Genomic DNA, 57,671 nt, shown 5'->3' with positions numbered 1-57,671 from the left:
TTGTTGCGCTGGTCGGTCAGCGACACCGGCTCGGCATCATGCTGCGCCTTCTTCCAGGCCTTTTCGATTTCCGGATTCTTGCTGCTCACGCCGTACTCGGTGATGCCATCGACGCTGACGTCGACCGAGTCGGTGGTGTAGAACCAGCCGCGCCAGAACCAGTCAAGGTCGGTGCCCGACGCGTCTTCCATCGTGCGGAAGAAGTCCGACGGGGTAGGGCGCTTGAACTTCCAGCGCTGCGCATATTCGCGGAAGGCGAAGTCGAACAGCTCGCGGCCCAGCACCGTTTCGCGCAGGATGATCAGCGCGGTGGTCGGCTTCGCATACGCGTTGTAACCGAACTGCAGCACCGACTCCGAGTTGGTCATGATCGGCACCTGGTTCTTGCTGCGCATGTAGTCGACGATGGCGCGTGGCTCGCCGCGCGACTGCGGGTAGTTCTCTTCCCACGCCTGCTCGGCGAGGTACTGCACGAAGCTGTTCAGGCCCTCGTCCATCCAGGTCCATTGGCGCTCGTCCGAATTGACGATCATCGGGAAGTAGTTGTGGCCCACCTCGTGGATGATCACGCCGATCAGGCCGTACTTGGCCTGCTTCGAGTAGGTGATCTCGCCGGTCTTCTTGTCCTTGGTCGGACGCGGGCCGTTAAACGAAATCATCGGGTATTCCATGCCGCCGACCGGTCCGTTGACGGAAATGGCGGTCGGATACGGGTAGTCCAGCGAATACTTGTTGTACTGCTCGATGGTGTGGATGATCGCCTGGGTCGAGAACTTCTCCCACAGCGGATTGCCTTCCTTCGGATAGTACGACATCGCCATCGTGTCGGTGCCGTCCTTCTTGTAGCCTTGCGCATCCCAGATGAACTTGCGGCTGGTCGCGAACGCGAAGTCGCGCACGTTCTTGGCCTTGAAGTGCCAGGTCTTGGTGGCGGTGCTGCGCGACTTCTCCGCCGCTTCGGCTTCGGCCTGGGTGACGATGACCACCGGCTTGGTCGACGTGCGCGCCTGGCGCAGGCGGTCGCGCTGGGTTGCGGTCAGCACGGCGTCGGGATTTTGCAGCGCGCCGGTGCTGGCCACAATGTGGTCCGCCGGGACGGTCAGCGAGACGTCGTAGTCGCCGAATTCGAGCGTGAATTCGCCCGAGCCGAGGAACTGCTTGTGCTGCCAGCCATACACGTCGTAGTAGGCGGCCATGCGCGGGAACCACTGCGCGATTTCGAACAGGTCGTTCTTGTCGGCGTCGTCGAAGCGCTCGTAGCCCGAGCGTCCGCCCAGGGACTTGGCGTCGTTGATCTTGTAGTTCCAGTCGACGCTGAAGACGAACTTCGCGCCCGGCTTGAGCGGCTGCGGCATATCGATGCGCATCATCGTCTTGTTGATGACGAAGTGGAGCGGGCGGCCGTCCGGCCCTTTGACCGAGGTGATGTTGAAGCCGCCCTGGAAGGTGCGGCTTTCCATCATCGAGCGCATGGTTTCGAAGCGCACGCCGTCCTGTTCTCCGCGCGCCTTGGCCCAGGAGTCGCGCGACGGCACGGTGGAAGTCATGCGGTTGTCCGAGCCCGGCGTGAACAGGTTCTGGTCCAGCTGCAGCCACAGGTAGGACAGGGTGTCGGGCGAGTTGTTATGGTAGGTGACCGTTTCGGCTGCCTGAATCGCGCGGTTCGGCTCGTCGAGCGTGGCGCGGATCGAATAGTCGGCGCGCTGCTGCCAATAAGCGTGGCCCGGGGCGCCGGACGCGGTGCGGATGGCGCCCGGCGTCGGCAGCAATTCGTCGAGCTGGCGGAATTTGTCGTCGAACGGTTCGGCCGCCATGGCGGAAACCGTGAGGCACAAAGCAGCCAAGCAAATCGGCAAACGTATCATAATTACCCTGTCTCTGTTATGAAATTAGGATAACTATTCTAATAGTAGTGATCGTCAATTGCCCGTTGGAATTGTAAAAAACCTGAAACAATCCACACAGCAAGAGTTATCATGGATGACGGTGTGGTTAAAACGGAGACACGCGCGGATGGACATTAACTTCAAGGCAACCATTTTGATTGTCGACAGCTGGTCCGACAATCTGGTGCTGATGAAAGAGCTGCTGCAGGGGCGCTACCACGTGAAGCTGGCCGGTACCGGCGCCGACGCGCTGCGGCTGGCCGAGATGGCGCCGCGTCCCGACCTGATCCTGCTCGATGCCACCCTGCCCGATATGGACGCCCGGGCCGTGCTGCACGAACTGCGCGGCGACTTTCTCAGCGAGGCGACTCCCGTCATTTTCCTTACCGCCGAGGGCGACCCGGACGGCGAGCGGCGCGCGTTTCGCGACGGCGCCTCCGACGTCATCGCCAAGCCGGTGGCCGCCGAACCGCTGCATGCGCGCGTCGCCCTGCACCTCGAACTGAAAACGCTGCGCGCGATGCACAAGAGCCGCGACAGCCAGCTCGATTACCTGGTGGCCGCGCGCACCCGCGAAGCGGTGCGGATGCAGGATGCGACGATCCTGGCGATGGCAACCCTGGCCGAAGCGCGCGACCCGAACACCGGCGCCCACTTGCGCCGCACCCAGCTCCTGTTCACGGCGCTGGCGCGCGAGCTGCGCTTCCACGCGCGCTTTTCCGCCGAACTGGGCGACGCCAATATCGCGCTGATGGCGCAGGCGGCGCCGCTGCACGACATCGGCAAGGTCGCGATTCCCGACGCGATCCTCGAAAAGCCGGGTCGCCTGACCGTCGAGGAATTCAACATCATGAAGCGGCACACGGTGCACGGGCGCGACGCCATCGCCGGCGTCGAGCAGACCCTGGGCGGCACCAATCCGTTCCTGCGCTACGCGCGCGAGATCACTTACTCGCACCAGGAGAAGTGGGACGGCTCCGGCTATCCGGAAGGGCTGCGCGGCGAGCAGATTCCTTTGGCGGCGCGCCTGATGGCGGTGGTCGATGTGTACGACGCCCTGATTTCGAAGCGCGTCTACAAGCCGGCCTTCACCCACGAAACGGCGGTGGAGCTGATCCGCCAGGGCCGCGACGAGCACTTCGATCCCGACATCGTCGACGCCATGCTGGCGATCGAAGAGCAGTTCCGCGCGATCTGCGCCGAGTTTCCCGACTCGGAATAGGGATCGGCCAGGCCATGCGACGCGATCCGATCAGGGCCAACGGCTACCTTGCGTTCGCGGTCGGCATCTGCCTGACCGCCTGGATCTGCTTCATGGTGGCCGGCGCGCAGGATGCCCAGATACGCCGCGACTTCGCGCGCGACACGGACAAGATCGCGACCGATACCTCCGTGCGCCTGCGCACCTACTTCGACATGCTGCTCAGCCTCAAGGGCATGTTCGCGGTGACCGGCGAAGTCGATCGCGACCAGTTCGCGCGCTTCGTCGGTGAGCTTCGCCTGACCGAACGCTATCCGGGTTTCCGCGCGATCCAGTTCGTGCGCGCCGTGCCGGGACACGACATCGACAGCTTCCAGGCCGACGTTCGCAAGCAGACCGGCGGCGGCTTGCCTGGCGCGCCCAATTTCACGGTTCATCCTGCGATCGAGGGCGACGAGCACTTCGTCATCGAATTCAACGAACCCATGAAGGGCAACGAAAACGCCTTCGGCCTCGATTTGGCGAGCCTGCCGTCGCAGCTGGACGCGGTGCGGGAGGCGCGCGACAGCGGCAGTATCGTGGCCACCGGCCGCACCTTGCTGGTCCAGGATGCGACGCGCCACCCGGGCTTCGTCGCGCGCGCGCCGATCTACCGCCAGAATATGCCGCTCGACACGGTGCAACAGCGCCGCGCCGCGTTCATCGGCGTGGTGGCGATCGTATTCCGGGTCGAGGACCTGATCCACGAGACGGTCGATCCGGCGGTGCTGCGCCATATCGCGCTGCAGATCGCCGATGCGGGCGACGCCAATGCGCCGGAGCCGAAAGCCGCCGGCGAGGACAACATCCTGTTCGACAGCCTGCCTGCCGGCGCCCGCACGCTGCGTGCGAGCACCCGCGAGGTGCGCATCAACGTCGCCCAGCGCCGCTGGGTTGCGCGCTTCGGCGCGCTTGAAGGAAGCCGGTACAGCCGCGACGTCACGCCAATGTTCGTGATTGGCGCCGCCGGCTTCGTGATCAGCCTTCTGATCGGCGCCTTGCTGACGGCCTCGCACCGGGGCCGCACGCTCACGCAAAAGCTGCGCGCGGCCCTGGTCGAACAGCGGGCCAGCGTGGCCGAGCTGGAGGCGCAGAAAGCCAGCCTCGAAATGGCGCATGGCGACCTGTCGCAGGTATTGGGAACGCTGAAGCAGGCGCAGGCCAGCCTGATCACGTCGGAGAAGCTGGCGTCGCTCGGATCGCTGGTGGCCGGCATTGCGCACGAACTCAATACCCCGATCGGCAACAGCCTGCTGACGGCGACCGCGCTGTCGGACATGGTCAACGAATTCGAGAAAAAATACGTCGAGGGCGGCCTGAAACGGTCGACCCTGGAGGCGCACATGGCCGACACGCGCCAGGCTTGCGCCATCATGGCCAGCTCGTTGAGCCGCGCGGCCGATTTGATCACGTCCTTCAAACAGGTCTCGGTGGACCAGACCAGCGACCAGCGCCGCCGTTTCGAGCTCGGCGAAGTGGTGCATGACACCGTCGCCACGTTCGCCGCGCAGCTGCGCCGCACAAACTGCAGGATCGACGTCGATGTGCCGCCGATGCTGACGCTCGATTCGTATCCCGGCGGCCTGGGGCAGGTGCTGTCGAACCTGATCAACAACGCGCTGCTCCATGCGTTCGGCGACAACGTGGCGCTGCGCATCGCCATCAGCGCGCGCGAGATCGAGCAGGGCCAGGTGGTGCTCAACTTCAGCGACGATGGGGTGGGCATGAGCGAGAAGACGCTGCACCAGGTGTTCGATCCCTTCTTCACGACCAAGCTGGGGCAGGGCGGATCGGGGCTGGGCATGAACATCGTCTACAACGTCGTCACCGGCATGCTGGGCGGGACCATCGGCATCGAATCGGAGCCGGGCAGCGGCACCAGCATCACGATCATGATGCCCAAGACCGCGCCCAATCCGGGCGCCGCCCAACCCGTGGCCGAAGCGGATCGGGGTCAGGTCCTGCGGACCTGACCCCATGTTGGGTGCGTTGGACGAAGCCGCGTTTTTCTCATGTGCGAAAGTGCAAGCGTTGACGATCTTTCGAACTGCCCGATTGACCATTGGCAACTTGCTCGCGGTGCCATCCGATAACAATTGCTCACGCGGACAAATCCGGCAAATGGGAGAATGATCGTGTACATGAGCACCGAAGCCCGCTTGAACATGCGTTACACCGAGAAAAAGGTAATGAAATATTACGACGATGGCGGGCCGGGGCGGGGTAACTGTACTTAGGGAATCGGCACTAAAGCACATACCGGGTCGTGCTCTTCCAAAGAACTCGCAAGGGCAGTAACTGAACCGGATATTGAAGCGGAGTTTTCGGCGCGGCTAAAGGTCGCCGAAAAGGGGGTTGAGAAGCATGTGAAGGTAGAACTGACCCAACAGCAATTTGATGCTTTAGTCAGCCTTACTTATAACGCCGGAGTGAATGGTTCGAATCATATATATACACTCCTGAACGCAGGGGACTTCGGCGGCGCAGCGAATGCGATTGCCAAGATGACCTACGGCCACGAAAAGCGAAACGGCAAGAGAGTGAGAGTGTTTTATCACGGACTCGTCCCGCGTTGGGAAGCAGAAAGCGCACCGTTCAGGATTGCCCCTAATGCGCCAATTAGGAGCGCCGCCAAATGACTGACCGCCTTAATCAACCAGTCGCGAGATTCGTGTTGTTGACTATTCTAGCGCTTGCATTTGTCGGCGCACATGCACAAGAGCTGAACGCCGACATTTACGGGAAGTGGAAAATCACAGCCTTCATAGGCGGCGCAGCAGTGGGCAGCAGATCCCAAAGCCAGGTGGAGAAGATTATTGGAAAGTTTGCAGTCATCAGTGCTGAACGATTCGAATTTAATGGACGCACCTGTATGCACCCGAGCTATCAGCGGAGTAGGGAAGAGACGGTGTCTCATTTCGACCGCGATTGGCGAACTGACGTAAGCGACATCCCTTTCCCAAACCCGGTGACGATCATTGAGACAGGCTGCGATTTGCTATACCCCATCCGCAAAGACCATCTGATGATCGCAGACGATGGCGATTTTTTCGAAGCAGTGCGAATCAAAACTACATCAAAGAAGACCGTGACTCGTCGCCGCGCGATGGTGACGAATCGTGTGGGAACTCCAACCGGCGCATGAATGAAATGGTCTCGAACCCTGCATCGGATCCGAACACCGCGGACAAGCGCTGGGTTGGGGGGCGGGTCCTGCGGACCTGAGCCCATGTTGGCCGGTCAGTCGAAACCGCGCACCGGCAACGCCGGGTCGCGCTGGATCCAGTTGCGCGGCGAATAAACGGTGCGCCCATCGGTTGCGTGCAGCGTGTACGCATGGCGCGACACGGGCGACCGGTTCGGCGCGCTGTAGTGGGGCAGCAGTCCATGAAAGCACACCAGGCTGCCCGCCTTCGCCTCCAGCGGCACCGCGACGCTGTCGTCCGGCCACGGTGTCGAATCCAGCTTTTCCATACTGATTGCATCGCCGTTGCGCACGAAGCGCTCGCGCAGCGGACCGAGATGTCCGCCCGGCTCCACCCACAGGCAGCCATTGTCGATGGTGGCGTCTTCCAGCGCGAACCAGAACGTCGTCACGCTGATCGGCGTGGTCTCGAAGAAGGTCGCATCCTGATGCCAGCGCACTTCGCCGCCGATGCCGGGCTGCTTGAAAATGTACATGGATTGCCAAATGAGCGCCTCGGCCAGACCCAGGTCGCGCGCCACGGCAGCGAGCTTCGCATCGCGCGAAAAGCGTTCGAACACAGGATCGAGGTCGTGCAGCGCATGGCCGATTTTGTTGATCGACAGTGACTTGTCCTGCTTCAGCCGGCCTTGGGCGTCAAACGCCTCTTCTTCGAAGAAGCAGCGGATGGTGTTATCCGATCCAAGAAAATAGGCGTCGGTGGCGGTGGTCTGGTTCTGCGTCGTGAATATGGAGCTGCCCTGTCCGGGATCGAAGGCATCGACGATCTGCAGGGCGCGCTCCCGCACGGCCGCAATGTCTTCGGCGCTCTTGAAGCCCGGGAGGACGATATAGCCGTCGCGGTGGTAGCCCGCCTTCTGCTCGTCGCTCAGCATCTCACACCTCCCAGGCGCCGTCGCGATACACGCGCTGGTCGTCCAGATACACTGCTTCGGTCACCGCAAATACATCGACGTGATAGCGCGCGTCCTTGCGCTTGAAGCCCGGCTTCGGATACACGCCGTGCTTGGCGCCCAGCGACAGGTGGATGCCGCACATGCGCTCATACGTGCCGATGTCGTTCACGCGCCGCTCCCGGGTGAAAGCGCGGTTCATGCCGAAACCGAGTTCGCGCAGCCACACCTCGCCCTCGTCGGCGCGGATGATCTCGAGCAGGCGCTCGAACTCCGGCGTCGCATTCTCGGCGCCCACCACGCGTCCGCGCTCAATCACCAGCGTGATCGGCGTCTCCGGCCGGTTCACCAAATACGAGGTATCGCCGAACACGTGCACGCGCACGCGCCCGTTCACCGCTTCCAGGTCTTGCGCCTCGGTGAACACCTCGCCGATCGGGAACTGCCCGCCGACGTTGTTCATGCCGCTGTAGTCGCCGATATTGAGCTTGGCCGGCTCCAGCGTCGAGGCGAACACCAGCAGCTCTCCGCCGCTGTCGACCGTCGCCGACGACGCGCTGTCGATGCGCTCCTTCAGCGCGCGGCCCACGCCGCGGTAGTAGGCCGGGTCGTACGCCAGCGACTCGATGTAGTGCGCCCCCTGCGCACCGGGCATGCGCGACAGGTGCACATGCTCGATCACTTTCAGTCCGAGCTTGAACAACTCCACGCGGATGCGGAACGCTTCGAGCCGGAAGTTGGTGGACTGGACCAGCACCACCAGGTCGGAGGGCGCCATGCGCCGGAACGCGGCCAGCACGTCGTCCGGCGCGACCTTGTCGAAATCGATGAACACGGCGCCGGGCAGGTTGCGCCGGTAGCCCTCGGCCAGCGCGCGCGACAGGCCGGTGCGCTCGTCGTACACCACCAGCGCCGCATGCGCTGGGCCGTGTTCAACCACCTGTGCCAGCACGTCGCGCAAGTGCGCCGCGGCGGTATCGATGTCGTGGAGAGGCAGGTCGTCGGTGGCAGGCATGGGGCAAACAATTCGGGCGGAGCGTGCAATTATACGTAGCTTGCGCCGAATCAAGGCAATTCGGCGACGTTGATGCAAAGTTGATTTCTAGAAACGCGCCGCCGGCCGGCAGCAGCGGCGACTGGATGGTGCGCCTCATGTAAAGGAGAATCCGATGGAAGCGTTCAAGGTTGGCATCGCCGAATTCCAGCAGAACTTCGAGGAATTCCTCGTTGCGGGAAATCCCGTGGCGATCACCTACCGCGGCAGCACCATCGCCCATTTCATTCCGACCGCCGGGCCGGATAGCGCGCTCATGACGGCGCTGATCGAACCGGGCGGCAAGCGCGATCGCCGGCGCATCCCGCGCACCAAGAGCGCCGACGCCATCGCCGCCGCATTCGCCGCCGCGCAAAAGCGCAGCAAGTAGGTCTCGTCGCGATTCCGTTTGCGCGCTCCCGCCGCATGCATATCCCGCCATTCGCGCCCTGAAAGCGCGCCACGCGATACCCTCCAATCAAACCGCTCGCCGCAGCCAGTTGCGCTATGATTTTACGCAAGAAGTAGCCCCCGCAGTACCTAAATGGGGCCGCGTTCAACATGCATATAACGGCGGGCGAGATGGCATATCGGTGGGAAACGCCAGCAAGCGTCTGGCTGGAAGACGAGGCAAGCGGCCAGTTCGAACTGGCGGCGAGCGAAGGCTTGTCGCGCATTGATTGGCAAGGACAGGCGCGTGCGCGCCTGCCCGACGTCGCCCATCTTCTCGGCGCCTCGCTGCCGCAATCCTGCGCCTGCGCGCCGATCTATCCCGAAGGCTTCGCGTTCTGTCCCACGTGCGGCCGGGCGCTGGACAAGCTTGCCGGCCGCGCCAGGCCGGCCTCCGGCTGGTGGGGCCCATGGTCCGACCAGTCCCTGCCGCGCCACGTGCCGCATGGCCTGCCGGTGACGTCGCTGGCGCTGGGCGATGCGCTCGAGGAGAGGCCCGCAGCGCCGGCGGTCGGCCGTGCCGACGCCAGCATGCCGGCGCCGCCCAACGCGCAGTGCGTCTTCGCGGCCGGCAGCTACGGCTTCCCGGAGCAGCGCCTGCTCGCGCTGGCCCCGTCGCGCAACGTGCTGCAGTACTGGGACCCGCTGGCCAGGCTGTGGCACGTGATGGCGCCGGAGGATCACAGCGCCGACCTGTCCTTCACCCGCTCCGCCTACGGCTGGCTGCCGGCGACCAATCCGGGCCGCGGCGAAGTGGCGCTGGTGCCGACCGACAAGGGCCTGTGCCGCCTGTGGATCAATCCCGTCAGCGAAACCTGCCGCGCCGATTCCGTGTTCGACGCGGCCATCGCCAGCGCGCCCGGCGCCGTGCGCCGTCATGTCGCTTGCCTGTTTTCCAGCGCCGGCGGCACGCGCCTGTGGAGCGCGCTCGCCGACTGCTCGCAGGTCGAGCTGCACGACTGCGGCGCCGCGCCGGCCGCCGGCTGGATGCGCCCGATCGCTTACGACGGCCGCCTGCTCTGGCTGCACGAGATGGGCCAGCTGGCGTGGCAGCCGGGCGTGCCGCCGCAATGGCTGCCGTGGCCGCAGGGCTTCTCGCCGCGCCTCGACTTCGGCGGCCCGACCCAAAGCCGCGACGGCCGCCTGTGGCACATCGGCCACGCCGGCCAAGAGTACTGCTTCATCGAACTTGGCAAGGAGCAGCCGCAGTTCGAGCCGATCAGCGGCGCGCGCCTCGGCTTCGCCAACTTCCTGTTCCGCCGCGGGCACGAAGTCATCGCCGAACCGTGGGACGTCGAAAACGTCGAAGACCTGCACGAGGACGACTCGCTGGTGCTGCCGCTGCTGCGCGGCTTTAACAACAACCGCAGCCAGCCGAGCGGACTGGTGCTGCGCTTTCACAAATACACCGGCCGCGCGGAAGAAGCGCTGGCCGGCCGCACCATACCGCGCACCACGGTGGAGTGGATCGGCCGCCGCAACGTGATCCTCGACGAGATCGTGCGCCTTTCGCGCCCGCTCGAATGCACGCCGTTCGTGTACGCGAACTGCCTGTGGCTGCACCATCCGGACTGGAACCAGATCCGCGGCTGGCGCCTGGAAGAGCTGCCGTGATGCGCCGCTTCGCACAGGCCGCCGCCCTGGCCGCGCTGCTGTGCGCGGGTCCCGCGTGCGCCACATCTCAGGTGTTCCTGGTCCAGAACTCCGGCTGGATGGAGCCGTTCTACACCGATCCGCAATCACAGTACAAGCCGCTCGTGACGGCGCTGGCTTCGGCGGTAGCGCAGCCTGGCGACCTGCTGGTGCTGGCGTCCTTCAATCAAAGCCTGCCCGGCGCGCCGTCGCCGAAGGCCCTGCTGTCGTCGAAGGCGGGCGCATCGACGCGCGCGGAGATCGGGGCCGCGCTGGCCGGCGTGCAAACCGCGCAAAAGCCTGGCAGCAGCGCCCTGGCCGACACCGACCTCGGTGAAGCGGTCAACGCCGCCATTCACACCGCGCTGGCCGGTAAACCTGGACTCGTCTGGCTGTTTACGAACAACCGCAACAGCCCGAACAACGACCAGGCCACCGCGCGCCGCAACCGCGAGTTCTACGAATTGATCCACTCGGGCGGCGCGATCACCAAGGCACTGGCCTTCCCGCTGAAGATGCCCGTCAAGGGAACGCACTACAGCGCGAGCGGTCTAATGGTGTATGTGTTCGCGATCGGCGAACAAGGCGCGCGCGACCTGGATCGCCTGCTGGCGTCCGGCCGCATCGCCGGCGTCATCACCGAGCCGCCCGCGCGCCTCAAGCCGCTCGACCGCGACACCGTGCGGCTGGTGCCGCGCCGCGTGAGCGATGCGCCGGGTGTGGCGTTCTCGATGGGGCCGGGCGGCATGCTGCGCGCCGACGTCGAATCGGATGCGCGCACGCCCGCCGCGAACATCGTGTGGAACCTGGAAAACACCATGTACCCGTACACCATCGTCAGCGCCCGCATCGGCGCCCGCTCCGTGCTCGCGGCGCAGGACCGGCCGATTGCGCTGGCCAGCGACAGTGTGTCCGCGCTCGCGCCGGGAAAGACCGAGCCGCTGTCGTCGGTGATGCAGCTGCCGGTGGCGCAACTGCCGTCGAAATGGTCGGCGCAGGCGATCGCCTCGGCCGGCTCGGCCTACGTGATGCCGGGCCGGATCGAACTCTCGCTGGCCGACCAACGGCTCGAACTGTCGCAGGCCTTCCGCCAGCGGATGGAAGCGCTGTTCCCCGGCGATCCGCTGCCCGACATTTTCACGCCGCCGGCGCGCATCCACGGATCGACCGCCGTGCTGCCGATCGAAGTGCGGGTCCACTACGGCATCGCGCCGCTGGCCGCGCTGATCGGCGCCGGGCTGGCGCTGGTCTCCGCGCTGGGCGCCGCCGCGCTGGCATATGGCCGGCCGCGCCGCACCTGGGTCACGGTCGAGGACGAGCCGCGCACCGTCCACACCCGCGCCGGCGTGACGCAACCGATTTTCGACAAGGCCGGCAACAAGGTCGCCCAGCTCAAGACCACCCTGTTCGGCCACCAGCTGATCGACCTGCGCGAAGGTGCGCAGGTCCGGCTTGGCCGCTGATTTTTTTCGCAGAACCCGAAGGAAGCACACGACATGCAAAACGACCAGTCCCCAGCATCTGCGCCCGCCGCCGACCCCGGATTCAAACTTCCCGGAGATGCGGCCAGCGCGCCGGCCGAGGGCCCGCCCAAGCTGGGCGGCGCGCCGCTCGAAGTGCAGCCCGCCGCGGCGCCGGCCGCCACCGACACCTCCACGCGTGACCTGGCGATCGGCGGCACCGCCTTCCTGATCCTGCTGGTGATCTTCTTCTTTGCCCGTAACGCGTACGTTCATCACATGGTGGTGAGGCGCGTTGCGCCATCGTCGGCCGGCAGCGCCGGCTGGCTGATGTTCGTCGGCCTGTGCTTCCTGTCCGGCGCGGCGGTGCTGGCGATCGTCAACGCCAGCAAATTTCTCACCTTCGCGGTCACCGGGCCGCTGGTGGCCGTCGGCCTGGTCGCGCTGGTCGCGATGCTGTTCATCGGCCGCCGCTGATCCACTCACTGAAAGAACCTCATGGCTGAATTTCCCAACATCGCAAGCGCCGACAAGAAGGCCGAACTGAAGGTGGACCTGCGCCCGACGCTGTTCATCGGCGCCGGCGGCACCGGCATGGAGGTGATGATGCGGATCCGCCGCCGCATCCTGTCGGCCGTGTGGAACCGCCACCATCCGACGCGGGTGGAATCGATCGCCGACTTCCCGGTTGCGCGCTTCCTGCATTTCGACCTCGATAACCACGCCATCATCGACGAAGGCAAGTCGCTGCGCACCGACCCGTGGTACGAACTGGTCAAGCTGTCCGACGAAGAGCGCCTGGTCGAGCCGCTCGACCTGCCGCAATACCACGAGTCCGACGACAGCCTGGCGCGCTTCCCGCTGATCGAGAGCTGGATGCCGCTGCGGCCCAAGAAACTGCGCTCGCTCGGCATCGACCCGTCGAAAGGCGCCGGCCAGATCCGCGCGCTGGCGCGACTCTACCTGTTCGACAAATACCCGAAGCTGCGCGGCCGCATCAAGGGCGCGTTGAATTTTTTGAGCAGTAACGCGGGCAACGAACGCAAGGAAACCTACCAGCGGCTCGGGCTGCAGGTCGACACGTCCAAGTTCCGCATCGTCGTCATCGCCTCGTGCGCGGGCGGCACCGGCGCCGGCAGCGCGATCGACCTTGGCTGGATCTCGAAGGCGATCGCGCGCCAGGAGGTGTCGGACAACCAGGTGGACCTGGTGATGTTCATGCCGTCCGGCTTCGCCAAGGCCAACAAGGAGCGCACGGAGGCGAACGCCTACGCCACGCTGATGGAGCTGGAAACCACGATGCGCGACATGAACGCGCGGGTCACGTGGATGGACCCGGACAGCGTGGTGGGCAAGGGCGCGCCGTTCGACGACGTATATTTTGTCGACACCGCCAACCTCGCCAACAAGGCCACGCAGGACATCAAGGACGTCTACCAGATGGTGGCCGACACGCTGTTCGAGGACTTCGCATCGGCCGATTTCGCCAACCGCAAGCGCTCGATCGCGGTCAACCAGCAGCAGCACAAGCTCGGGCCGTTCAACCCGCGCGTGCCGGAGCAGCGCTTCGGCGACATGCGCCTGTCGTACTCGAAGGTGTACTCGGCGTTCGGCCAGGCGGTGCTCGACACCCAGCAAAGCCTGCGCGACGACATCCGCGCCTACGAACTGTCCGCGCTGATGGTCAAGGCCTTCTTCGGCCTGGCCGGCAGCGACGGCGGCGCCGCGCGGCGGGCCGGCGACCAGGAGCGCGACATCTTCATGCGCGAACACCTGGCGATGCGCGAACGGCCCTTCGACGAGTTCCCCGACTTCAAAAAGGGCACGGTGGACGTCACGCCGTTCCAGGAGTACGCGCTGACCGACCAGCTGCTGATGGACAAGGACGGGCGTTCGCTGCTGGAGCGGGTCGAGAGCAAGGTGCAGGTCGAGATCGACCGCATCATGGCGGCTTACGACCTGAAAGTGTGGCGCGAGAAGGTGGCGGAACTTCTGCCGCAGCTCGAGCGCGACGCGATCCGCGAAGCAGGCGCCACTGCCGAAACCAGCGAGGACCGCATTAAGCGCCACACGGGCGAGCAGATGGACCGCCTGAAAGTGCGCGCCCGCGACCAGTTGTACGCGCTGCTGGACGACCGCAAACAGGGCGGCCTCGAATTCGTCCTGTCGCTGCTCGAACAGGTCAAGGGGCGCCTGCACCAGCGCGACCTGGGCAACGCGGAGCGCAACGGCAAGCGCTATCGCGACATCCGCGACGCGCTGCGCACGCGCCAGGTCGAAGAGTCGCTCAACCACCTGTCGCAGGCGGCGTCCAAATTGTTCGGCAAGGACGCCCAGGCGCGCGAAGTGATGGCGCACCTGAAGCGCGACATTGCCGACTACTTGCGCTTCCACCTGCTTGCGGTGGCCGCCGGCCAGTCGGTGGAAGTGATGCGCCAGATGTCGGCCTGGCTGGGCGACCCGCAATCGCTGGACGAGCATGGCCAGCCGCGCTGGAGCGGCATCGCCGGCGAATTCCAGGAAGGCCGGCGCAGCGTGCAGGCGATGCTGGGCGCGGTGGACCAGCGCATCGGCCAGTTGCGCGCCGACGCGCAGCAGGAACACGCCACCTACATCAAGCTGGCGAGCGATACGGTGCCTGATCCGGTCAAGCTGACCGGCGACATCCGGCAATGGAGCGAGGACGTGCTGCTCGAATTCGGCGGCTCCGCGCGGCTGTTCCCCCAATTGGGCGACGACCGCATGCGCGCCAGCCTGCTGCTCAAGCTGTTCCGGCGCGCGCAGACCCAGCTCTCCGTCGAGCAGGCTGCGGGAGAAGCGCCGCCCGACCCGCTGCTCGAACGGCTGTCGGCGATGTCGCCGCCGGAGCGCGCGCGCATCTTTAGCGAGTGGCTGCGAAGCGCCATGCCGTGGATTAATGCGCGCTTCTCGGCCGAGTTCACGCCCCGCGCCGACCAGTTCAAGTGCTTCATCGGCGTGGGCGACGCCAACGCCTGGCGCCGGATGGAAGCGGAGATCCGCGCGGCAGTGCCGACCGGATCCTTCCACGGCGACCTGGTCAACATCGTCAATACAGGCATCTCGGGCAAGGCGGTGTGCTACATCGAGCTGTCCGGCTATCCGATGACGGTGCTGCGCGGCCTGCCGACCTGGCGCACCTCCTACCAGATCGAAAACCCGAAAATCCCGACGCACCTGCATTTCGATTCGACCCGCTTCCGGCATCCGATTTCGCCGTCGATGGACGAACTCAATCGGCTGGCCGACGACTACGAGTGGTTCCTGCAGGCGAACGCGCTTGGCGTCATTCGGCGCAAGCCCGACCTGGCGGACCGCGAAGCGTCGTTCCAGCCGCGCGGCCAGTACCTGTTCGAGGTCGAACCCGGCTCGGGCGAGTGGCTCCAGATCGGCAACGAGTTCGCGATCCGGTCGAACGGCCTGCCGCCGTATTACCGCGAGCAGGTGATCGCGGCGGTGCAGCGCAAGCTGGCAAGCATGGGCCCGAACCGGTTCATCCTGCTTGCGGCACTGATGCGGCATTACCAGCTGCGGGTGTACGAGCCCAAGCTGGAGATCGACGAGACCGGCGCGCAGCTGCCGTCGCCGTCGCTGCCGAACATCACCGCGCGCCGGCTGTACGACCAGTGGCTGCGGCGCGCGCAGGCACTGGATCCGGCGGCGACGGGCGCGCGCATTGACGCCGCGATGGCGGGCCTGGCGCAGTGGACAGAGCCGGTCCCCGGTTCGGCCAGCGACGCCTATCACTGGGAAGTGGAGCGCGAAGCGGACAAGCGCGTGATCCGTGCCGACGTGCTGGCCAGCGAAGAGCGCGCCGCGCAGGTGCTCGATGCGGGCGTTGCGCCGGCGGCGCCGGCTGCTGCGCGCTACAAGCTTTTCCTTGGCGGAGCCCAGCACGGACCGTACGCCGCGGACGACCTGGCGCAGCGCATCGGCCGGGGTGAGGTCACGCGCGACACCCGGGTGTGGAACATGCAGTGGAATCCGAAGACCGACAAGTGGCAGTATGCGGGTCACATGCCGGAGTTCGCGCCCCTGTTTGCCGATGCGATTCCCGATCCAGACGACAATATCCCCGACCCGACGTGAACATCGATCTGCACAATGAGGTGATTTACCGCTGCGTCAGTAGCGGCTGCAAGCGCCCGATGCCGCGCAGGGTCAACTATTGCCCTTACTGCGGAACCAGCCAGGATACGGGGCTGCCGCGGGCTGACGATCCGGCGCCTCGGCCGGCGCCTCGTCCGGTTGTATCGAACGTCAAGCCAGCGCCGCAGCCGGCGGCTCCACCGGCGCCCCCGCCGGCGGCGCCTCCGCCGCCCCCGGTGCGCGCCGCCGTCGCCGCGGCCCCGCCCCAGCGCGAGCCGGTGCGGCTGCGCTGGTGGCTGCTGGCCCTGGGCGCGCTGTGGCTGATCTGGGTCATTCAGCGGCCAGGCACAAGGAATTTCGATGCGCGCATTGAAAAGGCGATCGCGCTGGCGACCGACTGCAAGCCTGCGCAGGCGCAGTCGGAACTGATCGCATTGAAGGAGGGCGGGGCGACGCCGGCACAGCTGCTGCGCGTGCAGGCCGCGTTGAATGATGCCGACGCGGCGTGCGCCGCCAAGCGCGGAAGGGCGCGTGCCGCGCCGAGGGTGAACCGGGCGCCGGCCAGTCCGCAGGCGCAGTCGGCGCGCAACCTGGTCGCGGACGCGCGGCTGGCGCTCGAGCGCGGCGACTACAAGGCGGCGTCCGACAAGATGGAAGTCTGCACGGCGATGGTCGATGCCGGCAATGGCGAATGCATTGCGTTGAAGGCGCGCGCGGACCGGCTGCAGGGCGATCTTCAGCGTTGCCTCGCCGCCGGCCGCGAATGGATCGGCGACCGCTGCCAGTAACCACTTATCGCCGACAAACCCGGGGACTCGGCGTCCCCGTCGCTCCGGCGGACCTGACCCCGAAATTTTAGAGCGGAGCGATATTCACCGGTACGCCCGACAGCACCGCGTTGCCCGACAATGGATCTCGCAGGTGTTCGTCGAGCAGGGCGTTCAGGTTGGCGCCCGGCCGTTCGGCGGCGACGCCCATGCGCACGCCGGGCAGGTCGTGGCCCCAGCCATGCGGCAGGCTGACCACGCCCGGCATCATCTCCGCGCTGACCTCGACCTGCGCTTCGATGCGGCGCGCGCCGTTGGTGATCGCGGCCATGGCGCCGTCGGCCAGTCCGAGACGCGCGGCATCGTCTGGATGCACCAGCGCCGTGCAGCGGAAGGCGCCTTTCGCCAGCGCCGGCAGGTTGTGCATCCAGCTGTTGTTCGAGCGCAGCTGGCGCCGGCCAATAATGACCATGCTGGCGGCCGGCGCGTCGAGGTCCGCTGCGGCGCGCGCCAGGTCATCGAGCAGCAACTGCGGCGCCAGCTCGATCTTCCCGGACGGCGTGCGCAGCACTTCCGGTATGCGCGCCGTCATCGGGCCCAGGTCGATGCCTGAAGGCGCCGCCTGGATAGCCGCCAGGGTCAGTCCGCCCGGATTGCGGCCGAACTGGTCGCCATACGGGCCGCTACGCAGCGCCAGGTCCAGCATCCGTTGCACGCCGCGCCGCGGCGCCAGCGCCGCCATGATCGCGCCGGCCGCGTCGCCGGCCGAGCGCCGCAGTTCCTCCTCGAGCGCGGCATCGTCGATCGCGTCGATATCGACCCGCGCACCCAGCCCTTGTGCGATTGCGCCGATGCGCAGCATGCTTTCCCATACGTCGGGCGTGCCCGCGGCGCGCGGCAGCACGGGAGGGCTGTAGCGCGCGTGGTTGCGGTGCGACAGCTGGGTGAAGCTGACGTCGTAGTGCGCGTCCTCGAGCGGCGCCGGGCCGGGCAGGATCACGTCGGCATGGCGCGTGGTCTCGTTGAGGTAGATGTCGAGGCTGACCATGAAGTCCAGCTGGTCGAGCGCCGCCGCCAGGCGCGGTCCGTTCGGCGCCGACAGCACCGGGTTGCCGGCGATGGTGATCAGGGCCTTGACCTGGCCCGCGCCGGGCGTGTCGATCTCCTCGGCCAGGCAGGTGAGCGGCAGCTCGCCGGCGACTTCCGGCGCGCCCGACACGCGCGAGGCGTAACGGCCGGTGGTCACGCCGCGGCCGGCGCCGGGCTTGCCGCGCGTGTTGGCCGCGAACGCAGCCGCTTTGGGGAACATTGCGCCGCCTTCCTCGTCGAGATGGCCGGTGAGGACGTTGATCAGATCGATCAGCCAGGAGGCAAGGGTGCCGAACTCCTGGGTGCAGGTGCCAATGCGGCCGTACAGGGCAGCGCGGCGGGTGGTTGCCAGCGTGCGCGCAAGGTCGCGGATTACCGGCGCGGCAATCGCACAGCGCGCGGCGACGCGTTCCGGCGCATACGGCGCGAAGGCGGCGTCGAGCTGCTCGAAGCCGGCCACATGATCGGCCAGGCGGCCCAGGCTTACCAGCTGTTCGTCGAACAGCGCGTGCGCGATCCCAAGCAGGAAGAACACATCCGATCCCGGACGGATGAAATGGTGGGCGTCGGCGATGTCGGCGGTCTCGGTGCGGCGCGGATCGACCACAACGATCTTGCCGCCGCGTGCGTGCAGCGCCTTGGCCTTGCCGCGGAAATCGGGCACCGTCCACATGCTGCCGTTCGAGACCATCGGATTGGCGCCGAGGATCAGCAGGAAGTCGCTGCGCTCGATGTCGGGCACCGGCACCGACAGCCAGGCGCCGAACATCAGCCCGACCGACAGCATCTTCGGCACCTGGTCCACGCTGGATGCGGAAAACATGTTGCGCGTGCCGAGCGCGCGCGCCAGCCGCGGAAAGTACAGCTGCAGGCTCATTTTGTGCGCGGTGGGGTTGCCCAGCACCGTGGCGACCGCGTTGGCGCCGCCGGCCGCAATCACGGGAGGCAGGCGCCGTTCGATTTCGGCGTAGGCTTCGTCCCAGCTGGCTTCGACGAAGCGGCCGTCGCGCTTGATGAGGGGAGTGCGCAGGCGGTCGGGATCGTCCTGCAGTTCTTTCAGGCCGATCGCCTTCGGGCACAGGTAGCCCGCGGAGAACACATCGTCCTGGTCGCCGCGAATGCGCACGACGCGCTGCCGTTCGAGTTCAACCCGCAGGCCGCAGCACGCCTCGCAGAACGGGCAGATTCGGTATGCTGTAGTGGTTTGCTCGGGCATGGCGACGCTCCATCAAAAAACGCACGGTCGTTCGAGTATCGGGATGTGCGCGCCAACTGTCAACCGCGTTTTTTGCGCTGGGTGTATGCTTGTGGGCAACAAAACCCGACAGGAGAAATCATGAAAGCAGCATCGATATTGGCGGCGGTCGCGCTGGTTGCCGGGCTGGCCGGCTGCACCAAAAAGGACGAGACGATGGGGCCGGCGCAAAAGGCCGGGGCGGCGGTGGACGCGGCCGGCGACAAGGTCGCGCGCGAAGTGCAGGACAAGCTTGACCGCGCCAACGCGGCGGCCAAACAGGTGGCCGATTCGGCGGCGCAGACGCGCGAGCAAATCGAGAAGCAGACCGCCGACGCGGCGGCCGATGCGAGCAAGGGGCTCGACAAGGCGACCGAAGAAGTGGGCAAGAAGGTGGAGCGGGCCGGCGAGAAGATCCAGGAAGCGGCCAAGAAATGAACGATGGGTTCAGGCGCTGATGCCGTCAAGTTATACATTAGCGGCGTGCGCATCGTCGGGATCAGGTCCGCGGGACCTGACCCCATTTTGATCGATCTCGGTTTCGTCGAGATTCTCCAGATGGGGTCAGGTCCGCAGGACCAGGCCCCGAAGCGCATCAGGCGCTGGCGATATCCACGGGCGGCGCGGCTCTCGGCGCGTCGCCCAGCACCACCGACATGTCGACAAAGCCCGCGCGCCATGCCTGCTCGAGATCCTGCTCGATGCGTTCCATCGAGGTCTCGTTAAACCTGGCGAAGCCGCGCACCCCGTAGGCGCGGTTGCGGCCATGGCCCTTCGCCATGTACAGCGCCATGTCGACCAGGTTGACGGCGCGCTCCCACGGCAGCGCATGCTCGCCCGGCGACAGCGGGAACGGCGCGAAGCCGATCGATACGTTCACCGAAATCTGGCTGCCCTGGTACTCGATGGTGTGCGACGAGATCCCGTCGAGCAGGCGCCGCGCCACATCGTCCACGCCGTTGCGCGGCACCGCCGGCAGGAAGGCGAGGAATTCTTCGCCGCCCCAGCGCACGATCATGTCGGTCTCGCGCAGGATCTCGCGCAGGTTATCCGAGATCATCGTCAGCACCGCATCGCCGGCCGCGTGGCCGTGCGTGTCATTGACGTGCTTGAAATGGTCGACGTCGATCAGGAACAGCGCCCCCACGATTTCCTCGCTCGCGGCCGGCGTGGCGCGCTGGTCGACCGGCACGGCCACCGTGCGCATGAATTCCTGGAAGTGGCGCCGGTTGTACAGCGACGTGAGCGGATCGCGCGAGCTTTGCTGCTTGAGCTCCAGGTTCTTCACCTCAAGCTGGGCGTTCGCATGGCGCACCTTGCGGTACAGCAGGCCGACGATGACCGCCGCCATCGCGAACACCACGGCCAGCAGCCACCACACGCGCTGCTGCAGGCGGCGGTTGTCGATGTCGGCGGACTTGACCTGGTTTTCGCGGCGCAGCAGTTCGATTTGCCTTTCCTTCTTGTCGGCCTCGTAGCGGCCCTGCAGTTCGAGCACCGCCTTCTGGCGGCGCGTCTCGAACAGTTCATTCGACAGCGCGCGCTCGCGATGGTAGGCCTCGACCGCGGCGGCCATGTCGCCCGCGCGCTCGAGCGCCAGGCCGTACTCCATCAGCAGTTCCTGCAGCTGCGGCTTGTCGCCCGCCTTCTCGTACACTGCCAGTCCTGCTTCGAAGCTGCGCTTGCCGTCGGCGATCCGGCCCATGCCGAGGTAAGCCTGGCCGATATTCACGCGGGCGGTCGCTTCCGTTGTCTCGGCGTGGATCGGCCGCGCCGCCGCGATGGCCTGGTTTGCGTAATTCACCGCCCTGAGGTAATCGTGCTCCTTCAGGTAGCTGTCCGACAGGTTGACCAGCGTGGTCGCGATCATCTTGTCGGCGCCGATCCGGCGTTCGAGCGCCAGCCCCTCGAGCAGCGCCTTCAGCGCGCGCTTCGGCTGGCTGGTCTCGATCGCCAGTCCATACTCGGTATCCTTCAGGCTGGCCATGCGGCCGATCGATCCGGTCTTCCCGGCCGCGGGCAAGGCTTCGGCGAGCGCTTCGAAGCCCTTGTCGTATTCCCTCATCGTGGTGTACAGCTTCGCCAGGGCGTTGAAGGCCATGACGGTCTGGATCGGCTGCGCGTACTGGCGCGCCATCGCCGCGGCGGTCTGCAGCTTGTTCAGCGCCTCGGGAAAATTGCCTTCTTCCGCGTACGAGTTCCCGGATGTGATGGTGGTGCTGATCTTCAGCGCCACGTCGCCGGTGGTGTTGGCGACACGCTCGCCTTCCCACGCGTAGTGGTGCGAGAGCTTCAGGTCGTTCATCGATGACAGCACGTAGGCCTTGGCCATCAGGCCCTTCGCGCGCGCCACCTCGTCGCGCTGCTCGCGGCCGAATGCGATCAGTTCTTCGGCCAGCGCCATCGCCTCCTTCTTGCGTCCGACATTGCGGTTCGCGAGACACAGCTGGTTGATGAATTCGGCTTTCGTGGACACCTCTGCGGCGCGGCCCTGCGGCTCGATCGCGAGCAGCATCGCCAGGCCTTTCTGCGGCACGTAGCGGTTGATTTCGCGGATCTCGTCGAGCCGCTGATCGAGGTCGGCGCGCGACTGCGCGAACGCCGGCCCGACGGCCAGCGACAGCGATACCAGCAACGCGGCGAGGTGGCGGCGTTGCGATGTGCGGTGTAAAACTGCCACCATCGTTCCTTCCTTTGGTCGTTGCACTCCTATGGTCCCGTGCGCGGGACTCTGGGTCAAGTATAGGGTAGTTGCTGGGCGGAAAATTTCTTTTTGTGCGGTATTGGCGGGGAAATGGGGGCATTTGAATGCCACATACATACCGCATTTCACAGACCTGTTGGCGCCATGCCACGCTTGCCGTTTTGCCACCTGTCCGGCTTTTTCGGCGTTTCGTCGCAAATCGCCGGCGCCGTCGCCACGGCCTGCGTGCACTGCGCCGCTCTGGCCGGCGGCTTCGCCGTGAACCAGCGCCGTTAGCCCGTCGTTCCTGCGAAGGCAGGAACCCATACTGAGTATGTTCGGCCTCAGCATAGGTTCCTGCCTTCGCAGGAACGACAGTCAAAGGCTAGACTGAAAGCTGCTGCAGCAGATACAGGCGCTGGTACAAGCCGCCGTCGATCCGCATCAGCGCATCGTGCGTCCCGGATTCGGCAATGCGGCCGTGATTGAGCACGATGATCCGGTCGGCGTCGCGAATGGTCGACAGGCGGTGTGCGATCGCCACGATCGTCACGCGGCCGCGCAATTCGTCCAGCGCGACTTGCACGATCTGCTCGGTCTGGCTGTCGATATTCGAAGTCGCTTCATCCAGCAGCAAGATCTTCGGCTGCCCGGCGAGCGCGCGCGCGATGGCGATCAGCTGCTTCTGCCCGGTCGACAGGCGCGAGCCGCCTTCGCCCAGCGGCGTTTCGTAGCCGCCTTCTAGCGCCATGATGAAGGCATGCGCATGCGCCGCGCGCGCCGCCGACTCGATCTGCTGCTGCGACAGGCCGCGGCCCATGTCGATGTTCTCGCGCGCCGACGCCGCCAGCAGGAAGGGATCCTGCGGCACCAGGCCCACGTCGGCGCGGAAGCGTTCGTTGTCGATGCCGGCCAGCGGCTGGCCGTTCATCTCGATGGTGCCGGTCTGCGTGCTGTAATAGCGCAGCATCAGCGACAGCAGCGTGGACTTGCCGCTGCCGGTGTGGCCGACGATGCCGACGAAGGCGCCCTGCGCGATGTCGAGGCTGAGCTGGTGCAGCACGGTCTGCCCCGGCACATACGCAAAATTGAGGTCGCGGATGCGGATTGCCGGGACGCCGCGCGCCGGCGCCGCATCATGCGCCACCTTGCCCGCGGCGTGTTCCGGCGCTCCCGGTTCGTCGAGCAGCGCGGCCACGCGCGCGGTCGCCACCACCGCCTGCTGCAGCCCGCTGAATTGCATCGTGATCTGGATCAGCGGCTCGACCACGCGCGCGATGTAGCTGATGAACGCATACAGCACGCCGACTTCGACCGCATTCATCTCGCGCCGGCCGAAGCTGAAGATCACCACCGCCAGCAGCACCACGTTGAGGAAGTCGAGGGCGGGGCGCAGCAGGAAGGCGTTGGCGCGCAGTTCGGCCAGGCGCGCCTTGTAGTGGGCCCGGTTGGTCTCGCCGAAGCGCTGCGCGAAACGGGCTTCGGCGTTGTTCGCCTGCAGCACGCTCATGCCGCCGATCGACTCGGCCATCTGGCCGTTGATGTCGCTGCGCAGCGCGCGCGCGCGGGTCACGGCCGGCGCCGACATGCGCTGGTACAGCCAGACGATCAGCACTACCGCCGGCACCAGCGCGAGTACGATCAGCATCAGGCGCCAGTCCAGCCACGCCATCGCCGCCATCGTGCCGGCCAGGACGATGGTGCTGTCGAGGATCACGAACAGCACCTGGATATACAGTGTCTTGACCGCTTCGGTGTCGTTGGTGACGCGGCTCACCAGCTGGCCTGTGATGGCCTGGTCGAAGAACGCCATCGGCAGCCGCAGCACGTGGCCGTACACCCATTCGCGCAGGCGCTGCACCGAGCGCATCGCCAGGCCCGACAGGCGCACGAGCTGCAGGTAGCGCAGGCCGGAGGCGATCCAGCCGCTGACCAGCATTCCGCCCAGCAGCGCGGCCATGCGCGGCCAGTCCATATGATGAGGCAGCAGGTGCTGGTCGATCAGCGCCTTGCCGAGGATGGGCCCGAGTACTTCGAGGCCGGCGGCAAGCGCCAGCCACAGCACCGCCCATCCGAGGTGGCGGCGGTCGGGGTGCGCAGCGCGGCGCAGCAGGCCGACTGCGCGCGCGCCTTGTTCGCGCATGGTCTTCGCTTGTGAATCAGGCGGCATCGAGGCTGGCCTCCAGTTGTTGGTAGCGCCACTGGCTGGCGTACCAGCCGTCGGCGGCGAGCAGGGCGTCGTGGCTGCCCGATTCCGCGATGCAGCCGTCGCGCAGCACCACGATCAGGTCGGCGCCGGCGACCGCCGACAAGCGGTGGCTGGCGATGATCGCGCTGCGTCCAGGCTGTTCGCGCCGCAGTTCTTCGAGATGCTCAAGGATGCGCGTTTCGGTGCCGGTATCGACCGCCGACAAGGCGTCGTCGAGCAGCAGCAGCGCGCTCTCGGCCAGCAGCGAACGCGCGATCGCCACGCGCTGGCGCTGGCCGCCCGATAACGTGATGCCTTTTTCGCCGACGTGGGTGTCGTAACCCTGCGGGAAGCGCAGGATGTCTTCGTGAATCGCCGCCATGTGCGCCGCATGTTCGACCTGGGCCCGCGTGGCGCCCGGCCGGCCCAGCGCGATGTTGTCGGCGATCGAGGCCGAGAACAGGAACGATTCCTGCGGCACCCAGCTGATCGCCGAACGCAGCGTCGCCAGCGTGTAGTCGGCCAGCGCGTGGCCGCTCCAGGTCACGTGGCCATGCTGCGGCGTGGCCTGGCGCAGCAGCACCCGCAGCAGCGTGGACTTGCCGGCGCCGGTCGGCCCCACCAGGCCGAGCGTCTGGCCGGCCTGCAGCGACAGCGACACCCCGGCCAGCGCGGGCGCATCCTGCCCGGCGTAGCGGTAGGTCACGCCATCGAGCGCCAGCTGTCCCGGCGTGAGCGTGGTGAGGGCGCCATGGTCGTCCACCGACAGCGGCGCGTCGAGCAGCGGCTGGAGGCGCGCCCACGCCGCGCGTCCGCGCTCGATCAGCGACAGCACCCAGCCCGCCGCGAACATCGGCCAGATCAGCTGGCCGAGGTACATCGTGAAGCTGGTCAGCGCCCCGATCGTCAGTTGCTCGTGCCATACCAGGTAGCCGCCGAGGGCCAGCGTGAGGAAGCCGGCCGCGGTCAGGGTCAGGCCGACCGCCGGTTCGTACGCAGCCTCCCACTGCTGCGCGACCAGGCTGGCGTCCGACGCGCGCGCCGCCAGCTCTCCGAACTGCTTTGCGCTGCGCTGTTCCAGGCCGAGCGCGCGCAGCGTGCGCACGCCCGAGAGCGATTCCTGCACGTGGTCGTTCAGGGCTGCGAAGCGCTTGAGCGAATCGGTGGAGGCGGTGTGGATATGGCTCGATATGCGCCAGAACGCCAGCGCCATGAGCGGGAACGGCAGCAGTGCGACGGCCGCGAGGCGCCAGTCCACGCCGAGCATCATGATCGCCAGGACCATGATCAGGGTCAGGCTGCCGTCGAAGCCGGCCAGCATCGCTTCGCCTGCCGCCATTTCGATCGCGTCGATGTCGTTGGTGGCCAGCGCCATCAGGTCGCCGGTACGCTGCTCCTGGTAGAACGCCGGGCCCTGTGCGGAGAGGCGCGCGTAGAAGCGCGTGCGCAGCTCGACGCCAAGCTGATAGGCCGCCGCGAACAGGCGCAGGCGCCAGCCGACCCGCAGCACATAGATGGCGACCCCGAGGCCGAGCAGCTGCGCCAGCTGCAGCCACAGGTCATGCTCGCCGAGGCGATGCGCCGCAAGCCCGTCGATCATCGTGCCGATCTTGCGCGGCACCCAGACCGTGCAGGCGGCGACGCCGGCCAGCATCAGCCCCGACGACGCGTACGCACGCCAATGTCGGCGCACGAAGCCGCCGATCAGCCTTGATAAACTCATTCACTTTCCCTGCCGGATGCGCCCGCAACAAAAAAGCGGGCCGAAGCCCGCTAATTTACTACCTTTGGCCGTCCGGCGCGCGCCCGGCCTTACTTCTTGCGAGCGGGCTTCGCCGGCGTGGCTTCGGCCTGCTGCTTCACGATCTCGGGCGTGCCCGACACCGGCGCATGCGGCGGCTGCGCTTCGACCGGCTTCACCGCGGCGACCGCGATAGGCTTTGTCGAGGAAGGCACCGGGAACGAGGCGGCGGCAGGCTTCGGCAAGCCGCCATCGGCCTGGCCGGTCGCTTTTGCGATGGGGGGCGGTTCGGCGATCGGCGTGGCGACGCCCGGCGCTTCGCCGAATTCGAGCACAGGCTCCGGCATCACGACCGCAGGCTGCGGCTCCGGGTTCGGCGCGACGGGAGCGGGCGCCGGCGCTGCCAGTACCGGCGCGGACACTGCGGGCGCCACGGCCGGCGGCACTACCGCCATGCTGGTCGCGATTCCGAACAGCTGGCGGCCGTACGCGAGCACGCTCTCGAACTGCGACTGGGTCTGGCCGGTGATCGCGATCAGGTCGCGCGGATCCTTCGCTGCCGCCACCTGGCGCACCAGCGCGGTCGACTTCTCGAGCGCGGAGCGGGTGGTGTCGAAATGGAGGGCGATGAGTTTTTCCGCGCCCTCGAAGGCTTTGCCGGTGAAGGTGCGGAACAGGTTGAATTGCGCATCGAGCTGCTGTGCGCGTGCTTCGGAAAACTGTGCGGGAATGAGGGACATCGGAATTCCTTTTGGTCGTTTATGATGCGCTGCAATATCAACGCTAGTGTATCGGTGAATATTGGGCTTGCAAAGCATTATTTCGGGCAACTTTTGTTGATATATCGTGCAATGCAACATGCATTGCCAACCCGCAATTTGGGTGGCGGATGATGGCGCAATGCCGCTACAATCGGGGCGTCCCACGCACACAGGAGCGCACATGGATCTCGTCGTCCGCAACGCCACGCTGCCCGACGGCCGGCACGGCATCGACATTGCCATACAGGACGGCCGCATCGCCGCGGCCGGGCCGAAGCTGCCGCAAGCCGGCGCGCGCGAGATCGACGCCGCGGGCGACCTGGTCACGCCGCCGTTCGTCGACGCCCACTTCCACATGGACGCGACCCTCAGCTACGGGCTGCCGCGGGTGAACCAGTCCGGCACGCTGCTCGAAGGGATCGCGCTGTGGGGCGAACTGAAACCGCAGTTGCGTCAGGAGGCGCTGATCGAGCGCGCGATGCAGTATTGCGACTGGGCGGTGGCGCGCGGCCTGCTGGCGATCCGCTCGCACGTGGACATCTGCGACGACCGCCTGCTGGCAGTGGAGGCGCTGCTCGAAGTGCGGCGCCGGGTGGCGCCGTACATCGACCTGCAACTGGTGGCTTTCCCGCAGGATGGCGTGCTGCGCAGACCCGGCGCATTCGACAACCTGAAGCGCGCTATTGGCATGGGCGTGGACGTGGTGGGCGGCATCCCGCATTTCGAGCGCACGATGGCCGACGGCGCCGAGTCGGTGCGGCTGCTGTGCGAATTTGCCGCCGAACGGGGGCTGCGCGTGGACATGCATTGCGACGAGTCGGACGATCCGATGTCGCGCCATATCGAAACGCTGGCGTGCGAGACCCGGCGCCTCGGGATGCAGGGCAGGGTGGCGGGATCGCACCTGACGTCGATGCACTCGATGGACAACTACTACGTCAGCAAGCTGCTGCCGCTGATCGCCGAATCCGGCGTGGCGGCGATCGCCAACCCGCTGATCAACATCACCCTGCAGGGCCGCCACGACACCTATCCGAAACGGCGCGGCATGACGCGCGTGCCTGAACTGATGGCGGCCGGCGTGGACGTGGCGTTCGGCCACGACTGCGTGATGGACCCCTGGTACGGCCTCGGCTCGGGCGACATGCTCGAGGTGGCGCACATGGGCCTTCACGTGGCGCAGATGACGGGGCAAGCGGCGATGCACCAGTGCTTCCTCGCGGTGACCGAGGCGCCGGCGCGCATCCTGGGGCTGGAAGGCTATGGACTGGAGCCTGGCTGCCACGCCGACCTGGTGGTGCTCGACGCCGGCAGCACCGTCGAGGCGATCCGCCTGCGCGCCGCGCGCCGCGTGGTGGTCCGGCGCGGCCAGGTGGTCAGCGAGGCCCCGCGCTCGGCTTCGTCATTGAATCTGCCGGGCCGGCCGTCAGCCGTCAACTTCCGCCTTGGCCGCTAGCTTGTCGTTCCTGCGGAGGCAGGAACCTATACTGACTGCGAGTCGCTGCTTCAGCATGGGTTCCTGCCTCCGCAGGAACGACAAACAACTCCAATGCTAGAATCGGCGGCATTCAATATAGTGGGGACGAACTTGGAAGCCATCACCATCCGCCCGGCACAGCTGGAAGACCTCGACGCGATCTGGGAGATATTCCATTTCCACCTGACCGCAGGCGAAACCTATCCATTCGAAGCACACACGCCAAAGAGCGCCTGCGAAGAGTACTGGCTCGGGCCGAACGTGAACTGCTTCGTCGCGCAGGACAAGACGGGGCGCGTGCTTGGCATGTACCGCGTGGTGGCCAACCAGGCTGGCCGCGGCGCCCACGTCGCCAACGCCTCCTACATGGTCAGCGATGCGGCGCAGGGCAGGGGAATCGGCTACCTGATGGGCAAGCATAGCCTGGACACGGCGCGCGAACTGGGCTTCCTGGCGATGCAGTTCAACTATGTGGTGAGCACCAACCAGCCGGCCGTGGCGCTGTGGCAGAAGCTCGGCTTCTCGATTGCCGGCACGCTGCCCAAGGCATATCGCCACGAGCAGCTTGGCTACGTGGACGCGCTGGTGATGTATCAGCTGCTAAGCGATCCCGCCACTTGGCCCGGGAAGGAGGCATGATGGTTGTCATCGATACCGAACGCCTGCGCCTTCGCTTGCTGACCTTGGACGATGCGCCGTTCTACCTGGAAGTGGTGAATACGCCGGGTTTCATCAAGTTCATCGGCGACCGCGGCATCCGCACTGTGGAAGTCGCGCGCGAGGCGATTTCCAACGGGCCGATCGCGATGCAGGAATCGCTCGGTCATTCGCTGTACCTGGTCGAGCGCAAGGAAGACGGCGCGCCGATCGGGATGTGCGGCCTGATCAAGCGCGAAACGCTGACCCACGTCGATATCGGCTACGCCTTCCTGCCGCAGTTCGGCGGCAAGGGCTATGCGACCGAAGCCGCGGCGGGCGTGCTTGCGTATGCGCCGTCGATCGGCATCAGGCGCCTGCTGGCGATTACCTCGCCTGGCAACGACGCATCGGACGCGGTGCTGCGGCGGATCGGCATGCGCTTCGAAAAGCTGGTCTACCTGACCCCTGAGGATACCGGCACCCAGCTGTTCTCCCGCGACTTCTGAATCAGTACTTCGTGCTGCCGAACGGGAAGAACCAGGCCAGCGGCTTGTCCACGCGCGCCGCCCACGATTTTTCGTTGTGGCCGCCGCCTTCGGCAGCGAAGTAGAGCAGGTCCACGCCGGTGAGGTAGCCCCGCGCCAGCATCGCGTCGCGCATCAGCTGCGTGTCTTCCAGGCCGTCGTCACTGGTGCCGGCGTCGATGTAGAACTTCACCGGCACCCGCTTGGGAAGATTGTTCACCAGCGAGCGCTTGTTCCACCAGAATGAGCTGGACACGCCGCCCGCCTTCGAGAACACGTCCGGGTGGTGCTCCGCGATCACGACCGATGCGATTCCTCCGAGCGACGATCCCATGATGGCGGTGTTCTCCTTCCCCGGAAGGGTGCGCAGCGTCTTGTCGATCATCGGCTTGACCGTGTCGACGATGAAGGCCTCGTACGCATCGAGTTTGCCGCCGCCGTGCTTCGGATCGCAGCAAGGCGTGTATTCGGAAATGCGGGCCGGCGTGTTGTCGATGCCGACCACGATCACTTCGTCCATCACGCCGGTGGCGACCAGGCGGTTGACAGTTTCGTCGATGCCCCATTCCACGCCGAAGGAAGCGGTCTTGGCATCGAACAGGTTCTGGCCGTCGTGCATGTACAGCACCGGGTAGCGTTTCGCGCTGTTCTCGTTGTAGCTCGGCGGGTAGTAGATGCGCAGCGAGCGCGTGTTGCCCAGCTGCGGCGACGCGACCCCGGGCATGATCTCGACCTTGCCGAACGGCGCGCCGAAGAAGGGGTAGATATCGACCGTGCTGCCGGCGGCGAGCTTGTACACGCCGCCCATCGAGACTTTGTCGCCCAGTGTTGGCTTCATGCTGATGTCGCCCAGCGCGTCCGGCCAGTCGTAAGTCCACACCTTGGCGGCGCCGGCTTTCGCGCTGGCGCCTTTCGACCATGTCATCGGTCCCTTGTCGCCGACGACGGCGATGCTGCCTTTCCCGGCGTCGTAGTGGATGCGCACCGTGGTGGCGCCGGCGTGCGCGGCCAGCAGGAAGGAGAGTGCTGCGAGAGTGAGTGTTTTTTTCATTTGACCTTCAACAGGCGTATGCCGTAAATATCGAACCGGTTCGACGCGCCATCCGCGCCGCCTGCCGCACTGAACGTGCTGTTACTTTGCAGGTAGCTCATGTTATAGAAATCGGTGAGTTCAAGCTGGACTTTTCCCGGGCCGAGCTGCACCGCCATCGGCGTCGACCAGGCCTGCGGTACGCGCGTGTGCGGCAGCTGGATCACGTGGCGCGCTATTACCCGACCGTCCGCGTCCTTCAAAGCCAGCCATTTGACGCCGCCGCTGATGCCCAGGTTGATCTGGTTGGCGCGATTCTGATATTTGATCTGCACCTGGTAGACGCCTGCTTCCGGGACATCGATGTCCCCGACGGCAAAGGTGTCCGCGGGCTTGCCCCATCCCAGTCGAGGGGTGACGGGCACCTCGATCGCCGACCCTGCGCATACCGGCACGCTGTGGTGGCTGCGGTTGCCGGTGTCGGGATAGACCGCTTCGACGGCGTAGCAGGCGGTGGCGCTGCGATCGGACCACGCGCCGGCCGGCAGGTTCGCCGCGACGATTTTCCCGTCGCGATAGACGTTATAGGCGACGCCGTCGCCTTCGATGTCGAAGCGGACAATGCCCGCGGTGTCGCGCCTGAAGTTGGAGATATGCGGCTCGCGCGGGCCGAACACCGCGCGCGATTCCTGGTACGGATCGGCGTTGATGCGGCGGATTTCCTGCAGGCCGGGCGCCAGCGTCCCGAGCCGGATCTCGACGACGCTGTTGGCTTGGAGGGCATTCCACGGAATATGTTGTGACGCTTTGGCGCCGTTCACAGTGACTGCGTCCACAAGATAGAAGCCTTCGGCCGGCGACGACTTGGGAAGCTTTATGGTCACCGTGATCGCCTTGCCGCGCACGCGCAGCTTGTTCAGCGTGATGGAATCCGATGTGCTGAAGGTCTCGCGGCGCAGCCGGCTGGTGATGAAGGGCTTGACATCAATGCCGTCCGCGCCAACCGTCACGCCGAACACGTTTTGGATGACCATGCCCAAGTACGCGCCGACGGACCACAGTTGGCGCCTCGAATTGATGACGGGGCCGATCAGCGACGGGTTCTTTTCGTCCAGCAGAAGGGGCTGGCCGGACAGCCATTCCAGGTTTTCCATATTCGACAGGTTCAGCGCCGCGCCGCGCATCAGCGATTGGTAGGCGGCGTCGGCCACGCTGACGTTGCCTGTCTGCGCGGCCGCCTTCAGGCCATACTCCGTCACGAACGGCCAGATCGCGCGGTTGTGATACACGGGCACGCCCTGCTGCTGCGGATAGATCACCGGGGCGCCCATCGGACCGTGCGGATAGTGCGCCAGGATCGAGCGCGCGTGTTCCGGGCTGGCGATGCCGGTGACGATCGCCAGCGACTGGCCGAGCCAGTCGAACTTGTGCATCGGCGCACCGTCGAAATGCCCCGCGGTGAGGCTGCTGTACATGCCTTCGTCCTGCAGCCACAGGCGCTCGTTGATGGCACGCTTCAGGTCCTGCGCCCAAGCATCGTATTTCTTCGCCAGCGCGGGCTGGCCCTGCTCGCGGGCGAGCATCGCGGCCAGGGTCAGCGCCTTGTAGTGGCCGGCGTTGGTGGACAGGGCCTTCGATGTGGCGAGCGACGCGATGTCGCTGGTGATCCACGCAGCGTAGCTCTGGTCGCGCCAGTCGAGGAAGGACTGCTCGCCCGTGTACAGGCCGTCGGCCGGGTCGTAGGCGGCGAGCCGGTCGGCTTCAATCGTGTTGGCCAGCGCTTTCAATGCGCGCGCAGCGAACGCCTTGCGCTCCAATTCGGGAAGCGTCTTCAGCGCTTCTTCCGCGCCGAAGGCCCATGTAACTCGGTCGGTGCTGACCGGCCAGCTGCCGCCGCTTCCCGTGTCCTGGATGATTTGCATGCCGGCGCCGAGGCCTGACCGAAAACCGGACAGCTTGAAGTCGAGCGAGTGCATCACGCGCACCGGGTCGAGCATCGCCAGGCCGAGGTGGGCCGCATAGGACAAGTCGCGCGTCCAGACGTAATGCCATTTTTCGCCGGTCTCGAAGCAGTCGCACGGGATGGCCGCGCCGCCGTTGTAGTTGCCGTCCTTGATCTCGCTGACCGAATCCTGCTTCATCTCCGCGCCGGCGAGCGCGAACAGCGCGTCGAATGCGAGGTTGCCGCTGCGGACGGTCGGCAGGTCCGCCGATTCCCGGTAGCGCACGAACTGTGGGCCGGGATCGCGCAGCTGCATCGTGGTCGATTGCGCGTAATCGCGCAGAAGGGCGCCGGCATCCTTCACCGAAAAGCGCGCGGTCTCCTGCTTGCCGTCGTAGGTCGGGAAGGACAGCGACACGGCGGGCTGGTGTCCCGCGTGCGGATCGGACGCGGCAACCGGCACGTCGGCAAGCCGCACCACCCGCAACACCGGTGCGCTCGACACGTCGACGGTAAAGCGATAAGTGCCGGTCTGTTTGACGAACAGGAAATCTTCGGCGCCAGGGTGCGTGTCCATCTTGTAGTTCACGCCCGGTGCGACCGACACGCTGGCCGCCGGGTCGATCACCCATTCAGCGGACCAGTCCTTCGAGCCGAGCTTGAACGCGTGGTAGCCGGGGCTGATGACGATCTGCGATTCGTACACGCCGTTGCCCTTGAAGACGAGGAGATTGTCGATGCCCCAGCCGTTGAACGCGCCACGCACGTACAAATCCGGCGACGGCGAGGCCAGGGCGGCGCCGGAGACAAGCAAGGAGCCGATCAGGATTTTCATCATCGGTATTCGCCCCGTTCGACGACACCCTTGAGGGCATCTTTCGATCGCAGCATCGGGAAGTGCGCGGGCACGTACTGCGCCGGCGTGCGGAAGCCCAGCTTGCCGATCACGCCAGCGTAGGAAGCCTGCGCCGATTGCACCTGCAGCGCGCGGCCATCCAGCGACGCCTTGCGATTGCCGAGCGTGAGCGTGGCCGGATGCGCCGGCGTGAGCGTGAACGAAACCTGCGACCGGCTCTTGTCGGCGTTGAGGAAGCTGAAACGGACGGTTCGCGGCGTGGCGCCCTTCAGACGAAAGGTCCAGCGCTGACGCTTGAAATCGACTTCGACCGCCTCACCGGCGCCGAACGGCAGCAGCGCGTAGAACGAGGTCCATGCGGCCGGAATCGCGGGAGTGAACGCCAGCGTGTTGGCCGGCAGGTCGGGCCGGAAGCCGACGTAGTCCTGGTAGCCGTTGCGCGCATATTCGGCCACGCTCCACGATTGCGCATAAGTGCCGGACGGTTTCAGCTTGCCGTTCGCATCGGGCATGGCGTCGAGCAGTTCGCTCATCGTCCCCAGCGTGCCGAGGCCGAGGATCTGGCGTCCGAGATTTTGCGTCAGGGGCCACGCCAAATCCTGGTAGCCGAACTTGTCGAGCGCGGTGACCGTGAAGCCGGCGTTCCAGCCCCAGATCGTGCCCTGGTGGTAGGCGGCGTCCTTGTGGTGGAAGGCAGGGTTCTCGTGGCGCGGATGGAAGTAGGGGTCAATCTGGCTGAGCGAGGCGATGCCGTAGGGGTAGAGCAGTTCGGACACGGCGTTGCGCGTCACGCGCGCCTGCACCGCGGGCGGCACGAAATCGTCGAACGGAATCGAGACGAGCATCAGCTGGTTCGGGCGGACCTTGGTGTCGCGGCTGCCGTCCTCGCGCAGGCGGTCGGCCATTACCGCGCCGTCCCAGAAAGCGGACAGGAAGCTGCGCTGAACTTTTTCGGCCAGCGCCGACCATTCGCGCGCTTTTGTAGCGTCGCCGGCTTGCGCCGCCAGTTCGGCGCCGGTTTTCAGGGCGGTGTACCACAGCGCCTGGATTTCGACGGCGCGCGGGCCGCGCGCGGACCACGGCTGCCTGTTTTCGATGCGGGCGTCCATCCATGTGTCGGCGCTGTCGTGCGACAGCAGCCCCTGCGCATCGGTGTAGTTGGCGATGGCGCCTTCGAAGTAGGGCACGGCCAGTTTGTACATCTGCGCGGCACACTCCTTGTCGCCGGTGTAGCGGATATATTCGAGCGCTTCGCGCAGCATCCACGGCGTGCCGTCCACTGTGTTGTAGATGGTCTTTTCGGTGGCCGACACGCGGTTCGGGATGCGGCCGTATTCCTTGTCGCGGTTGAGGTTCTGGAAGCGGGCGAAGTTCGCCAGCACGGCCTTCGCCTGGTCGAACTGGCCGGAGACGAGCAAGGTGCCGGGCAGGGCGATGAAGGTGTCGCGGCCCCAGTTATCGCGGAACCACGGCAGGCCGGCCCAGATGCCGGTGCCGAATTCCTCGACCACGAACATCGACGCGGAGGCCTTGGCCCAGTTCAGCGCCTTGTTGTATTCGGCGTCGCTGGTGGCGAGGTAGCTGCGGGTGAGGGCGGCATGGCGGGCGGCTTTTTCGGCGCGAATCGGATCGGATGCGGCCAGCTGGCGCGCGCGCTGCGCTGCCTCGGCCTCGCTGGCGCCGAACGCGGCCACCACGGTGAAGGAGCGCGCAGGCTGCACGCTGCGCAGCACGAGGCCTTCTCCGAGGATGAACGGCTGGTCCGCGGCGAAGGCGACGAACATGCTGCCGACCGGGCCGCTCACAACGTCGCCGTCCTGGCGCAGCGCGCCGGCCTTGACCAGCATCGGCGCGATCGCCAGCGTGGCGGCGCGCGGACTGGTCACCGCCATCGCCAGCGCGTGCCGCTTCGACAGCAGCGCCATCTCCTCGGTGGCGCCGTTCGGGAAGCGCACGCGGCGTCCGTACGGCAGCACCTGTTCGCGCGAACCGGCGCGGTCATTGGCGACACCATCGACGATACTTGAGTAGTCAAGTAATAATGTGCCGGCGCGCGTGACGTAGCCTTCGCCCTTGCCCAAGCTCTGGGTCATGCCTGCGAAGTAGCCGTCGAGGTTATCGCCGGCGACAAACTGCGACTGGTGGCCCGGCGCGACGGTGATGGCCATCGCATCGAAGAAGGCGTCGACGCCCGGCACTTGCGCCATGGCCGGATGCAGCGCGAGCGACGCGGCCAGTGCCAGCAGTGTGCGCTTCATGTCAGATCTCGAGAATGACGACCGAGCGCGCCGGCAGCGTCAGCGTGGCCGACAGGTCGAAGGTCTTGCCAGTGAGCGCATCGACGCCGGAACGCGCGCCCTTGAGGATCTCCTGGAAGCGCGCTGTCGGCAGGCTCGCAGGCTTGGCGTTCTTGTTGAAGGCGACCATGACCGTCTTGCTGTCGTCGTAGCGGAAGTAGACCCAGGTGTCATGCTCCGGGCCGAACTGCATTGTCTTCCCGTGATGGATGACCGGCTGAGACTTGCGCCAGTTGACCAGCTTCGACACGAAGGCCTGCGCCTCGCGCTGCTTTGACGTGAGTCCCGCGCCGGTGAAGGCGTTGATCTTGTCGCCGGCCCAGCCGCCCGGGAAGTCGTGGCGGTAGCTGGCGTCGTCGCGGCCCTTGGCGGTGCTGGTCATCAGCACTTCGGTGCCGTAGTAGAACTGGGGGATGCGCGGCGCCGTCATCGTGAACACCAGGTCCATCTTGTACAGGTCGAAATCTTCGCCCACCGCGCTGTACATGCGCGCGACGTCGTGGTTCCCTTCGAATAGCACCAGGCTGGCGGGATCGGGATACAGGTAGTCGAGCGACAGCGTTTCGTAGGCTTCGTTGAAGCCCGCGTCCTTGTCGGTGAGCGCGGTGCGCATCGCGTACATCATCGGGAAGTCCATCAGGCCAGGCAGCGAGTTGACATAGCCGTTGGCGTTGACCTTCCCGCGCTGCCAGTGCGACACCACGGCCGGCGACTTGTGCCACTCTTCGCCCACCATGTTCAGGTTCGGGTATTCGGCCATGATGCGTCGCGTGTACTCGGTGAGGAAGGCGGTGTCCGAATAGCCGTAGGTGTCGATGCGAAGACCTGACAGGTGCGCGTATTCGATCCACCAGATGTTGTTCTGGATTAGATAGTTAGACACCATTGGATTGGTCTGGTTCAGGTCGGGCATGTGCGGGCCGAACCAGCCGGTGGTGAAGTTCTGGCGGTCCGACTCGGATCCGTACGGGTCCTGCACCGACACGCGGTGGTGCTCGGTCGGCACGAATTTGCCGCCGTGGTTGATCCAGTCGGGCATCGGCATGTCCTTCATCCACCAGTGGCCCAATCCGATATGCGACAGCACGACGTCCTGGATGACGCCGATGCCCTTCTTGCGCGCTTCATCGGACAGGCGGCGGAAGTCCTCGTTGCTGCCGTAGCGCGCGTCGATCCTGTAATGGTCGGTCGCGGCGTAGCCGTGGTACGAGTAGTCCGGCATGTCGTTCTCCACCAGCGGGGTGGGCCAGAGCTGGGTGAAGCCCATCGCGGCGATGTAGTCGAGGTGGCCGATGATGCCTTCGATGTCGCCGCCGTGACGGCCGGAGGGATTCTTGCGGTCGGCTTTCTCCGCCAGCGCCGGCGCGCTGTCGTTGGCCGGCGCGCCATTGGCGAAGCGGTCGGGCATGACCTGGTAAATGGCGTCGGCGCTGTTGAAGCCTTTGCGCTGCGCGGAGCCGGGCTCGCGCGCCATCAGCTGGTAGCTGTAATTGATGCTGGCGCCGGCGCCGCGGAAGGTGATGTCGAATTTTCCCGGCATGGCCTGGTCGCCGACCGTCAGGTCGATGAACACGTAATTGCGGTTGGGGACCCGCGTGACCGCGTCGATGCGCACGCCTGGATAGTCAAGCACCGGATCGAGGTCGGCGAGATGCGGGCCGTGCACCATCAGCTGCAGCTTCTTGTTCTGCATGCCGGTCCACCAGGATGGCGGCTCTATGTGGTCGATGCGGTAGTCGAACGCGTGCGCGGCGCCGGCGGTCAGGCAGGCGGCGCTGACGAGGAAGGGGGCAAGAAAATTATTCATTTTGGCAGCGTACTCGTTTGTTTCCCGGGAATCGGCACATTACTCATAAATGTAGTCCAACTACAGCCGCGGCGCAGCAGGGTTGTAGCCGAAATACAACGGCCAGCTCTCCCATTGGTAATGAGATGCGGGAAAAGTGCCATTTCCCGTAGTAACCCTCAACTGTCGTTGACACGAATTCTAGTTTTAATACAAAATCGGCATCAGACGCCTCAGAGCGTTTGCTTCTGGATCCCGCGGACAGGCGCTTCGCTGAGATGGCGGGAATAACACATTTAGAATGGATCGAGGGGACACATGAAGATTTTCGCAAGCAAGCGCGCCATGCGCAGCGCGCCTAACGGCCTGGCATTCCAGTTGAGCCCCGTGGCCGCCGGCTGCGCGATGCTGTTGTCGGCGCTGGCCGGCTCGGCAAGCGCCCAGCAAACCGCGCCTGCCGCCACCGCAACGGGCGAGCAGCCAATCCAGTCGGTCACCGTGAGCGGTATCCGCCGCGGTATCGAGACCGCCATCGCGGTCAAGCGCGACGCCACCGGTATCGTCGAAGCCATTTCGGCCGAAGACCTGGGCAAGCTGCCGGACATCAGCATCGCCGAATCGCTGGCCCGCTTGCCAGGCCTGTCGGCCCAGCGCGTCAACGGCCAGGCCCAATCGATCAGCATTCGCGGCACCTCCGGCGACCTGTCCACCGCGCTGTTGAATGGCCGCGAGCAGGTCAGCACCAGTTCCGACCGCACCGTCGAATACGACCAGTATCCATCGGAGCTGATCAACGCCGTCACCGTGTACAAGACCGCCGACGCGGCCGTGGTGGGCCAGGGCCTGTCGGGCACCGTGGACCTGCAGACGATCAAGCCGCTGTCGCTGCGCGAGCGCGCCTTCAACGTCAACGTGCGCGGCGAGCGCAATTCGCTGGGCAAGATCAGCGCCGGTTCGCCGGACAAGGGCAACCGCGTCAGCATGTCCTACATCGACCAGTTCGCGAACCGCACGATCGGTATCGCGCTCGGTTATGCGCGCCAGGACAAGCCGAACGTGTCGAACCAGTTCGAGACCTGGGACTGGGTGGACGGCTCGGTCGCCGGCGGCCCGACCGTCAAGGTACCGAAGGGCATCAAGGCGTTGGCCGTGACCGGCAACCAGGTGCGCGATGGCCTGATGGGCGTGCTCGAGTGGCATCCTAGCCGCGAGTTCACCTCCACCGTCGACGTGTACCACTCGCGCTTCAAGCAGGACGAGATCCGCCGCGGCATGGAAATCCAGCTGGCCGACAGCGGCAGCACGGTATTTTCCAACCCGACCGTCGTCAACGGCACGATGATCGCGGGCACCGCCAGCAACCTGCGCCCGGTCGTGCGCAACAACGAGCAGACTCGCAACGACAAGCTGTCGGCGATCGGCTGGAACAACAAATTCATCAGCGGCGACTGGACTGCCGTCGCGGACCTGAGCCACTCGAAGGCCGACCACGCAGAGCGTCTGATCGAAATCAACGCCAGCGTGCAGAACGCGCAGTCGCTCGCCTTCAATTACGCCAACGGCGGCGTTCCCGAGCTGAGCCTGACCGGCAATTATGCCGATCCGGCAGGTGTCAGGATCGGCAGTAATTTCGGCGAAGGCTACGTCAACGCGCCTAGCCTGACCGACAAGCTGACCTCGTTCCGCTTCAGCCTCGAGCGCCGCTTCGACAGCAGCGTGTTCCACAGCGCGGAAGTCGGCTTCAATTCGTCCAAGCGTTCGAAGGTCAAGCAGCACCTCGAGACCGGCTTCAACAAGATCGGCGACGGCAGCTTCTCGCCGTCCGTGATCAACGGTTCGCAAGACCTGCTTGGCCTGCCCGACACCCTGAGCTGGGATATCGGTGGCGTGCTGTCGAAGAACTTCGGTCCGTTCACGCCCGCCGTGCTGGTGCCTTGGGGCGCGACCAAGAACTGGAGCATCGACGAGAAGGTCAACACCGGCTACCTGAAGATGAACATCGACAGCGAACTGATGTCGATGCCGCTGCACGGCAACGTTGGCGTGCAAGTCGTGCATACCGACCAGAGTTCGACCGCCAACACATTGCGTCGCTGGCCGTTTGCCGACCTGATCCCGTTGACCGACGGCAAGTCCTACACCGACGTTTTGCCTAGCATCAACCTGTCGTGGAGCCTGCCGGACCAGCAAGTGGTGCGCTTCGGCGCCGGCAAGACGCTGGCGCGCGCCAAGCTCAATGAGCTGAACGCGGCGCTCGAAGTTGGCCTGACCCAGGACTCGAAAGGCAAGCCGTTCGGTAACGGCGGCAACGCCCAGCTCGACCCATGGCGCGCCAACGCGTTCGACCTGTCGTACGAGAAGTATTTCGGCACCAAGGGCTATGTCTCGGCCGCCGGTTTCTACAAGAATCTGAAGTCGTACATCTACAAGGTCACCAACCCGGCCGACTTCACCGAGTACCGCCTGGTCGGCGCCGACAGCAACATCGGCACCCTGACCCAGCCAAAGAATGGCCAGGGTGGTCGCCTGAGCGGCCTGGAGTTCGCGGCATCGACTCCGCTCGACATGCTGACCCCGGCCTTGGCAGGTTTTGGCGTGACGGCGAACGCATCGTTCACCAGCAGCCAGATCACCATCAAGGACCAGGCCTTCGGCAACCAGGACATTCCATTGCCTGGCCTGTCCAAGCGCGTGTTCAACCTGACCGCCTACTATGAAGCCAATGGCTACTCGGCCCGCGTCAGCCAGCGTCGCCGCAGCGATTTCGTCGGCGAAATCGGCGGCATCGGCGGCCAGCGCGACCTGACGTTCGTGAAGGCGGACAGCGTGGTCGACCTGCAGCTCGGTTACGACTTCGCCAGCGTCAAGGGTCTGTCGGTGCTGTTCCAGGTGAATAACCTGACCGACACCGCGTTCGAAACCTACTCGGCGCAGAAGGACCGTCCGCACGGCTACGCCAAGTATGGCCGCCAGATGCTGCTGGGCCTGAACTACAAGATGTAACTTCCCGCTTCGGCGCGTAAGGCGCCCGAAAGCGAGCAAAGCCCCGTCACTTCAAGTGGCGGGGCTTTTTTCATTCGCGGCGAAATAAGTACGTGTCGGGCGTCAAGAGAGTAAACTGTCGCTTTACGCGTTAATTAAGTGAGCAATTCCATGTCCGACACCCCCCTTCCGTTGTTTTCCGAGCTGAGTCTCTCCACCGCCGTCATCAAGGCGATCAAGGAGATCGGCTACGAAACGCCTTCGCCGATCCAGGCCGCCACCATCCCGCTGCTGCTGGCCAATCGCGACGTGCTCGGACAGGCCCAGACCGGAACCGGCAAGACCGCCGCCTTCGCGCTGCCGATCCTGTCGCGCATCGACATCAAGCAGCACTCGCCGCAGGCGCTGGTGCTGGCGCCGACGCGCGAACTGGCGATCCAGGTCGCCGAGGCGTTCCAGACCTACGCGGCGCATATCAAGGACTTCCACGTGCTGCCGATCTACGGCGGCCAGAGCTACGGCCCGCAGCTGTCGGCCTTGCGCCGCGGCGTGCACGTCATCGTCGGCACGCCAGGGCGCGTGATCGACCACTTGGACAAGGGCTCGCTGGACATCTCCAAGCTCAAGACGCTGGTGCTGGACGAGGCGGACGAAATGCTGCGCATGGGCTTCATCGACGACGTCGAGCAGATCCTGCAAAAAACGCCGGAGTCGCGCCAGACCGCGCTGTTCTCGGCCACGATGCCGTCGGCGATCAAGCGCATCGCCAAGACCTATCTCAAGGAGCCGGCGGAAGTGACCGTGGCGGCCAAGACCGGCACCGCCGATAACATCCGCCAGCGGTTCTGGATGGTGTCGGGCATGCAGAAGCTCGAGGCGCTGACCCGCATCCTCGAGGCCGAGCCGTTCGACGGCATGATCATCTTCGCCCGCACCAAGCTGGGCACCGAGGAACTGGCCAGCAAGCTGCAGGCGCGCGGCTTCGCGGCGACCGCCATCAACGGCGACATGCAGCAGGCGCAGCGCGAGCGCACCATCGCCCAGCTCAAGGACGGCAAGATCGACATCCTGGTGGCGACCGACGTCGCCGCGCGCGGGCTGGACGTGGAGCGCATCAGCCACGTGATCAACTACGACGTGCCGTCGGACCCGGAAAGCTACACCCACCGCATCGGCCGCACCGGCCGCGCGGGCCGCAGCGGCGAGGCGATCCTGTTCATCACCCCGCGCGAACAGGGCCTGCTGAAGGCGATCGAGCGCGCCACGCGCCAGCCGGTGTCGCCGCTGACGCTGCCGACCGTCAAAACCATCAATGACGTGCGCATCGCGAAGTTCAAGGACCAGATTACCGAGACCCTGGCCGCGGGCGGCAACGATGTGTTCCGCAACCTGATCGAGGAATACGAGCGCGAGCTGAACGTGCCTGCGGTGGAAATCGCCGCTGCGCTGGCGCGCCTGGCGCGCGGCGATGTGCCGCTGCTGCTGGAAAAGCCGGACCGTTCGGCCAAGGCCGCGCCGGCGTGGGAAGAGCGTCCGGCACGCGCGCCGCGCGCGGATGCGCCGGGCCGTTTCGACCGCGGCGATGTGCCTGCGTTCAAGAAGGAGCGCGTCAGCCGTCCGGCCGAAGAGGGCATGGGCACCTTCCGCATCGAGGTGGGGCATCAGCACGGCGTCAAGCCGGGCAACATCGTCGGCGCCATCGCCAACGAGGCGGGCATCGAATCGAGGTTCATCGGCCGCATCGAGATCTACGACGACTACAGCACGCTGGACCTGCCGTCGGACATGCCGCCTGACGTGATGGATCACCTGAAGAAGGTGTGGGTCGCCGGGCAGCAGCTCAATATCACGCGCGACGGCGAAGCGCCGGCTGGCAAGAGCGGCGGCGGCTTTGCGAAGAAGGCGGGCGACCGCCGGTTCGCGGAGAAGGGCAGCTTCTCCAAGGGGCTGAAGAAAGAACATCGCAAGGGCCCGAAGGGCGAATGATAGAGAAAGCCACCGGAGACGGTGGCTTTTTTGCTGTTGGGGTCAGGTCTGCCGGAGCGACGGGGACGCCTAGTCCGCGAAGTTGAGCGCTGGCGCGTCCGTCGTCGCGCATGCATAATCGCCGTATAACAACTACTGCTGGAAGCCACATGACGCGCCAAATTCTCGACGAAGCCCATATCCATCCTGCCATTCGCCAGGCCATCTCCGACCGGCACTCCGACATCATCCGCGAGGTGCAGGACGCAATCGCCAGCAACGACGTGGTGGTGGTCGGCATGGCGCAGAACCCGTTCCCGAAGAAAGCGCGCAAGTCGCTCGATGCGATTTCGGCGCCGTACAAGTACCTCGAGTACGGCAGCTACTGGAGCGAATGGCGCCGCCGCAGCGCCCTGAAGATGTGGACCGGCTGGCAGAGCTTTCCGATGGTGTTCGTCAAGGGTGTGCTGGTCGGCGGCGCCGATGATTTGCAGCGGCTGATCGACAGCGGGGAGTTTGCGCGGATGGTCGGGCCTAAACAGGGCGTCTGATCGAGCATGAAAGGTGCGGAAAATCTTCCGCACTCTTGAGATTCCTCCGGTCGCGATCAGGCTCCGGTGCGGCAAACTCTGATTGGTGCTGATAGGATGTATCAGATAGCAAATCGCTGGTACCGAAGGGTGATGGCAATGAATTCCATGGCTGACAACATTCGAATCACTGCACAGGTCTCTGATCCGATGGCGGAGAAGCTGCAAGCCGCCGCCGACCTTACCGGAGTATCCCTTGACGATTTTGTGATTCAGGCCGCGCTGGAGAAGGCCGGCGCCATTATTGATCGCGAGGAAACGATCTGGTATTCGCGAGAGGATGCGGAGTGGCTGATCGGCTTACTGGATAGTCCGGCGCAACCAAATGCCAAGTTGAGCCAGGCGTTCGAGCGATACAAGAACAAGGTCAACGATGGCTCATTGCGTGAGGACACTGAAGGCGACGCACAAGACCGGAAGTTTCAACAGCGGCAGCGACATTCTCGATAATTGGCTCAGGACGACAGCGAGGCAGCATCAAAACAAAGGTATTTCCAAGACATACGTATTGATCGACGACGCGACACCGGATTCAATTCTAGGTTTCTTCACCTTGGCAATTCGACGAATGATGCCGAAAGAGGCCTTGCCCGTCGAGATCGCTAAACGACTGCCGCCGAGCGTACCTTGTTACACCCTGGCTCGACTGGCCGTCGCAAAAGAACTTCAGGGTCAGGGAATTGGAAAAATCCTCCTGGTTGCCGCGCTTCGAAAGGCGCGGGCAGCGGCGCTGAAGGTGGGCGGTGTTGCGGTTTTTGTCGATGCTAAAGACGAGCGGGCTGCGGAGTTCTATAAAACGCACGGCTTTGCTCCGTCTCCGTCAGAGCCGCTCCTGCTTACTATCGGGATCAATCAAATTCCCGAGTAAGCAAACGCCGCTGATTCGAACTCGGCGTCCCCGTCGCTCCGGCGAACCTGACCCATTTTTTCAGTGTGCAGGCGCGAGTGCCGGTGTTTCGACCGCCACTTCTTTGGTCTCCCGCACCATGCACCACAATACCGCCGACACGGCCAGGCAGCCGCTGCAAATCATGAACAGCACGTTCGAATCCTCTGCCGATTTCAGGATGTAGCCGACGCCGGTCGAAAGCAGCTGCGGCAGCACCACCGACAGGTTGAAGATCCCCATGAAGAAGCCCATGCGGCTCTTGTCGACCTTTTCGCTCATGATCGCGAATGGCAGGCTGACCACTGCGCTCCAGCCGATGCCGACGATCGCCATCAGCGCGTACAGGCGGTGCGTCGAGTGGCCCGCGAACGCGATGGCAAAGTAGGCGGCGGCCATGATGGCGATGCAGCCGGCCTGCGTCCGGACCCGGCCGATGCGCTTTGCCAGCGGCGCCAGCACCAGCGCCGGCAGGATGAAGCCGACGATGTTCATGACCGCGAACGAAATCGAAATCACGTGCCCCGACTGCTGCGCCACGATATCCGGCGCATTATGCCCATCGACGATGTGCTGCTGGATGAAGGCGATGATGTACACGAACATCGACTGCACGCCGATCCACGAGAAGCCGTGCGCAAGGTAGATGCGCCACAGCTGGCCCCATTCGGTCTTCGTGGCGGCCACCGCATCGCCCTTGACGACCAGGTCGCGCGGCTCGGTGACGAAAAACATCGGCACCACCGAGAACGCGAACACGATGACCACGCCCACCGAGATCAGCGCGTAGTTGTCGATGAAGGCGCCGATCAGGTAGGCCATCACGCCGAAGAAGCCGGAGATCGTCTGCATCCAGGTGAAGCCCTTGGTGCGCGCGTCGCCTTCCGGCGTGACGTCGGCGATCAGCGCTCGGGTGGGGTTGAAGCCGATGTTGATCGACAGGTCCAGCGTCAGCGCGACGATCACCGCGACCACCAGCAGGTTGCCGATGCCGAGCAGGCTGGCGACAAGGTCGATCCGCGGCAGCAGGAACACCATCAGCGCGGCGAGCGTGCCGCCGATCAGGATGAACGGACGCCGGCGCCCGCCCCAGAACCACGCGTTGTCGCTAATGAGGCCAATCAGCACCTGGCCGATGATGCCGGCCAGCGGCCCGGCCGCCCAGACGATGCCGATCTCGTGGATGTCGAGATGGTACTTTGTGCTGAGGAGCCAGCTGAGCGCCGAAATCTGGATGCACAGCGCGAAGCCCATTGCCGTCGACGGCAGGCTGATGATCGCGTTAAAGGAGTGGCTCAGGCGCTTCTGCATGTCCAGCATGGTGTCCCCATTGTTCTGTTATTTGACTACAAAATGGCCTTTTGCAGGCGCGTTGTGCCTCGATTCTACTATGGAAAGGAATCGATTGACACTCGGAAAACGCCATGTTATTTTCCTACAAAATAATGAAGTCGGAAACACTTCGGAGACATCAATGGAAATGCAAACGGCTTCATTAAAACCCCGCCTGACGTTCTGGCAGCTGTGGAACATGAGCTTCGGCTTCTTCGGCATCCAGTTCGGCTTCGCGCTGCAAAACGCGAACACCAGCCGCATCTTCTCCACCCTCGGCGCGTCGCCCGACGACCTGCCGCTGTTGTGGCTCGCCGCGCCGGTCACCGGCCTGCTGGTCCAGCCGATCATCGGCTACCTGAGCGACAATACCTGGCATCCCAAGTGGGGGCGCCGCCGCCCGTTCTTCTTTGCCGGCGCCGTGTTCGCCGCGATCGCGCTCTTTTTGATGCCCAATTCCGCCAGCCTGTGGATGGCCGCCGCGGTGCTGTGGATGATGGACGCGGCGATCAACGTGTCGATGGAGCCTTTCCGCGCCTTCGTCGGCGACAAGCTCGATGCTAGCCAGCAGACCGCCGGCTACGCGATGCAGACCTTCTTCATCGGCTGCGGCGCGGTGATCGCCTCGCTGCTGCCGACGATTTTCTCCGACTACTTCGGCGTCAGCAACGTGCCGGTCAACGGCATGATCCCGGACACCGTGCGCTATTCGTTCTACGCCGGCGGACTGGTGTTCTTCCTGTCGGTGCTGTGGACGGTATTGACCTCGACCGAAGCCCCGCCCGCGGACATGGCGAAGTTCGACGCCAACCGCAAGCACTCGAAGAACATTGGCGTCGCGTTGCGCGAGATTTTCGGCGGCTTCGGCCAGATGCCCAAGACGATGGTGCAGCTGGCCCTGGTGCAGTTCTTCACCTGGATTGCGCTGTTCGCGATGTGGATCTACACCGGCACCGCGATCGCCGACCACGTGTACGGCACCACCGACGCGCAATCGGCCACGTACCAGAGCGCCGGCAACTGGGTCGGCATCATGTTCGGCGTATACAACGGCGTCTCCGCGCTGGCCGCATTCATCCTGCCGATCTTCGCGCGCGCCACCAGCCGCAAGCTGGTGCACACGGTCTGCCTGCTGATCGGCGGCGCCAGCCTGGCCAGCATCTTCCTGATCCACGACAAGCAGATGCTGATCGTGCCGATGATCGGCGTCGGCATCGCATGGGCCAGCATCCTGACCATGCCGTACGCGATCCTCGCCGGCTCGCTGCCGGCCAGCCGCATGGGCTACTTCATGGGCCTGTTTAACATCTGCATCGTGGTCCCGCAGATCATCAGCAGCGTGCTGCTGGGCTGGATCACCACCCACCTGTTCGCCGGCCACACGATCAACACCCTGATCCTGGGCGGCGCGTGCATGGCGCTGGCCGGCATCCTGACGCTGTTCGTGACCGACAAGGCCGCAGCGGCGAAGTGATTCGCGCCACGCTTTTGCCAGCTGTCGTATGGTAGCGGATTGTCTACAATACCAATCCATACGATAGCCAACAGGAGCTGCGAATGACCATACAAACAGTAGCGACCACGCCATTTGCCGGGCAGCGCCCCGGCACGTCCGGCCTGCGCAAGAAGGTGAGCGACTACCTTCAGCCGGGCTATCTCGAGAACTTCGTCGAGTCGATCTTCAACACCTTGGGCGACTGCAGCGGCCAGACGCTGGTGGTGGGCGGCGACGGCCGCTACTTCAACCGCACCGCGATCCAGGTGATCCTGCGCATGGCGGCCGCGCACGGCTTCGGCAAGGTGCTGGTCGGGCAGGGCGGCATCCTGTCGACGCCTGCCGTGAGCTGCGTGATCCGCAAGCACGCCGCGTTCGGCGGTATCGTCCTCTCGGCCAGCCACAACCCCGGCGGCCCGGATGGCGACTTCGGCATCAAGTACAACATCGGCAACGGCGGCCCGGCGCCGGAAAAATTCACCGAGGCGGTGTACATCGCCACGCAGTCGATTTCGGTCTATCGCATCAGCGACGAGGCGGCGCCGGACTTCGACAAAATAGGCGAGTCGCGCATCGAGCAGATGCAGGTGGAAGTGATCGATTCGGTCGCCGACTATGCCGAACTGATGGAAACGCTGTTCGACTTCCCTGCCATCCGGAAGCTGTTCGCGGGCGGCTTCACGATGCGCTACGACGGCATGCACGCCGTCGGCGGCCCGTACGCGCACAAGATCCTGGAGGGCATGCTGGGCGCTCCCGCCGGCACGGTCATCAACGGTACGCCGCTCGAGGACTTCGGCGGCCATCATCCCGACCCGAATCCCGTCAACGCCGCGGAACTGATCGCCGTGATGTTCGCCAAGGATGCGCCGGACTTCGGCGCCGCATCCGACGGCGACGCCGACCGCAACATGATCGTCGGCCGCGGCCTGGCGGTGACGCCGTCCGACAGCCTGGCCATCATCGCCGCCAACGCCACGCTGGCGCCGGGCTACCGCGACGGCTTGAAAGGCATCGCGCGATCGATGCCCACGTCCACCGCGCCGGACCGAGTGGCGAAAGCGCTCGGCATCAAATGCTACGAAACGCCGACCGGCTGGAAGTACTTCGGGAACCTGCTCGACGCCGGCCTCGCAACCTTGTGCGGGGAGGAGAGCTACGGCACCGGCTCGAATCACATCCGCGAAAAGGATGGCGTGTGGGCGATTCTTTTCTGGCTTAACCTGCTGGCCGCCACCGGCAAGCCGGTCGACACCATCGTGCGCGAGCACTGGACGCGCTTCGGCCGCAACTATTATTCGCGCCACGATTACGAGGCGGTCGAGTCGGCCGCCGCGGAAGCGATGATGGAGAACCTGCGCGCGCAGCTGGACGGATTGAAGGGCCGGCAGCTGGATGGCTTCACGGTCGATTTCGCCGACGACTTCGTCTACACCGATCCGGTGGACCACTCGGTCGCGACGAAGCAGGGCGTGCGGATCGTGATGACCGACGGCTCGCGCATCGTGTTCCGCTTGTCCGGCACCGGCACCGAGGGCGCGACGATTCGCCTGTACCTGGAAAAATACGAGGCCGATCCGGCTCGCCACGACATCGACCCGCAGCAGGCGCTGGCAGGACTGGCCGCCATCGCCGACCAGCTTTCGGATTTGAAGAAGCGCACCGGGCGCGAACACCCCACCGTCATCACCTGAGACAGGACCGCAACGCATGAAATTGACCACTCTGGCCTTATCCCTCGCGCTTGCCGGCGCCATCGTCAACCCGGCCGCGGCGCAGGCGCTACGCAAGCAGCCCTTCTCATGGGATAACGCCACGGTCTATTTTCTGCTGACGGACCGCTTCAACAACGGCAACCCTGCCAACGACCACGCCTACGGGCGCAAGGACGATGCGGCGCCGCTGCGCGGCTTCATGGGCGGCGACATCGCCGGCGTGACGGCGAAGATCAGGGAAGGCTATTTCAGGGACCTGGGCGTCGATGCGATCTGGATCACGCCGCCGGTCGAGCAGATCCACGGCAGCACCGACGAAGGCACGGGCAAGTCGTACGGCTTCCACGGCTACTGGGCGCGCGACTTCACGGCGGTCGACGCCAACCTGGGTACCGAGGCGGACGTGCGCGAACTGGTGGACACGGCGCACGCAAACGGCATCCGCGTGCTGCTCGATGTGGTGATGAACCATACCGGGCCGGTGACGAAGGAAGACCCGGTGTGGCCGCAGGAATGGGTGCGCACGGGACCGAACTGCACATACAAGGACGTGGCGACGACGATCGACTGCACGCTGGTGACCAACCTGCCGGACTTCCGCACCGGCGGCAACGCGGCCGTGAAGCTGCCGCCGGCGCTGGTGGCGAAGTGGAAAGCGGAAGGGCGCTACGAGCGTGAAGTAAAGGAGCTCGACGCCTTCTTCAGGCGCACCGGCTACCCGCGCGCGCCGCGCTACTACCTGATGAAATGGCATGCGGACTGGGTGCGCAAGTACGGCTTCGACGGCTTCCGCGCCGACACCGTCAAGCACGTCGAACCCGGTGTATGGAAGGAGCTCAAGAAGGTTGCGAGCGCCGCCTACGAGGACTGGAAGCGCGCCAATCCGGCCAAGCGGCTGGGCGACGACAAGTTCTACATGACCGCCGAGGTCTATAACTATTCGATCGCGCACGGACACCGGTTCGACCTGGGCGGCGGCGTCAATGTCGACTACTTCGCCAACGGCTTCGACAGCCTGATCAACTTCAGCGCGAAGGCCGATGCGCAGAAGGACATCGAGACGATGTTCAGCAGCTACTCGCAAGCGCTGAACGGCCCGTTGAGCGGCCGTTCGGTGTTGAACTATATGAGTTCGCACGACGACTCGATGCCGTTTGACGCGCTGCGCACGCGGCCGTTCGACACCGCCAACCGTCTGCTGCTGGCGCCGGGCGCGGCGCAGATCTATTACGGCGACGAGACCGCGCGCGTGCTGAAGGCCGACGGCGCCGAGGGCGACGCCAACCTGCGCAGCTTCATGAACTGGGACGAGCTGGCGAAGAACGCGCAGCGCGGCGCCTGGCGCATCGGCGAAGTGCGCGCGCACTGGGCGAAGCTGGGCATGTTCAGGCAGGCGCACATCGCGGTGGGCGCGGGCGTGCACCAGATGATCCAGTCCGCGCCCTACGTGTTCAAGCGCACTTACGACAAGGACGGCGTGCGCGACCAGGTCGTGGTGGCGCTGGGACTGCCGACCGACAAGCCTGCCAGCATTCCGGTGCGCGGCGTGTTCAACGACGGCCAGACGGTGCGCGATGCGTATTCGGGCACCAGCGCGGTGGTGGCCGGCGGCGTGGTGCAGTTCCCTGTGAAGAGCGCTGTGGCATTGATTTCGTACTGAGTCAAACTCAAAATGGGGTCAGCTCCGCAGGACCAGACCCCAGTCGCTGTCAGCAGTCGAAGTCATCCACTTCGGACGGCGTGAGGCTGAACAGCTCCTCGACCGTCACCCCGAGCGTGCGCGCCAGCTTCAGCGCGAGCAGGATCGACGGCACCATGCGTCCCGACTCGATCGCGTTGATCGATTTGCGCGTGATGCCGGAGAGGTCGGCCAGCTGCGCCTGCGTCAGGTTGCGCCTGGCGCGCTGCAGCTTCATCGTGGTAAACAGCGTTTCATCCATCGAGGCCTCAGCGATCGTAGAACAGCAGGCTGAGAAGCGTCACCGCCACGCCAGCGACCAGCGTCGCGCACGCGGTTGTCGCCACCGGTTGCGCGAAGCCGATCCAGACCGACGCCGCAATCAGCAGGAATTGCGCAATCAGCACGCCGAAAAATCCATTGCGATAGGCCCGGTTCAGGCTCGCCTTGTACAACTCGTCGCCAAGCATCGATTCGACCGCATTGCCCATCGGATCGATATCGGCCTTCTTCTTCGCGGCCTGCAGCCCGCCGACCGCGATCACGCAGACGATGGTGAGCATCGGCCAGATGGTGCGGGCAAGCCCGCCGGCCTGCGTATCGGGAAAGCCGAGCAGGGCGATCGCGAACGCTCCCATACAGACCACGACGGACAGGGCGGTCCACAATGCGCTGCGGTAGTAATGGGCAAGGCGGTCGATTTCGTTGAGTTCTTCGGGAAGCATGCGCCAACCTTTCAGGATCAATGTCGAGGAATGCAATGTAACACATCGGTATCTAAATGCAACCTATGAGTTACACGCGGATCCGCCAAGGTCTTTGATGTATTTCAGGCAATGCGGTATGCTAGCCGCGACCCGACGAAAGCGCCACTTGATGACCAAAGACCTCGACTCAGAACAAAAATTCAGCCGCAGCGCGTACGCCGACGGCCCGCGCCTGCTGGCCGACATCGGCGCCACGCACGCGCGCTTCGCGCTCGAAACGGCGCCCGGCGTACTCCGCGCGGTGCGCGTGCTCAAGTGCGACGACTACCCCGGCATCGTGCCGCTGCTGCACTCCTACTTGGCCGACCACGAGGGCATCCGCATCAATCACGGCGCCTTCGCGCTGGCCAATCCGATCAGCGGCGACATGATCCGCATGACCAATCGCGACTGGCAGTTCTCGACCGACGAGGTGCGCCGCGAACTGGGCCTGTCCACGCTGCTGATCGTGAACGACTTCACGGCGCTGGCCATGTCGCTGCCCGGCCTGTCCGGCCAGGACCTGATGCAGGTGGGCGGCGGCGCGCCGGCGGCGAACGCGGTGGTCGGCGTGCTGGGACCGGGCACCGGCCTTGGCGTATCGGGCGTGATCCCGACCATCGACGGTTTCGTCACCCTCGGCAGCGAGGGCGGCCACATGAACTTCGCGCCGGCCGACGAGCGCGAATTCGCGATCCTGCAATTCGCCTGGAAGGAGTGGCCGCACGTGTCGAACGAGCGCCTGATCTCCGGTCCCGGCATGGAAATCATCTACCGCGCGCTGGCGCATCGCAACGGCGTGAAGGCCGCGCCGCGCACCTCTCCCGACATCATCTCCGGCGCGCTGGAGCAGCACGATCCGCTGTGCATCGAGACGCTCGAATGCTTCAGCGGCATGCTGGGCGGCGCCGCGGCCAACCTCGCGGTGACCCTGGGCGCGTTCGGCGGCATCTTCATCGGAGGCGGCATCGTGCCGCGCATGGCCGAGTGGTTCGCCACGTCGCCGTTCCGCGCGCGCTTCGAAGCGAAGGGCCGCTTCACGGACTACCTGGCGCAGATCCCGACCTATGTGATCATGACGCCGAACCCGGCGTTCTACGGCGTCGCGACGATCCTGTCCGAACACCTGCGCGGCCGCAGCGGCGCCAACACGCTGATGGAGCGCGTGCAGCACCTGCAACACGAACTGTCGCCGGCCGAGCAGCGCGTCGCCACGCTGGTGCTCGAGCATCCGCGCAAGGTGCTGGGCGAACCGATCGCGGAGATCGCGCGCCTGGCCGACGTCAGCCAGCCGACCGTGATCCGCTTCTGCCGCTCGCTCGGCTTCCTCGGCCTGGCCGACTTCAAGCTGAAGTTCGCCAGCAGCCTGACCGGCACGATCCCGGTGCGCCACAGCCAGGTGCGGGTGTCCGACAGCACCCACGACCTGTCGGCCAAGGTGATCGACAACACGGTCTCCGCGATCCTGAAATTCCGCGACCAGCTCGACGTGGTGTCGATCGACCGCGCGATCCAGCTGCTGCGCAAGGCGAACCGGGTGGAGTTCTACGCGATGGGCAATTCGCGCGTGGTGGCGCTCGACGGCCAGCACAAGTTTTTCCGCTTCCGCATTCCCACCGCCTCGTATGGCGACTCGCACCTGTTCACGTTGGCCGCCGAGCTGCTCAAGCCCGGCGACGTGGTGATCGCGATTTCAACCGCGGGCGAACAGCCGGAACTGCTCGCGGCGGTGGAAGCGGCGCGCACGGCTGGCGCCGACGTCATCGCCATCACCGGCAGCAAGTCGGCGCTGGCGAAGAAGGCCAGCATCTGCCTGGCGGTCGATCACAGCGAGGACAGCACGACCTTCCTGTCGATGATCTCGCGCATCCTGCAGCTGCTGCTGATCGATATCATGTCGGTCGGGATTTCGCTGGGCGCGGCGGAGGAGGGCGAGCCGGACAAGCGCCGCCTGCTGATCTCGCACCTGGACCTGTAATCAGCGCCGCTTGCGCGTCAGCGGGAACAGGAACCACAGGCCGCCGAGGATGATCACGGTGCAGATCGCGCCGATCGTCGCCACCGTACTGTTGTCGATGGCGGCCATGGTCACCACGTAGGCGTCGATGGCAAACGCCAGCATCAGCGGCACCATGCCGGTGGTGATGAACTTCGACGACAGCTTGATCATCCTGCGCGACACCTTGCCGCGCTCGGCCAGGCGGTGATAGGCGGCGGGCGTCATCAGCAGTCCCATTGACAGGATCAGCAGGCCAAGCGCCACCAAGTAAGCTTCCTCGATCGCCACCGGCAGTTTTTCGAAACGTGTGTTGAACACCGCCATGGTCTGGAAACCGATCAGCGCCTGGATGCCGGGCAGGATCATGCGCGCCTCTTCCAGCATGTTGCGCATGTCGTCCTTCAGCGACTGCTCCTGCTCCAGTTCTGGAGGTGGGTTATTCATCCTTACTCCACGAAGACGACGGCGGTACGCGCCGGAATCGTGAAGGCGCCGGTGTCACCGTCGTACGCCGCCTGCTTCACCCGCGCATCGGCGCGGTGCGCGGGATGCAGCCGGTAGCGTTTCGCCTTCTCCGCATCGATTGTAACCGTGTGCGATTTCTTATCGACGTTAATGAAGTAACAGAGCGCGCCAAATGCCGCTCCGGGATAGCCCTTGCCGTCGAGGTGCGCGGCGATCACGGTCGCTTCCTGGCCTGGCCCGGTGTTATAAAAGCGCAGGCGCTGGGCGACGTCGTCGGCGCTGCGCAGCCGGAACAGCGTGGTGCTCGCGCGGATCGCCAGCAGGTCGCGGAAGGCGTCGCGCGCGAACGCGATGTCGGAGGGCGAGGGCTTGATCGCAGCGTTCGCCAGCAGCGGCTTGATCAGCGGGTAGTCCTTGCCGTTGTCTTCGGCCGGCGGCGCGCCGGTGCCGAAGTAGTTGTCGCTGTAGCTCCAGTCGATCCGGTTGAACCAGTCGCCCGAATTGAAGCTGTTGCGGTCCAGCGATTTCGAGCGCAGCGTGTCCACGCCGGCGTGGAAATAGGCCACGCCCTGGCTGAAGGCGTTGATGGCGGCGCCGAGCACCTGCACGCGCGCGCGGTCCGCGCTGGTCGTCGCCAGCGGAAGCTTGAACACATTCATGTCGTACAGCGTCTGGTTGTCGTGGTTCTCGACGTAGTTGACCGCTTCGCCCGGCTGCGCGGCGTAACCAGCCGGCTGGCCGTTGTAATCGATATCCTGCAGCGTGCGCGTCGCACCATCGTGCGTCGTCATCCGGTAGCTGCGCAGCGAGCCGGCCAGGCCGACCCTCACCATGTCGGCCGCTTTCAGCAGGTCGGCGGCCGGGCGGTTGCCCGCGAGCGCGTTCGGATCGTAGACCAGGCCGTTGATGTAGCCCTGGCGCGCGATCATCTGCTCGCCCGTATCGCCGGCCGAGCCGCCGCGCACAGCGTCGCGCGCGCGGTCGCTGAAGGTGCCGATGCCGGTGCCGCCAAGCGACTGCTGCGACGCCTGCACGAAGCGCGCGCCGTCGGCCACTTCGCCGAAGTTCCAGCCTTCGCCGATCAGCTGCACGTGACGGCCCGCGGCGGCGTCCACGCTCTTCTGAAGCTGCTCCATGACGGCGCGCGGCTGGTGGCCTATCAGGTCGAAGCGGAACGAGTCGATCTTGTACTGCTTCGCCCACAGCGCGACCGAATCGATCATGAGCTTGCCCATCATGAGGTTTTCGGTGGCGGTGTTGTCGCAGCAGGTGGAGCGTTCGACCACGCCGGCCGCGTTCAAGCGGTGGTAGTAGCCGGGCACGATCCGGTCCAGCACCGATTTCTCGTCCTGTCCCGAGCGGAAGGTGTGGTTGTACACGACGTCCATGCCGACGCGCAGACCGATGCGGTGCAGGTTCCGCACCATTTCGCGCATCTCGACGATGCGGCGCGCGCCGTCGGACGGATCGGTGGCATAGCTGCCTTCCGGCGCGCTGTAGTGGAACGGATCGTAGCCCCAGTTGAAGCAGTCGGTGTCGGCGGTCTTCTTCACCAGCGCCTGTTGTGCCTCGCTGTCCGGTGCGCCGGCGGGCGTCGGCATCGCGCAGCCTTTTTCGGGCACGCTGCCGATGTCGTATACCGGCAGCAGGTGGATGTCCGTCAGCCCGGCGCGGCTCAGCGCGGCCAGGTGTTTCATGCCGTTCGAGCCGTTCTCCCCGAATGCGGCGAACTTGCCGCGGTGCGGCGCACTGACGGTCGGATCGTTGATCGAGAAGTCGCGCACGTGCAGTTCGTACACCACCATGTCGGTCAGGGCTTTCACCTTCGACGGGATTGGCGTGCTGTCCCATCCCGCGGGCTTGAGCGACGGCGACGCAAGGTCGGCGATATAGCTTCTCTTGGAATCCGTGGTCAGGCTGACGGAATACGGATCGGTTACCTTGTTGCGCACCAGGCCGACGCCGTCCACGGCCACGTCGACGAGGTAGGTGTAGTACTTGCCGGCGAGCCTGGCGGAGGCGGGTGCGCTCCAGACGCCGGTTGCCGGGTCGGCCTGCATCGGCGCGACCGACGACGCTTTCGAATTGCCGCTGTCATAGATGCAGACGGCGGCGTGCTGCGCCGTGGGCGCCCACAGCCTGAATGCCGTACGGCTGGCGCCGAGGTCGGGCACCGCGGCGGCCTGCGCATACAGGTCATCGAGCGCGCCGGCCGACTGGATGCGTGTTGCGGCGCGAACGGCGCCGTCGGCGCCTTCCAGCGCGAGCACCAGCTGTTCGCGATGAAGAGCGGGCAACCGGGCCAGGTCGCCATCGCGCACTGCCAGCACGGGACCGGCGCCGACGTACTTGAAACGTTGCGCCTCCGCGGCCGGCACTGGCTGGGTGGAGACGTCCAGCGTCAAGGCGCCGGCAGCACCGGCGACGGCGGCGCCCGGCCTGGCGACGATGGAGCCAACGGGTGAGTGATACAGCTTGAACACGCCGGCAGCATCGGCGCCTGGCCATTTGGCGAGGCGCCGGTTGAGCCACACCGCGCGCGCTTCAAAGTGCTCGGCGGAGGGATGCAGCACGGTCTGGTGCGAGGCGCTGTCGCATGCCGCAAGCGGAACGTCCGCGGCGCAAGCGAAAGTGGTCAACAGCGCGCCGAAGCCCGCGATAACGACGCGAGCACGGCGCGTAGGAACACTCATTGAATCTCCTTAAAGCGGCAGGGGCGCTGACCCCGTTTTGAATATGCCGCCAACAATTTAACATGGGGTCAGGTCCGCGGGACCAGACCCCGATACTGCCAACGGTGCGAGTTCAAACGCGGTAGTTGTCGGTCAGGGGATAGCGTTTCGCGTACCAGCCGAAGATCACCGCTGCGGTGAGCGCGAACGCGGCGAAGAAATACATCTGGAAGGCGATCACGCCCAGGCCGCTGTCCCTGATGTAGCCGAGCACCGCGTCGTTCTTGACGCTGGAATTGACGATCAGGACCCACAGGCTGCCGACAGTGACTGCCAGGCTCCAGAACGCCATGATGATGCCTTTCATCGAGGCCGGCGCCTGGCTGTAGGCGAATTCGAGGCCGGTCGCCGACACCAGCACCTCGCCCAGCGTGAGGATCGCGTACGGCAGGATCTGCCATGCCATCGAGGTCGCGTTGCCGTGGTCCATATGCACCTGGATGGCGCCGATGACGATCCAGGCCAGCGCGGTGAAGCCGATGCCGGCGGTCATGCGGCGCAGCGCGGTCGGCTCGATGCCCATCTTGCGGATCGCCGGGAACAGCACCAGGTTATTGAAAGGGATCAGGATCATCACCAGCAGCGGGTTCAGCGCCTGCATCTGCGCCGGCACGAACTTGAACTCGTTGCCGAAGAAAGAGAAGGTCGGCTGGGTCATCGAGTTGGCCTGCACGATCCAGGTCGAGGCCTTCTGGTCGAACAGGGACCAGAACGGCGTGACGAGCGCGAACACGATCAGGATGCGCAGCACGGCGCGCACGCCGTCGACCGCTTCGTCCGGATGCATGCCGCGCGCCCGTTCGAGCTGCATCGAGGTGCCCACGCCGCCGAACGCGATCAGGAGCACCAGCGCGAGGCAGGCGCTGATGACGAAGCCCCATTGCCACGACATCGCCAGCGAACCGATCGCGCCGATCGCGCCGATGGCGGCGACCACCAGCCCTGGACGGCCCTGGCCGGGCTTGTGCGTAACCAGCGCGGTGCGCGCGACGCGCATGAACGAATGCGGATCGGCCGGCGCCGGCGGCACGTGCACATACTTGCGCTTGCCCATCCAGAAGACGATCGTGGCGATGAACATCAGGATGCCGGGAATGCCGAAGGCGACCGAGGGGCCGTAGCTCTTGAGGAAAATCGGCATCAGCAGCGACGCGAAGAAGGAGCCGAAGTTGATGATCCAGTAGAAGGCGTCGAATACCAGCTTGGCCTTGTGCTTGTTGGTCTGGTCGAACTGGTCGCCCACGAAGGAAGACACCAGCGGCTTGATGCCGCCCGATCCCAGCGCAATCAGGAACAGGCCGAAGTAGAAGCCTTTCAGGTTGTCGTCGAACGCGGCCAGGCAGGCGTGGCCGGCGCAGTAGACGAGGCTGAGCCAGAACACGGTATTGTATTTGCCGAAGAAGCGGTCGGCCAGCCAGCCGCCCAGCAGCGGGAAGAAGTACACGCCGATGACGAAAGTGTGGAACACGTGCTTCGCCTCGCCGGCGCGGTCGGCCTCCGGCAGGAACAGCAGCAGGGTGCTGATCAGGAACGGCGTGAGGATGTTGCGCATGCCGTAAAAGCTGAAGCGCTCGCAGCCTTCGTTGGCGATGATGTATGGGATCTGGCGCGGCATGCGCCCCGCGGCGGTTGGCGTTTCTGTCGATGCGTCGAGCGTGGCTGCGTGCGACATATGTAATCCCCTCGTAATGACCAGACGCGATACTAAGATGAAGCTGCAATACTGGCAACTCCTAAATGCAGCCTCGGAAATTAGTGAAGAAATCGATGTAGTTTAACTACTACAAGATGGCTGAAAAGGCCGCTAAAAATCCTGTAACTGTTTGAATTTACACATATTTGATGGGTTTTCAGCGACCGGTTGGCAAATTGTGGAAAGCCCGATCCTGATGTATATTATGTACAAATCCACACCTTTCCCCGGACACCCATGAACATCACCGACACGCCTTGGTGGCGCGAAGCCATCATCTACCAGGTTTATCCGCGCAGTTTCCTCGACACGAACGGCGACGGCGTCGGTGACCTTCCTGGCATCACCGCGAAGCTGGACTACATCGCGGGCCTGGGCGTGGACATCGTGTGGATCTCGCCGTTCTTCAAGTCGCCCATGAAGGACTTCGGCTACGACGTGTCGGACTACTGCGACGTCGACCCGCTGTTCGG

Annotated in this window: 43 protein-coding genes (2 of these 43 cut by a window edge); 25 read left to right on the top strand and 18 right to left on the bottom strand. The window is 65.2% G+C overall.

Annotated features, from left to right (window positions below; genetic code table 11):
* Positions 1-1,814, bottom strand: partial view of a M1 family metallopeptidase gene (locus Q4S45_RS15870; RefSeq protein WP_305505840.1) — the 5' portion only. The gene continues 520 nt to the left of window position 1, outside the view; the window shows 1,814 of its 2,334 coding nt (coding positions 1-1,814); its start codon is at positions 1,812-1,814; its stop codon lies off the left edge, out of view.
* 199 nt (positions 1,815-2,013) lie between these two features.
* On the opposite strand from Q4S45_RS15870, the gene Q4S45_RS15865 reads away from it, so the two are divergent.
* From Q4S45_RS15865 to Q4S45_RS15850, 4 genes are all read left to right on the top strand, one after another.
* Entirely contained in the window at positions 2,014-3,108 is a 1,095-nt protein-coding gene (locus Q4S45_RS15865) for an HD-GYP domain-containing protein (RefSeq protein WP_305505838.1), read from the top strand.
* A gap of 14 nt (positions 3,109-3,122) precedes the next feature.
* Positions 3,123-5,099 (top strand): CHASE domain-containing protein, encoded by a 1,977-nt coding sequence (locus tag Q4S45_RS15860; RefSeq protein ID WP_305505836.1) that lies wholly within the window; start codon positions 3,123-3,125, stop codon positions 5,097-5,099.
* 267 nt (positions 5,100-5,366) lie between these two features.
* Positions 5,367-5,765, top strand: a complete 399-nt coding sequence (locus tag Q4S45_RS15855) for a lysozyme (RefSeq protein ID WP_305512122.1) — start codon at positions 5,367-5,369, stop codon at positions 5,763-5,765.
* A complete protein-coding gene (locus Q4S45_RS15850; RefSeq protein ID WP_305505834.1) occupies positions 5,762-6,271 on the top strand; it encodes a hypothetical protein in 510 nt (169 codons plus the stop codon). The genes Q4S45_RS15855 and Q4S45_RS15850 overlap by 4 nt, the downstream gene beginning before the upstream one ends.
* Positions 6,272-6,366: 95 nt before the next feature.
* Here Q4S45_RS15850 and Q4S45_RS15845 read toward each other — a convergent pair whose 3' ends face one another.
* Both Q4S45_RS15845 and Q4S45_RS15840 read right to left on the bottom strand, forming a co-directional pair.
* Positions 6,367-7,206, bottom strand: a complete 840-nt coding sequence (locus Q4S45_RS15845) for a phytanoyl-CoA dioxygenase family protein (protein WP_305505832.1) — start codon at positions 7,204-7,206, stop codon at positions 6,367-6,369.
* Between the two features lies 1 nt (position 7,207).
* Positions 7,208-8,239, bottom strand: a complete 1,032-nt coding sequence (locus Q4S45_RS15840) for a hypothetical protein (protein ID WP_305505830.1) — start codon at positions 8,237-8,239, stop codon at positions 7,208-7,210.
* A gap of 154 nt (positions 8,240-8,393) precedes the next feature.
* Here Q4S45_RS15840 and Q4S45_RS15835 point away from each other — a divergent pair, with 154 nt between their 5' ends.
* The 6 genes from Q4S45_RS15835 (at position 8,394) to Q4S45_RS15810 (ending at position 16,694) form a co-directional block, all read left to right on the top strand.
* Complete coding sequence (locus Q4S45_RS15835; protein WP_305505828.1) at positions 8,394-8,648, top strand: hypothetical protein; 255 nt, start codon at positions 8,394-8,396, stop codon at positions 8,646-8,648.
* A 191-nt stretch (positions 8,649-8,839) separates the two neighbouring features.
* Positions 8,840-10,321: a hypothetical protein gene (locus tag Q4S45_RS15830; RefSeq protein ID WP_305505826.1), complete on the top strand. Its 1,482-nt coding sequence runs from the start codon at positions 8,840-8,842 to the stop codon at positions 10,319-10,321.
* On the top strand, positions 10,321-11,802 hold the full coding sequence (locus Q4S45_RS15825; protein ID WP_305505823.1) for a hypothetical protein: 1,482 nt from the start codon (positions 10,321-10,323) through the stop codon (positions 11,800-11,802). Before Q4S45_RS15830 ends, Q4S45_RS15825 begins: the two co-directional genes overlap by 1 nt.
* A gap of 33 nt (positions 11,803-11,835) precedes the next feature.
* A complete protein-coding gene (locus tag Q4S45_RS15820) occupies positions 11,836-12,276 on the top strand; it encodes a hypothetical protein (RefSeq protein ID WP_305505820.1) in 441 nt (146 codons plus the stop codon).
* A 21-nt stretch (positions 12,277-12,297) separates the two neighbouring features.
* Positions 12,298-15,906 (top strand): tubulin-like doman-containing protein, encoded by a 3,609-nt coding sequence (locus Q4S45_RS15815; RefSeq protein ID WP_305505818.1) that lies wholly within the window; start codon positions 12,298-12,300, stop codon positions 15,904-15,906.
* Positions 15,903-16,694, top strand: coding sequence for a hypothetical protein (locus tag Q4S45_RS15810; RefSeq protein ID WP_305505816.1), 792 nt, complete (start codon positions 15,903-15,905; stop codon positions 16,692-16,694). The genes Q4S45_RS15815 and Q4S45_RS15810 overlap by 4 nt, the downstream gene beginning before the upstream one ends.
* 67 nt (positions 16,695-16,761) lie before the next feature.
* Here Q4S45_RS15810 and Q4S45_RS15805 read toward each other — a convergent pair whose 3' ends face one another.
* Positions 16,762-18,978 (bottom strand): molybdopterin-dependent oxidoreductase, encoded by a 2,217-nt coding sequence (locus tag Q4S45_RS15805; protein ID WP_305505814.1) that lies wholly within the window; start codon positions 18,976-18,978, stop codon positions 16,762-16,764.
* Positions 18,979-19,098: 120 nt separating this feature from the next.
* Between Q4S45_RS15805 and Q4S45_RS15800 the strand changes: the two genes are divergently transcribed.
* A complete protein-coding gene (locus Q4S45_RS15800) occupies positions 19,099-19,434 on the top strand; it encodes a hypothetical protein (RefSeq protein WP_305505812.1) in 336 nt (111 codons plus the stop codon).
* A 157-nt stretch (positions 19,435-19,591) separates the two neighbouring features.
* Here the strand turns inward: Q4S45_RS15800 and Q4S45_RS15795 are convergent, their stop codons facing one another.
* Positions 19,592-21,679 (bottom strand): tetratricopeptide repeat-containing diguanylate cyclase, encoded by a 2,088-nt coding sequence (locus tag Q4S45_RS15795; RefSeq protein WP_305505810.1) that lies wholly within the window; start codon positions 21,677-21,679, stop codon positions 19,592-19,594.
* 165 nt (positions 21,680-21,844) lie between these two features.
* Between Q4S45_RS15795 and Q4S45_RS15790 the strand changes: the two genes are divergently transcribed.
* Positions 21,845-21,976, top strand: a complete 132-nt coding sequence (locus Q4S45_RS15790; protein WP_305505809.1) for a hypothetical protein — start codon at positions 21,845-21,847, stop codon at positions 21,974-21,976.
* Between the two features lie 88 nt (positions 21,977-22,064).
* Here the strand turns inward: Q4S45_RS15790 and Q4S45_RS15785 are convergent, their stop codons facing one another.
* The 3 genes from Q4S45_RS15785 to Q4S45_RS15775 all read right to left on the bottom strand — a co-directional run bounded on the left by Q4S45_RS15785 (position 22,065) and on the right by Q4S45_RS15775 (position 26,348).
* Entirely contained in the window at positions 22,065-23,849 is a 1,785-nt protein-coding gene (locus tag Q4S45_RS15785; protein WP_305505808.1) for an ABC transporter ATP-binding protein, read from the bottom strand.
* Positions 23,839-25,590: an ABC transporter ATP-binding protein gene (locus Q4S45_RS15780; protein ID WP_305505807.1), complete on the bottom strand. Its 1,752-nt coding sequence runs from the start codon at positions 25,588-25,590 to the stop codon at positions 23,839-23,841. The genes Q4S45_RS15785 and Q4S45_RS15780 overlap by 11 nt, the downstream gene beginning before the upstream one ends.
* A gap of 89 nt (positions 25,591-25,679) precedes the next feature.
* Positions 25,680-26,348 (bottom strand): phasin family protein, encoded by a 669-nt coding sequence (locus tag Q4S45_RS15775; protein ID WP_305505806.1) that lies wholly within the window; start codon positions 26,346-26,348, stop codon positions 25,680-25,682.
* Between the two features lie 202 nt (positions 26,349-26,550).
* On the opposite strand from Q4S45_RS15775, the gene Q4S45_RS15770 reads away from it, so the two are divergent.
* From Q4S45_RS15770 to Q4S45_RS15760, 3 genes are all read left to right on the top strand, one after another.
* The gene (locus Q4S45_RS15770; protein ID WP_305505804.1) at positions 26,551-27,825 is read left to right on the top strand and encodes an amidohydrolase family protein; all 1,275 of its coding nucleotides are present in this window, start codon (positions 26,551-26,553) and stop codon (positions 27,823-27,825) included.
* Positions 27,826-27,957: 132 nt separating this feature from the next.
* On the top strand, positions 27,958-28,485 hold the full coding sequence (locus Q4S45_RS15765) for a GNAT family N-acetyltransferase (protein ID WP_305505802.1): 528 nt from the start codon (positions 27,958-27,960) through the stop codon (positions 28,483-28,485).
* Complete coding sequence (locus Q4S45_RS15760; RefSeq protein ID WP_308633151.1) at positions 28,482-28,991, top strand: GNAT family N-acetyltransferase; 510 nt, start codon at positions 28,482-28,484, stop codon at positions 28,989-28,991. Before Q4S45_RS15765 ends, Q4S45_RS15760 begins: the two co-directional genes overlap by 4 nt.
* A gap of 1 nt (position 28,992) precedes the next feature.
* On the opposite strand, the gene Q4S45_RS15755 is transcribed toward Q4S45_RS15760, so the two are convergent.
* From Q4S45_RS15755 to Q4S45_RS15740, 4 genes are read right to left on the bottom strand one after another with little or no spacing between them, the layout of a single operon-like run.
* Entirely contained in the window at positions 28,993-30,060 is a 1,068-nt protein-coding gene (locus Q4S45_RS15755; protein ID WP_305505800.1) for an alpha/beta hydrolase, read from the bottom strand.
* Positions 30,057-32,819: an esterase gene (locus Q4S45_RS15750; RefSeq protein WP_305505798.1), complete on the bottom strand. Its 2,763-nt coding sequence runs from the start codon at positions 32,817-32,819 to the stop codon at positions 30,057-30,059. Before Q4S45_RS15750 ends, Q4S45_RS15755 begins: the two co-directional genes overlap by 4 nt.
* Positions 32,816-35,095 (bottom strand): amylo-alpha-1,6-glucosidase, encoded by a 2,280-nt coding sequence (locus tag Q4S45_RS15745; protein ID WP_305505797.1) that lies wholly within the window; start codon positions 35,093-35,095, stop codon positions 32,816-32,818. The genes Q4S45_RS15750 and Q4S45_RS15745 overlap by 4 nt, the downstream gene beginning before the upstream one ends.
* A gap of 1 nt (position 35,096) precedes the next feature.
* A complete protein-coding gene (locus Q4S45_RS15740; protein WP_305505795.1) occupies positions 35,097-36,941 on the bottom strand; it encodes a glycoside hydrolase family 13 protein in 1,845 nt (614 codons plus the stop codon).
* 297 nt (positions 36,942-37,238) lie between these two features.
* Between Q4S45_RS15740 and Q4S45_RS15735 the strand changes: the two genes are divergently transcribed.
* From Q4S45_RS15735 to Q4S45_RS15715, 5 genes are all read left to right on the top strand, one after another.
* Positions 37,239-39,923 carry a TonB-dependent receptor gene (locus Q4S45_RS15735; protein ID WP_305505793.1) on the top strand — a complete coding sequence of 895 codons (2,685 nt, stop codon included), beginning with the start codon at positions 37,239-37,241 and terminating at the stop codon, positions 39,921-39,923.
* Between the two features lie 150 nt (positions 39,924-40,073).
* Entirely contained in the window at positions 40,074-41,888 is a 1,815-nt protein-coding gene (locus tag Q4S45_RS15730) for a DEAD/DEAH box helicase (RefSeq protein WP_305505792.1), read from the top strand.
* A gap of 149 nt (positions 41,889-42,037) precedes the next feature.
* Positions 42,038-42,418, top strand: coding sequence for a glutaredoxin (locus Q4S45_RS15725; protein ID WP_305505791.1), 381 nt, complete (start codon positions 42,038-42,040; stop codon positions 42,416-42,418).
* 132 nt (positions 42,419-42,550) lie between these two features.
* Positions 42,551-42,907 (top strand): DUF1778 domain-containing protein, encoded by a 357-nt coding sequence (locus tag Q4S45_RS15720; protein ID WP_305505790.1) that lies wholly within the window; start codon positions 42,551-42,553, stop codon positions 42,905-42,907.
* On the top strand, positions 42,843-43,325 hold the full coding sequence (locus tag Q4S45_RS15715) for a GNAT family N-acetyltransferase (protein WP_305505789.1): 483 nt from the start codon (positions 42,843-42,845) through the stop codon (positions 43,323-43,325). Before Q4S45_RS15720 ends, Q4S45_RS15715 begins: the two co-directional genes overlap by 65 nt.
* 60 nt (positions 43,326-43,385) lie before the next feature.
* Here Q4S45_RS15715 and Q4S45_RS15710 read toward each other — a convergent pair whose 3' ends face one another.
* Positions 43,386-44,663: an MFS transporter gene (locus tag Q4S45_RS15710; protein ID WP_305505788.1), complete on the bottom strand. Its 1,278-nt coding sequence runs from the start codon at positions 44,661-44,663 to the stop codon at positions 43,386-43,388.
* 154 nt (positions 44,664-44,817) lie between these two features.
* Here Q4S45_RS15710 and Q4S45_RS15705 point away from each other — a divergent pair, with 154 nt between their 5' ends.
* The 3 genes from Q4S45_RS15705 (at position 44,818) to Q4S45_RS15695 (ending at position 49,545) form a co-directional block, all read left to right on the top strand.
* Positions 44,818-46,149: an MFS transporter gene (locus Q4S45_RS15705; RefSeq protein ID WP_305505787.1), complete on the top strand. Its 1,332-nt coding sequence runs from the start codon at positions 44,818-44,820 to the stop codon at positions 46,147-46,149.
* A gap of 83 nt (positions 46,150-46,232) precedes the next feature.
* Positions 46,233-47,864, top strand: a complete 1,632-nt coding sequence (locus Q4S45_RS15700) for an alpha-D-glucose phosphate-specific phosphoglucomutase (RefSeq protein WP_305505786.1) — start codon at positions 46,233-46,235, stop codon at positions 47,862-47,864.
* A 16-nt stretch (positions 47,865-47,880) separates the two neighbouring features.
* Positions 47,881-49,545: an alpha-amylase family glycosyl hydrolase gene (locus tag Q4S45_RS15695; protein WP_305505784.1), complete on the top strand. Its 1,665-nt coding sequence runs from the start codon at positions 47,881-47,883 to the stop codon at positions 49,543-49,545.
* 49 nt (positions 49,546-49,594) lie between these two features.
* Here Q4S45_RS15695 and Q4S45_RS15690 read toward each other — a convergent pair whose 3' ends face one another.
* Complete coding sequence (locus Q4S45_RS15690) at positions 49,595-49,825, bottom strand: helix-turn-helix transcriptional regulator (RefSeq protein WP_305505783.1); 231 nt, start codon at positions 49,823-49,825, stop codon at positions 49,595-49,597.
* A 7-nt stretch (positions 49,826-49,832) separates the two neighbouring features.
* Complete coding sequence (locus tag Q4S45_RS15685) at positions 49,833-50,288, bottom strand: hypothetical protein (protein WP_305505782.1); 456 nt, start codon at positions 50,286-50,288, stop codon at positions 49,833-49,835.
* A 151-nt stretch (positions 50,289-50,439) separates the two neighbouring features.
* On the opposite strand from Q4S45_RS15685, the gene Q4S45_RS15680 reads away from it, so the two are divergent.
* Complete coding sequence (locus tag Q4S45_RS15680) at positions 50,440-52,287, top strand: glucokinase (RefSeq protein WP_305512120.1); 1,848 nt, start codon at positions 50,440-50,442, stop codon at positions 52,285-52,287.
* Here the strand turns inward: Q4S45_RS15680 and Q4S45_RS15675 are convergent, their stop codons facing one another.
* From Q4S45_RS15675 to Q4S45_RS15665, 3 genes are all read right to left on the bottom strand, one after another.
* Positions 52,288-52,752, bottom strand: a complete 465-nt coding sequence (locus Q4S45_RS15675) for a DUF6328 family protein (RefSeq protein ID WP_305505781.1) — start codon at positions 52,750-52,752, stop codon at positions 52,288-52,290. It lies immediately after the preceding gene.
* Between the two features lie 2 nt (positions 52,753-52,754).
* Positions 52,755-55,466, bottom strand: a complete 2,712-nt coding sequence (locus Q4S45_RS15670; protein WP_305505780.1) for an alpha-1,6-glucosidase domain-containing protein — start codon at positions 55,464-55,466, stop codon at positions 52,755-52,757.
* Between the two features lie 112 nt (positions 55,467-55,578).
* Positions 55,579-57,120 carry an oligopeptide:H+ symporter gene (locus Q4S45_RS15665; RefSeq protein ID WP_305512119.1) on the bottom strand — a complete coding sequence of 514 codons (1,542 nt, stop codon included), beginning with the start codon at positions 57,118-57,120 and terminating at the stop codon, positions 55,579-55,581.
* 315 nt (positions 57,121-57,435) lie between these two features.
* On the opposite strand from Q4S45_RS15665, the gene Q4S45_RS15660 reads away from it, so the two are divergent.
* Positions 57,436-57,671 carry the start of an alpha-glucosidase gene (locus Q4S45_RS15660; RefSeq protein WP_305505779.1) on the top strand. Its footprint extends 1,384 nt past the window's final position, so the window shows 236 of its 1,620 coding nt (coding positions 1-236); it begins with the start codon at positions 57,436-57,438; its stop codon lies off the right edge, out of view.

Source organism: Massilia sp. R2A-15, from assembly GCF_030704305.1.
In the GTDB taxonomy this organism is placed as follows: Bacteria; Pseudomonadota; Gammaproteobacteria; order Burkholderiales; family Burkholderiaceae_D; genus JAFCUW01.
The sequence above is the reverse complement of the archived record's forward strand: the minus strand, read 5'-3'. Positions and strand labels throughout refer to the sequence as shown.

Bases quoted from the DNA above. Each gene is read 5' to 3' on its own strand.
- Q4S45_RS15695 (WP_305505784.1), top strand. From the start codon at position 47,881: ATGAAATTGACCACTCTGGCCTTATCCCTCGCGCTTGCCGGCGCCATC.
- Q4S45_RS15675 (WP_305505781.1), bottom strand. From the start codon at position 52,752: ATGAATAACCCACCTCCAGAACTGGAGCAGGAGCAGTCGCTGAAGGAC.
- Q4S45_RS15820 (WP_305505820.1), top strand. From the start codon at position 11,836: ATGCAAAACGACCAGTCCCCAGCATCTGCGCCCGCCGCCGACCCCGGA.
- Q4S45_RS15720 (WP_305505790.1), top strand. From the start codon at position 42,551: ATGGCAATGAATTCCATGGCTGACAACATTCGAATCACTGCACAGGTC.
- Q4S45_RS15815 (WP_305505818.1), top strand. From the start codon at position 12,298: ATGGCTGAATTTCCCAACATCGCAAGCGCCGACAAGAAGGCCGAACTG.
- Q4S45_RS15775 (WP_305505806.1), bottom strand. From the start codon at position 26,348: ATGTCCCTCATTCCCGCACAGTTTTCCGAAGCACGCGCACAGCAGCTC.
- Q4S45_RS15665 (WP_305512119.1), bottom strand. From the start codon at position 57,120: ATGCCGCGCCAGATCCCATACATCATCGCCAACGAAGGCTGCGAGCGC.
- Q4S45_RS15705 (WP_305505787.1), top strand. From the start codon at position 44,818: ATGGAAATGCAAACGGCTTCATTAAAACCCCGCCTGACGTTCTGGCAG.
- Q4S45_RS15690 (WP_305505783.1), bottom strand. From the start codon at position 49,825: ATGGATGAAACGCTGTTTACCACGATGAAGCTGCAGCGCGCCAGGCGC.
- Q4S45_RS15785 (WP_305505808.1), bottom strand. From the start codon at position 23,849: ATGCCGCCTGATTCACAAGCGAAGACCATGCGCGAACAAGGCGCGCGC.
- Q4S45_RS15840 (WP_305505830.1), bottom strand. From the start codon at position 8,239: ATGCCTGCCACCGACGACCTGCCTCTCCACGACATCGATACCGCCGCG.
- Q4S45_RS15760 (WP_308633151.1), top strand. From the start codon at position 28,482: ATGATGGTTGTCATCGATACCGAACGCCTGCGCCTTCGCTTGCTGACC.
- Q4S45_RS15685 (WP_305505782.1), bottom strand. From the start codon at position 50,288: ATGCTTCCCGAAGAACTCAACGAAATCGACCGCCTTGCCCATTACTAC.
- Q4S45_RS15680 (WP_305512120.1), top strand. From the start codon at position 50,440: ATGACCAAAGACCTCGACTCAGAACAAAAATTCAGCCGCAGCGCGTAC.
- Q4S45_RS15830 (WP_305505826.1), top strand. From the start codon at position 8,840: ATGGCATATCGGTGGGAAACGCCAGCAAGCGTCTGGCTGGAAGACGAG.
- Q4S45_RS15670 (WP_305505780.1), bottom strand. From the start codon at position 55,466: ATGAGTGTTCCTACGCGCCGTGCTCGCGTCGTTATCGCGGGCTTCGGC.
- Q4S45_RS15730 (WP_305505792.1), top strand. From the start codon at position 40,074: ATGTCCGACACCCCCCTTCCGTTGTTTTCCGAGCTGAGTCTCTCCACC.
- Q4S45_RS15860 (WP_305505836.1), top strand. From the start codon at position 3,123: ATGCGACGCGATCCGATCAGGGCCAACGGCTACCTTGCGTTCGCGGTC.
- Q4S45_RS15740 (WP_305505795.1), bottom strand. From the start codon at position 36,941: ATGAATAATTTTCTTGCCCCCTTCCTCGTCAGCGCCGCCTGCCTGACC.
- Q4S45_RS15805 (WP_305505814.1), bottom strand. From the start codon at position 18,978: ATGCCCGAGCAAACCACTACAGCATACCGAATCTGCCCGTTCTGCGAG.
- Q4S45_RS15725 (WP_305505791.1), top strand. From the start codon at position 42,038: ATGACGCGCCAAATTCTCGACGAAGCCCATATCCATCCTGCCATTCGC.
- Q4S45_RS15780 (WP_305505807.1), bottom strand. From the start codon at position 25,590: ATGAGTTTATCAAGGCTGATCGGCGGCTTCGTGCGCCGACATTGGCGT.
- Q4S45_RS15850 (WP_305505834.1), top strand. From the start codon at position 5,762: ATGACTGACCGCCTTAATCAACCAGTCGCGAGATTCGTGTTGTTGACT.
- Q4S45_RS15835 (WP_305505828.1), top strand. From the start codon at position 8,394: ATGGAAGCGTTCAAGGTTGGCATCGCCGAATTCCAGCAGAACTTCGAG.
- Q4S45_RS15790 (WP_305505809.1), top strand. From the start codon at position 21,845: ATGCCACGCTTGCCGTTTTGCCACCTGTCCGGCTTTTTCGGCGTTTCG.
- Q4S45_RS15845 (WP_305505832.1), bottom strand. From the start codon at position 7,206: ATGCTGAGCGACGAGCAGAAGGCGGGCTACCACCGCGACGGCTATATC.
- Q4S45_RS15750 (WP_305505798.1), bottom strand. From the start codon at position 32,819: ATGATGAAAATCCTGATCGGCTCCTTGCTTGTCTCCGGCGCCGCCCTG.
- Q4S45_RS15755 (WP_305505800.1), bottom strand. From the start codon at position 30,060: ATGAAAAAAACACTCACTCTCGCAGCACTCTCCTTCCTGCTGGCCGCG.
- Q4S45_RS15745 (WP_305505797.1), bottom strand. From the start codon at position 35,095: ATGAAGCGCACACTGCTGGCACTGGCCGCGTCGCTCGCGCTGCATCCG.
- Q4S45_RS15825 (WP_305505823.1), top strand. From the start codon at position 10,321: ATGCGCCGCTTCGCACAGGCCGCCGCCCTGGCCGCGCTGCTGTGCGCG.
- Q4S45_RS15700 (WP_305505786.1), top strand. From the start codon at position 46,233: ATGACCATACAAACAGTAGCGACCACGCCATTTGCCGGGCAGCGCCCC.
- Q4S45_RS15735 (WP_305505793.1), top strand. From the start codon at position 37,239: ATGAAGATTTTCGCAAGCAAGCGCGCCATGCGCAGCGCGCCTAACGGC.
- Q4S45_RS15770 (WP_305505804.1), top strand. From the start codon at position 26,551: ATGGATCTCGTCGTCCGCAACGCCACGCTGCCCGACGGCCGGCACGGC.
- Q4S45_RS15710 (WP_305505788.1), bottom strand. From the start codon at position 44,663: ATGCTGGACATGCAGAAGCGCCTGAGCCACTCCTTTAACGCGATCATC.
- Q4S45_RS15800 (WP_305505812.1), top strand. From the start codon at position 19,099: ATGAAAGCAGCATCGATATTGGCGGCGGTCGCGCTGGTTGCCGGGCTG.
- Q4S45_RS15865 (WP_305505838.1), top strand. From the start codon at position 2,014: ATGGACATTAACTTCAAGGCAACCATTTTGATTGTCGACAGCTGGTCC.
- Q4S45_RS15795 (WP_305505810.1), bottom strand. From the start codon at position 21,679: ATGGTGGCAGTTTTACACCGCACATCGCAACGCCGCCACCTCGCCGCG.